Below are 41,392 nucleotides of genomic sequence, written 5' to 3'. Positions count from 1 at the left end.
AGGCCGCGTTCCACGGACTTCCGAGATGAACCAAGAAAAAGACCGCCCCGACTCCGCATGGGAGCAGGACGGCCGAATGCTCGGGAAGCCGCCTTCAGGAGGTTTTCACCCTGCGGGCGGCGTCATGCCGGCGGGTTCGGGAAAGGATCAGTATTCCTCGAACATGCGGGCGATTTCCTTCGGATCGTTCGTCTTCGTCAGAGCGAGCTGGAGAAGGAGACGGGCCTTCTGGGGATTGAGCGTGCGGCCTTCAATGAAGCCGGCCTTGTTGTACTGCTCCACGTTCGGGCAGACCACGCCGGAGCCCGTGCGCGAGGAGAGCACCACGGCGATGCCCTTCTGGACGGCTTCGGCAAGCGCGGGCTCGGTCTGGCCGTGAACGGAACCATTGCCGGAACCGGCGTGCACGATGCCCTTGGCACCCGCGGCGATGGCGGCGTCGGCAAGGACGCGGTCGTCGCTGGCGTGCGTGTAGAGGATGTCGACGCGCGGCAGCTTGTCAAGCTTCGAGACATCGAATTCGCTCTGGTGCGTGTGACGCATGGCGGGGTTGCGCAGGAAGTAGTTCTTGCCGCCGGCGATGTAGCCGAGGTAGCCCAGGTCGGGCGACTTGAATGTGGCGACGTTCGTCGTATTGGACTTCGTGACGTCGCGGCCGGATGAGATCTGGTCGTTGAGGGCCACGAGCACGCCACGGTCCTGCGCCTTCGGGTCGGCGGCGAGCTTGACGGCGTTGAGAAGGTTCATCGGACCGTCGGCCGAAATAGCCGTGGCGGGACGCATGGCGCCGATCACCACCACGGGCTTCTTGCTCTTGACCGTGAGGTTGAGAAAGAAAGCGGTCTCTTCAAGCGTGTCCGTGCCGTGCGTGATGACGATGCCGCTCACCTTCGGATCGGCGAGAAGCTCGTTGCAGCGCCTGGCCAGCGTCAGGAGGACCTGGTCGGTCAGGTTGTTGGACGAGATCTTCACGATCTGCTCGCCCGTCACCGTCGCGTAGTCCTTGATCTGCGGAACAGCGTCAATCAGCGTCTGGATGGCCAGGTCGCCCGCCTTGTAGCCCGTGGTCTGCGTGGCAGAGGCGGCGGTGCCGGCAATCGTGCCGCCCGTGGCGAGGATCGCGACCTGCGGAAGGTCGGCGGCCATGGCAAAGCCTGCGGAAAGCGTGAGCGCGGCGGCGAGAAGCGTCTTCTTGAAGTTCATGTCTGTCTGTCCTTTGGTTTGGGTCAACATCCGGACTCTGCGGTCCCGGGTCATGTCCGCGCCCTTGTCGGAGCGCGACGGACGATTCATTTTGCCAAACGAGCCCGTGCACACCCTAGAGGACAAACCCCGACGACGCCGAGGGAGAACCCGAATAGCACCCCCGCCAATCACCTGACGAACAAGGAGAAATGAGCAGGCGACGCCTTAAGGCGACAGATGAAGTCTCCTCCTGTGGCCGCAAAGCGGCTTTCACAGCCTTTCGGCTTGACAACAGAGCGTGATCACCCGCTCCGAATGCAAAAAAACGGCGCCTTCAGGGTGCGAAGGCGCCGTTTTTCAATCAAAGGACGCTGCGGATCAGGTCGCGGCGGTCCTGCGGCTGTTCCAGAAGTGAAGCAGCAGGACGGTGCCGATGAGCGCAACGACGGCGGTCGTAATCGAGAGGATCCAGTTGCCGCCCGTCAGGCCCGCGACCACGTAGCCCAGGCAGGCGGAGAACGCCACCGTGAGGCTGTAGGGCATCTGGGTCGAGACGTGCTCGATGTGGTTGCATCCCGAGCCTGCCGACGAGAGAATCGTCGTGTCCGAAATGGGCGAGCAGTGGTCGCCGAAGACGGAGCCCGCGAGCGTGGCGGAGAGCGCGACGACGGTGAGGCCCGGATCGATGGCCTCGACAACCGGCACCACGATCGGGATCAGGATGCCAAACGTGCCCCAGGCCGTGCCCGTAGAGAAGGACAGGAAGGCGGCGATCACGAAGATCACGGCCGGCAGGAAGATCGACCACTCGGCGCCGCCCGAGGTCACGATGGACTGCACGAAGAGCGGGGTCTGGAGAAGGTCGCGGCAGACGCCGGAGAGCGTCCAGGCGAGCACCAGGATGATGTTGGCCGGAAGCATGAGCTTCATGCCTTCGACGAGGCCGCTCATGAAGTCCGTGAACGGCACGAGACCGCGCGGGACGTACATCAGGAAGGCAATGCCGACGGCGCCGAAGGAGGCCCAGACGAGGGACGGCGCGGCGGAGGAGTTGCCCAGCGCGGAGGCGAAGGTGTGGTACTTCGGATCAGCGCCCCAGTAGCCGCCCGAGTACATCAGCGCGAGCACGCAGAAGACGATCAGGGAGGCGATGGGCACGAGCATGTCCCAGAGCGTGCCGTGCGGATTGGCGTTGGGCGGCTCGGCGGAGGACGTAGCGGCGGTCGACGTGAACTGTTCCCCCTTGGCGGCGCGCTCCTCGCTCTTGCGCATCGGGCCGAAGTCGAAGTCGGTCACGACGATGAAGACGATGAGCAGCAGGCAGAGCAGCGCGTAGAAGTTCCAGGGAATCGTGGCGATGAACGCGGCCATGTCGCTTTCGAAGGCCGTGGAGCCCTGCAGTGAGGAGCCGACGGCGGCGGCCCAGCTCGAAACGGGCGCGATGATGCACACCGGAGCGGCCGTCGAGTCGATGATGTAGGCGAGCTTCGCACGGGCGATGTTGTAGCGGTCGCAGATCGGACGCATCACCGTGCCCACCGTGAGGCAGTTGAAGTAGTCGTCGATGAAGATGAGCGCGCCGAGACCCGTGGTGGCTGCCAGGGCGCTCTTGCGGCCCTTGATGCGCTTGACGGCCCAGTTCCCGTAGGCTTTCGTGCCGCCCGACATGGCGACGACGTAGACGAGGGCGCCGAGAAGCGAGCAGAAGATCAGGATGTTGAAGTCGACCTTGTTGCCCATCACGGTGAACGCGCTTTCAAGCGTGCCCATCAGGACGTTGCCGTCCATGCCGATCGTATAAATGAGGGTACCCGTCAGAATGCCCAGAACGAGGGAGGAGAGAACCTCCTTCGTAATGAGCGCAAGAGCAATGGCCACGATCGGCGGGACGATCGAAAGCCATCCGGCGTTAAACGGTTCCATGAGAATCGCTGTCCTTTGGTTTTCGTGCGGCAGGACCCCCTGTCCCGGAGCCCTGCGGCCCGCATGCGCCTCTCTTTGACCGCACGCAGGCAGCTGATGCCGCTGTTTGTCATTGGGTTGTAAGTCCTTCAATCCTCTTCCCCGCAGGTGTCGGTCCCGCGAGGACGTAGTGGCGGATTTTAGGCTGATGCGAAGTGTAGCAAGGCGTAACAGACTTCAACAGGAAAAAGCGCCGCAACACCGCATTGCTCAACCTGCATTGGCGTAAGTGCCTAGATGACGACCCCAAGAGACCCGGGTTAACCCTGGCGTTTTCAGACGGCGCGGGCGTCCCTCAGCCCGAATGGAACGCGAGGCGGTGACGTCTCGCGGCGAACTGTCCGCCGGCATCCATGAGGCTGCCGATGCGTCACCTCCCGGAACCGTCACCCGTCAGAGGAACGGATGCGAAAAAAGGAGCCGAGCGCGAGCTCAACTCCCTTTTGAAGGATCGGGCAGGATCCCGGCCTCGGGCGAGGCCGGATTCAGCCATTAGGGGCGATAGGTCAGACCAGCCTTCAGGCAGGCGTCCTTCACGACGGGGTTGACATTGCCCTGGAGCTTCTCGATGCGTGCGGCGCGGGTGCACTCCCACTGCACGACAGGATGCTGCTCGTTCCAGTTCTGGGCGAGGCGGCGCTGGCGGTCGCTCATGCGGAAGACGGGTGCATAGGCGCCCTCCATGTAGAGCATGGCGCGGGCGATCTCGCCGCGGGAGCGCTCGGGCGGCTCGGCGCGGCGGCCGTCGATCTTCATCTCGCAGGTGCCGAAGGTGTTGGGCACGCCGGGCAGGAGCTCGTAGTTGTAGTTCGAGCGGATGGCGTTAACGGCACCGACGGCGGGGAACAGGTTGTACATGTCGGCCTGCATCAGGCGGTATTCGGCAGACATCTTCTCGGCGCAGCGACGGCCCTTGTAGAAGTGGCCCTTTTCATTCGTGCAGCGACCGTCCCCTTCGCGCCACTCCTTGAAGGCGCGGCCGAAGTTCTCGGCGGGCACGACGTGCTCCCACTCGACGCGGCCCGCGCGCTCCTTGTGCTGGGGCGCGACGAAGCCCGCAGGCAGACTGACGTTCTTCTGCTTGTCGAAGGCGTAGCCGCAGTAGAGCGTCACGCGATGGTCGAAGTAGACCTTGCGCTCGAGCATCTTCTTCGAGTCACGGAAGTCTTCGTTCGTGGTGTTTCCCGCAGCGAGGGCGCCGAGGGCGAACGTGGCGGCCATCAGGGCGGCCGCGGTGCGGACAAGAGTCATTTATGTCTCCTTCCCATTTCGGGTTCTCTCAATGTCCGTCCATCATACCGAGATTGTCCGCAACTCGCGCCCCCTTTTCTCCCCATCCGACCGCCTCCCGCCCTCAGAATTCCCCTCGCAAATGTTGCGGCATCTTGCCGCCCGACTTAATCCAAAACGACTGTGCTGCAGGCGTTCAGCCCGCTTTCTTAAGAAATGCCTCATCAGGGCAAACCCTTGGAAAAACTTTCTTACAATACCCGAGTCATTTACTCGGGTATTTGCCTTGCGAACGATTCTCAGGTTCGATATAGTTCATTTCAACGAAACACGGTTCCACTGCAAAACAGCGTGAGGGGTCGCGCTGAGTGGCAGGCGGATGAGCACCGCCTCGAACAAACCGAACGTTCTTTCTCCTGCGTTCGAGATCGTGTTTTGATGGGTCTGAGGACAGCCCGCCCAGCAGCGATGCTGGGCGGGCTTCTCTTTTTGCGCGGGAAGCATCCGCCCGCACCGTCCTGCGGCTCCACCCCTTCTGAAAGTTGCTAAAGTAGCCTCAGGTACCGCGCCCTGCGGTGACATTTTGGGACTCAGTCATGAAAGAGATTTTTCCCTGGATCTTCGCCGCCGCGCTGCTCCTTGCCGGCTCCGCCTTCCTCTACGCGGGCGTGAAGCTCACCTCCACCGCCTGGACGCTCAAGACGAGCGGCGAGCAGACGACCGCGACGATCGAGCGCGTCGAGGTTCGCGAGGCCCACGTCAGGAAGGACGATGCGCCTGCGATCGTGCACTACTACACCGAGGTCGTCTCGTTCACGGCCTGGGACGGCAGCAAGGTCGAGGCTCGTCTGCCCGAGAAGAACGACGACGAGGCCCGCGGCAGCCCCGGCGACCCGATCGAGATCCGCTACCGCCACGACGATCCCTCGGTGGCCGCTCCCGTCAACGGCAGTCCGCTCGGCATTCAGGGGCCGATCCTCATCATCGCGGGTCTGGCGCTTCTCGCCTTCGGCGCGCGCTGGACGATCGTGAAGCTCCTCTGACTTGCGCCGCACGAAACAAAACGGCCCCGCAGGCTTGATGTCCTGCGGGGCCATTTTGTTTTCATCGGACGCCGTCCGCGCCTCAGGCGAGGCACAGGCGGCTCAGACGGTCTCGCTTAGTCCTTGCGCTTGTTGTTGGCGAAGAAGTTGGCGGCCTGGATGTCCGTCGTGCGGATCGTGAAGACCTGGTTCGTCAGGTCGTCCGTGAGCGCCTCGGCGTCGTTCATGACCTTGAGGTTGAACTCGTTGAGGAGCTTGCTGGCGGCCTTCGGGTCCTTCTTCACGACTTCCATGTACTTCTTTTCCATGTCGGCCTGGGCCTTGGCGGTGTCGGCTTCAAACGTCTTGTAGGCAGCCTTCACGACCGGGGCGAGCTTCTGGTAGTCCGTCATGACGAGCGTCTGGAGCTTGCGGTACTTCCAGTAGATCGACTTGCTGTCGGCCTTGTCCGTGCCCATGCCGTAGTGGGCCGGGTAGGATTCGAGGCCGTGGTAGTACGGAACGTAGCAGGAGAGGTCGGCCATGCCGATGCCCACGTAGGCGACTTCGCCGATTTCCTTCGGCAGCCACGGACGGACGTGCATGACGTGGGATTCATACGTGCGGAACACGCTGATCGGACGCCACGGTTCGTTGCCGTTGAGGACGGGGCTGTACGGATCGTGGTCCGTGCCCTCGTAGTGGTTGCGAAGCATCGTCTTCATGTCGTCGACGGTGAGCTTCTTTTCGGGCTTGAGGTAGACCGGGTACGTACGGCCTTCGTCGGGCTTCTGTTCGAGGCTCGGGTTGAAGAGCTTCTGAATCTGCCAGACGCGCGGGTCGTTGTAGACGCGGTCGCGGGCGTCGTCACGGCAGTAGGCCTTCGAGAAGTTGAACTCGCCGTCCTTCTTCGGATCGTAGAAGCCGTTCTTTTCAGCCCAGCTCACGAGGGTCTTGGAGGCCATGAAGTCGGCGCTCTTGGCGTCGTACTGCTGCAGGCGGCCCTGGTTGCCGGAGGCGAAGTACGTGTCCTTCGGGGTGCGGTGAGCCATCCACTGGTGGCCCGTGCCGGTTTCGAAGTACCAGACTTCCTTCTGGTCGACGAACACCACGCCGAAGCCTTCGCCGGCGCCGATCGTCTCGACGATGGAGCCGAGGATCTCGATGCCTTCGCGGGCGGTCTTGGCACGCGGCAGGACGACGTCATGGATGTCGTCTTCGGTGATGCCGGTCTCTTCGTTGTACGGGTCAAGCTTCAGGGCGTCGTCGCGGGCGAAGATCGATTCCGTGCCGGAGATGCCGACGCCGGCTTCATTGAAGCCCACGGCGCCGTGCAGCTGGGTCTTCCAGTTGGGCACCGTCGTGTAGCGCATGCTCTCCTTGGGGAGCGGATATTCGAAGTTCGTCGCACCGTCATGGTCCTTGGTGCGGTACATGCCGGACTGGTTCTTCTTGGCCGGATGAATGACGAAGTGCTGAGCCTTGAGGGCGCTGCTGTCGGCCGCACGCGCGACGAGGAAGGAACCGTCGGCGGTGGCGCCTTCACCCACCACGACCGTGGTACAGGCGAGGGCGGAAGCGGAAAGCGCGGTCGTGACGGCGAGCATCAGGGCAAGCTTGCGAAAGAACATGGCTGGTCTCCTCATGTTTCACGTAGTCCCGCCCGAGTGGTCAAAAGGGATGGGCGGGGCTGTGGGTGAACCGTCTGCATCGGGCGCCCGCTCCTTCGTATTCAAGCCCCGTGCGACGTCCGGCGGTTCGGAATATGCATGGGGCCGCGCGCCCTGTCCTCTGACGGGGCGCGCTGCATCCGCCTCTATATATGTGGCGGCGGACGCCTGCGAAGGTGCGACGGCGACGGGACGCGGACCGTTCGTCGAACCGTCGGTCTGTCTGTCGTCTAGGCAGATCATCTTAGTTGAGTTGATCTCACGCTCGCAATCGTTCTCAGGGTAAACGGCATCCCCACCTAGCGAAAACCCGCTCCGGCTCACGCAGGATGGAAATGCATCATCGTTCCGCGCAGCCGCCGCTTCGGGAAAACCGCGCCGCAGTCGGGAACGCGACGGGCTACAATGAGGATGCCCGTTCCAGGTCCGCTCCCCCGGCGGTTGCGGAACACCCCATTCAGACCACCCAGTTTAGGAGAGCGTATGTCCAAGCACATTCGGCAGGAGGTTCGCGTCGCCATCGACGAGAACAATCCCGCCATTGTCCGCGACGAGGATCTCTGCGTTGAATGCCGCCTCTGCGCCGGCATCTGCAACGAGTATGTCGGCGTCAACAACGCCTACGATCTTGCCAAGACGGGCGGACGATCCGTCTGCATCCACTGCGGACAGTGCATTCCCGTCTGCCCGACCAACTCCCTTCAGATCAAGTCCTCCTGCGACGCCGTCAGGAAGGCCGTCGCTGATCCCGACAAGATCGTGATCTTCTCGACGAGCCCGTCGGTGCGCGTGGCGCTCGGCGACGCCTTCGGCATGGCCGACGGCGCCTTCGTCGAGGGACAGATGGTCGAGCTCCTTCGCCGCCTCGGCGGCGACTACGTCCTCGACACGAACTTCGCCGCCGACCTTACGATCTGCGAGGAGGCTGCCGAGCTCATCGAGCGCATCACCAAGGCCAAGGGTCCGCTGCCCCAGTTCACGAGCTGCTGCCCCGCCTGGGTCCGCTACTGCGAGACCTTCCATCCCGAAATGATTCCGCACATCTCCTCCGCGAAGAGCCCCATCGGCATGCAGGGTCCGACCGTCAAGACCTACTTCGCGAAGAAGATGAACCTCGACCCAAAGCGCATCGTGCACGTGGCGGTGACGCCCTGCACGGCCAAGAAGGCCGAGATCCTGCGCGAGGAGATGAACGCCGCGGGCCGCCTACTCGGCGATCCCGCCATGCGCGACACCGACTACGTCATCACGACCGTCGAGCTCGCCGACTGGGCCAAGGCCGCCCGCATCAATTTTGCCGAGCTCCCCGAGGGCGCCTTTGACCGCCTGATGGGCGAAGGCTCCGGCGCGGGCGTCATCTTCGGCAACACGGGCGGAGTCATGGAGGCTGCGCTTCGCACCGCCTACCGCCACCTGACGGGCGAGACCGCCCCCGCCGAGCTCTATCACCTGACCCCCGTCCGCGGCCTTCAGGACGTCAAGGAGGCCACCGTCACGATCGCCGGCAACGACATCAACGTCGCCGTCATCTACGGCACCGCCTCCGCAGGCGAGTTCATCCGCCGCCTCAACGCGAGCGAGACGGACAAGCCCTATCACTTCGTCGAGGTGATGTCCTGCCCCGGCGGCTGCATCTCCGGCGGCGGCCAGCCCTCCGCCTTCGGCAACAAGGCCGACGTGCTTCGCGAGGCCCGCATTGCGAGCCTCTACAAGCGCGATGAGGAGATGGACTGCCGCACGAGCGACGAAAACGAGGAAATCAAGGCCCTTTACCGTGACTTCTACGGCGAACCGCTCAGCGAGCTCGCCGAGGAATTGCTTCACACCAACTACACCGACCGCCGGTCGGATTTAGGAGAAAAGAAAATGTCTTACCGTTGCAAAGTCTGCGGCTACATCTACGAAGGCGACGAACTGCCCGCCGACTACATCTGCCCGCTCTGCCACAAGGGCGTCGAGGTCTTCGAAAAGGTTGAGGAAAAGCCCGCCGCCACCGGCGAAAAGACCCTCGCTGGCACCAAGACCGAAAAGAACCTCCAGGCCGCCTTCGCAGGCGAAAGCCAGGCCCGCAACAAGTACACGTACTTCGCCGAAGTCGCCAAGCGTGAAGGCTACGAGCAGCTCGCCGAAATCTTCCTGACGACGGCCCGCAACGAACAGGAACACGCCCGCCTGTGGTTCTCCGCCCTCGGCGGCATCCAGTCCACGGCCGCCAACCTCAAGGCCGCCGCTGAAGGCGAAAACTACGAATGGACCGACATGTACGTCCAGTTCGCCAAGGACGCCGAAGAGGAAGGCTTTCCCGAACTCGCCGCCAAGTTCCGCGCCGTCGGCGCCATCGAACGCGCCCACGAGGAACGCTACCTCAAGCTCCTCAAGAACGTTGAGATGCAGCAGGTCTTCGAAAAGGCCGGCGAATGCATGTGGGAATGCCGCATCTGCGGCCACCTCGTCGTCGGCACGAAGGCCCCTGAAGTCTGCCCCGTCTGCGGTTACAGCCAAGCCTACTTCGAAGTGCGCGCTGAAAACTACTGACAATCGTCCGTTCATCACGAACTGACCTGACTCAAGGCCCCGCGGGTACGCATCCTGCTGGGCCTTTTTTCTTCCTCCGCCGCGCGCATGCACAAGGCCGACCGGCCGGACAACGAGGGACGCGTTGTTTCCGCACCTCCAATAGAATGCCTCCTGTATGGCACCGCTTCCTGCATGTCCTGCAGGACGGCACCCACACCTCTCAACGGAAGCCAACGAACCACCAACATGAAAGCCTCGCGACTTACCACCGTACTTGAAAACCTTCTCGACCAGCCCTGGGCCGCTTTCATCTGGGGCGCCCCCGGCATCGGCAAGAGCTCGATCGTGCGCCAGATCGCCGAGCGCCGCCGCATGCCGCTCATCGACATCCGCGCCTCCCTGCTCGATCCGACCGACCTGCGCGGCATTCCGATGATCCAGGACGGCACGGCCGTCTGGTGCCCGCCGTCCTTCCTGCCGAAGAAGTCCGACAAGCCCGGCATTCTCTTCCTCGACGAGATCAACGCCGCGCCTCCTCTCGTGCAGGCCGCGCTCTATCAGCTCATTCTCGACCGCAGGGTCGGCGAATACGAACTTCCCGAAGGCTGGCGCATCATTGCGGCAGGCAATCGCCGCGAGGACAAGGCGGTGACCTTCAGGCTCTCGAGCGCGCTCGCCAACCGCTTCATCCACCTCAATCTTGAGGTCGACCCCGATGACTGGCACGCCTGGGCCACCAACCGCGGCATCATCCCCGAAGTCACCGCCTTCCTCAAGTACCGCCCGCAGCTGCTGCAGGCTGCGTCCGAGGACGAGCAGGCTTTTGCGACGCCCCGCAGCTGGGAGATGGTGAGCGACGTGGTGGCGAAGTTCGGCAGCCCTGCCAAAGCCCGCGACGTGATCCCCGGCATCGTCGGGACCGGCCCCGCCGTCGAGTTCCTGACCTTTGCAAAGAAAGCCGTGCTGCGCAAGGAAATCGACGCCATCATCGCCGACCCCGCCGGCGCGACGATCCCCACCGAGCTTGACCGCCTGTGGGTGCTCGTGTCCTTCCTCGTGGCAGGCGCCCAAAACGACGGCATCCTCAAGATCGTGCCCACGCTGCTGCCCCGCCTGCCCGTGGAGTTCAGCATCGTGCTTCTGCGCGACCTGATCCGGTGCAGGCCCCAGATCGTGCAGGAAAAGGGCGTCAGCGACTTCCTCAAGACCAACAAGGTCATGCTGTTCTAAGGAGGGCGCATGGCCATCTCGACGCAGACGCGCATCACACGCGCGCGCATTCAGCTCTGCATGCGAAAGCCCTATCTGTCGACGGCACTGATGCGCTTCCCGCTCGTTCAGGCGGACGGCATCATTGAGACCATCTGCACTGACGGCTACCACATCTTCTGGAGCGAAAGCTTCATCGACTCGCTCACCGACGCCGAACTCAGGGGCGTGCTCGCGCACGAGCTCATGCACGTCATCACGCAGAGCGCCGACCGCAGGCAGGAACGCGACAAGCACCTCTGGAACCTTGCGACCGACTACGCCATCAACCAGGTGCTCGTCAGCTGCGGCTTCAGGCTTCCCGGGGGTGCCCTCCTCTCCCCGCTCTACCGGGACTTGAGCGCAGAACGGATCTACGAGCTCCTCGAGCACAAGGGAAGCGACAATCCGCCGCCTCTGCATTCGGGCGGCTCCCAAGGCCAGAACAAGCAGCGGAAGGATTCCCGGGGCCGGAACAAGCAGCGGGAGGATTCCGATGAATGCGTTCTGAAGGACGTCGGAGAAGACGTCCTCGATCCGAACAGCCCCGAGGCAACCCGCCTGAGGACGCTCACGGGCATCGAGATGCCCGACGAGCAGGAGGTCGACGAGGCCGTCGAGGCGACCCGTCTCGAAACCCTCAAGGCGCTCAGGTCGGCGGGCATCACGGGCGGCAGCCTCGAGAGTCTTCTGCAGGGCTCCAAGATCTCCCGCATCGACTGGCGAACGCTTCTCGCGGAGTGGATGTACGACCGCATCCGCGACGACTGGAGCACGTGGCCGCCTTCGAAAAAGCACATCTGCCGCGGCCTCTACCTTCCCAACCCGGGCAGGCCCGCACCGATCAAGCTCGTGATGTTCGTCGATACCTCGGGTTCGATGTCCGACGAGAGCCTTGAGCGCATCTTCGGTGAAATCAGAACCTTCCGCGAGACCTTCCCCACGCCCTTCGTGATCATTCAGGCCGACGCCGGCATTCAGAGCGTCGACGAATACGACGCCTACGAGGACTTCAACTTCGAAAAGGTGAAGATCCATGGACGCGGCGGCACCGAATTCATCTCAGGCTACAATTGGATAGAGGAGCACTTCGACTCGGAACCCGTCGCCATCATCCACGCCACCGACGGCTGGGGCAAGTTTCCCCGGTTCTGCAGGGATCCCGTCGTCTTCCTCATTCCGAAGGAGGTGGAGGAGAGATCCGATCTCAGGCAGTTCCCCGAATGGGGCCGAAAAATCATTCTCTGACGACGCTCGACCGGTTCAGGGCCAAGCGCACGGAGCGCAGCTCTCGAGAGTGGCGCTCCATGCCCGGACGCCCCTGACCGCACCCGAGGACACGTTCCCATCAACCCAAGTCAGGTCAATACGCCATGCTGGTTCCTCCTCTATCCAACGAAAGCCGGACCCGAAACGACTCGCCCGTTCCCGAGCGGCTCTTCGAGCTTTCCAACCTTCTCAAGCGGACGCTGTCGCCCGCAGACCACGCGTTTGCGCTTCGCGCGGCGCTTGAAGCGCATGCCATGGGCGCGGACGAATCCGCCGTCGTCGCCACGGCCGCCGCCTGCGGCCTTGACCGTGCGGGCGAGGCGCTCGAACCTCTTCTCACGCTTGAGGAGCTCGCCGCCGCCTCACGCATTTCGGTGGGCCTTCTCAACGTGCGCGCCGTCGCACATTCCTCCGACGCCGTAGCCGACGGAATGCTGGCACTCGCCCGCGTCCGCATCCGCGAGCTTCTGGACGACGCACGCCTTCACAGCGGCCCCGACGACGCCGCGCTCGAAGCGCCCGACGAATACGTCGAGCCGTTCCACAACATCCTTCTGGCGACAGCCGGCCGTCCGGGCGCAGCCGCCCTGAGGGACGCCCTTCATGCCTGGGTCGGCATGCTCGGGATCGAGCCCGCGTGGATGCAGGAGGAACGCCCCGCCTACTGGGTGATCGGACTGCCGGGCGACCGCAACCTCGAGCTCTTCGCCGACGTCTTCCGCAGGCTCGGCTTCCTTTTCGGCAAGATGCCGGGCGACAAGGGCCCCGCAGGCCTCAAGCCCGTTCAGGGCCGCCACGTCCTCACGGTGAGCGCCCCGATCTCGAAGGCCGACTTCCTTCGACGCCTCATGACCAGCATCGCCGCCCGCCATCCGGCCCTCTTCGTGCGTGCCATGGACCGCACCCGCGAAGGACGAGGACTCGTCTGGGAGCGCCCGCGCGGCGACATCTGCGACAAGGGCGCCTCCTTCAGGCGCATCGAGATCTTCTCCTGCCAGGACGTCGATCCCCTGCCCGCCGTTCTCGAGGCCTTCGGACTCAACCCATAAAATTCCGAATATCGGGCGACGCAAAGCCCGCCCCAGCCTCTCTCAACAACCGCCATAGATTTTTTTATACATCCTTGCACGGTGGCGCCCAAAAGTGCGCCTCCCTCGTCACCCTCCTGCTTTTCCTCACAAGCCACTGAACATCAGGCATTTCGAAACATTTGAATTTCGTCTTACGCCCTTGGTACTAGTTCCAATGAAGTCCAAAAACACCCCCTTCGGTCAATGACAGCAAGAAAAATTCCTCATAAACTGAATTCACATCTCGGTTATTGAGAACTATTTCGTTTTAGACGTTGCCTATTGATAGAAGGCATCCGAGCAGTTCCGCCGACTCCTTGAACGAATTTGCCCATGGAGGCTCCTAAAATGCAATACATTGACGCCAAGTACGATCTGCTCATCAACGGCGAATGGGTTCCCGCCGAAGGCGGCGAAACCTTCGAGACGTTCAATCCCGCCAACGGCGAGAAGCTCGCCGACTGCGCCAACGCCTCTCCCGCCGACATCGACCGTGCCGTCGCCGCCGCCCGCGCCGCCTTCCCCGCCTGGGCCGCCAAGTCCCCGCAGGAGCGCGCCGCCCTTCTTCTGAAGGTCGCCGATCTCATCGATGAAAACGCCGCCCGTCTCGCCATGGTCGAAACGCTCGACAACGGCAAGCCGATCCGCGAAACCACGCTCGTCGACGTTCCGCTCTCCTCCGACCACTTCCGCTACTTCGCCGGTTGCCTGCGCGCCGAAGAGGGCTCTGCCGTCATGATCGACGAAAACACGATGAGCATCGTGCTGCACGAGCCCATCGGCGTCGTCGGCCAGATCATTCCGTGGAACTTCCCGCTCCTGATGGGCGCCTGGAAGATCGCGCCGGCCCTCGCCGCGGGCAACACGCTCGTGATCAAGTCCTCCTCGACGACGCCGCTTTCGCTCTTCGAGCTCGGCAAGCTCCTCAACCAGGTGCTCCCCGCCGGCGTCGTCAACATCGTCTCCGGCCGCGGCGCCCGCACGGGCCAGGCCATGCTTGACCACCCGGGCTTCGACAAGCTCGCCTTCACGGGTTCGACCGAAGTCGGCTACAGCGTCGCCGAAGCGGCCGCCAAGCGCCTGATTCCGAGCACGCTCGAGCTCGGCGGCAAGTCCGCCAACATCATCTTCGACGACGCCCAGCTCGACAAGGCGATCGAAGGCGCCCAGATCGGCATCCTCTTCAACCAGGGTCAGGTCTGCTGCGCGGGCTCCCGCATCTTCGTGCAGGAAGGCATCTACGACAAGTTCGTGGGCGAACTCGCCGAGGCCTTCAAGAAGATCAAGGTGGGCGATCCGACCGACATGTCGACCCAGATGGGCGCCCAGATCAACGAACGCCAGCTCTCCAAGATCCTCGGCTGCGTCGAGGAAGGCGTCAGCGAAGGTGCGCGCGTCCTCGTGGGCGGCGCCCGCGCCTCTGAAAAGGGTGCGTTCATGCAGCCGACGCTCCTCGTCGACGTCACCAACGACATGAAGGTCGCCCGTGAGGAGATCTTCGGCCCGGTCGCCGTCGTCATCAAGTTCAAGACCGAAGAGGAAGTCGTCCGCATGGCCAACGACAGCGACTACGGCCTCGGTGGCGCCGTCTGGACCCGCGACATCAACCGCGCCATGCGCGTCGCCCGCGACGTCCGCACGGGCCGCATGTGGATCAACACCTACAACGAGCTGCCCGCGCACACCCCGTTCGGCGGCTACAAGAAGTCCGGCATCGGCCGCGAGACCCACAAGATGATGCTCGCCCACTACAGCCAGGTGAAGAACATCTACCTCTCGCTCAACGAACAGAAGCGCGGCTTCTACTAACAGGGCGCAGGAGGTCCGGACCTCCGCTCCCAGATCCCGTCTCCGCCTGAAGGGGCCGGCGCGAAAGCGCCGGCCCCTTCTTCATGCCCGTCCTCATTCTCAGCCTCTGGCATCCACTGGGTTGATGCTCCCCTCCCAATCCCATGTCATTAGGGATTGGAAGGGGATTCTGGGGGCCGTGGCCCCCATTCTAGTCACTGTCCAATACGGACTGTGACGGGCTGCATCAAACAGCCCTTATCGGTTTCGACAAGCTTTTTGAGCCAGTCATCACCGAATTCTTTTCTGCCAATGTTCAAGCATCCGTTGACATCAGAGTTGATAACTTGACCGTTCGATCGGAAAAACAGTCCTCGCACTCGCCTGCCCGTGCTAAGAACCTGATTCGCATTCTTATCGCCGTAATTCGGCAATGGATCGAAGTCAAGCGCAGACTGACGCGAGGTGTAGCTTTCCTCACGAACAATCACCTTGATGCCGTACTCCTCCGCCTTGTAGCGAATCATATGGATCAAGCGATTGAACGGAATGCTCACAAAATTTTGATTGTTGACCTTGCCAAGGTTGACGTTCTGCTTCCACCCGTCGTTATGCCCGATGACAACGGTTCCCAAGTCATGTTGAAGGCAAAACTTCACAACGAAGCGGGAAACCTTGTGCAGGTTGTCATTGATGCGGCAAATGCGCTTCATGACCTTGGAGCGACGATGCGCTTGCTTTCCATGAGTCTGAAGACTTGCGGCGTCCTTGTTGTACTTGGCGTTGATGCTTTTCAACATGCCACCTTTGACAACCACGGGATGAATCCCGCTGATCGTCGAAGCAAGAGTGACGATATTGCGAAGCCCAACATCAACCAGGCACGCACGGCTGCCGTCGAGCAGGATGGAGGTCGAACAAGCGACCTGATAGGTCAGTTCGATGAAAAAGGCGTTCCCGTGCGGAACAATTCGCACGTCGCCAACTATCGTTTCATTTATTTTGGCGTTGAGAGGCTGATTTTCACAAGAGCGGATTGGCAACCGAGGAAAACCAATGTCGTTCTTGTCGGTGATAACAAGATTGCCATCGACAACCTTATAGCCATTACGCCCAACGACGAAAGTTCGATACTTTTTGCTGTAACCCGGCAGTCGCGGCATCGCCTGGAACTTGCTCGGATCAGACAGATAAGCTTTCTTGGCCTTATTCCATGAAACGAATTGCTCTTGGATGATCTGAGTCTGTCGTTGAGCGGATGCAGCCGAAGGCATATTTCTATACGACTCGGTGCATTCGCTCCGAACGGTTTGATCCAACTGAACTCGGTTCAACCAAGGTTCTTTGGCAAAAATTCTCTGCCGTTGGATGTAGACGGCCTGATTGCCCAACTTGCGGGCGGCAGAACACAGCCTATGGCACGCGAGGTAATGCGTATGCCCAGGCTTGACGACTATCCGTTCCACTCGTTGAGACATTTCAAAGACCGTTATTTCGAAGCCGCGCAGACAGCGTCTGCAACAGTTACATCCATTGGGATTTGGTGGTGGCGAATCATGGAAAAATGAGCACCAGAACCGTACTCAATACTATACAGCTGTAGCCGAGCTAACGCTCGGCCCGCTATACATCCCCACCCAATGCGTCGCATTGGATGGGGAATTACGCGGGTTTTGTTAATCCTCTGGTGCACTTGCCGCACGACTTCGTACACTTCCTGCAAAAGCCCGCGAAGAAGGAGCGTGCATCATGCAGGATCCGAACAAGCTGCTCGCCAAAATCGTGCGCCGCCTGCGCACCATCGGCACGGACACTCAGCTCGTCGAAGTGAAGGAGGCCGCCTGGAAGCTGCCCGAGAGCATCGGTGAGACGCTTTCGGCCTTCATGAACCACACGGGCGGCATCCTCATCCTCGGCCTCTCCGAGCGCCGCGGCTTCACACCGGTCGAGGGCTTCAACGCAAGACGCCTTCACAACGCGCTCCTTTCCGCCTGCGACACCATCACGCCTCCCTGCAGACCCGACAGCCGTTCGAGGGCGCCGAAGTCGTGGCCGCCGTCATTCCTGCGCTCGAACCCGACCTGAGGCCCGCCTACATCACGGACCGCGGCCCCGTGGCCGGAAGCTTCATCCGCACGGGCGACGGCGACAAGCGACTGACGCACTACGAGGTCGACCGCATGTGCGAAAGCCGCATGCAGCCCGTCTGGGACACCGAGCACGTCTCCGAGGCGTCCGTCACGGACCTCGACGCCGCCGTCCTCAAGACGATGGTCGAGCGCAACCGCGCCATGACGCCCTCCGTCTTCGGCGGCATGGCGGGCGAGGAGATTCTCGTCAAGACGGGCGTGCTCGCCGAGGGCGCGGGACGCCTTGTCCCGACGCTCGGCGGACTTCTCGCGGCGGGCGTCTATCCGCAGCAGTTCTTTCCAAGGCTCAACATCGTCCTCACGGTCAGAAGAACGGGTGAAACCCGTTCCATCAACGGCCCCGTGCCCTACATGGTCGAGACGGCCGTGAACCTCCTTGCAGAGCGCCTGAGGACGGCGGACGGCTTCGCATATCCGCTTCGCGCCTGCCGCGAGGCGGTCGTGAACGCGCTTCAGCACCGCGACTATTCGCCCGAAGGCCGTGGCTCGCAGGTGCGCATCGACCTCTTCGACGACAGGCTCGAGATCCTCAATCCGGGCGGTTTCTTCAGGGCGGCCGTCTACAACCGCCAGATCCACGGTCTGGCGGCGCTTCGCAACGCCAACCTCACACGCATTCTCGAGTGCACGCCCTGCCCTGATGCGGACGGAAGGCCCGGCACCGTGCTCGAGCCCGGCACTCAGGGGCTGCTTCTCATCGACGAGGCGCTTGAGGCCGCAGGCAGACCCAGAGCCGTCGTGCACGACTGGGTCTCCGCCGTTTCGTTCGTCTTCTTCCGCGAGGAGCGCATCGTGCACTGGACGGACTTCGAATACGACCTCACGACGGCGCTCTCCGAGCGTGACTCGATTGCGCTCACCGAGATCGTGCGATGTTCGGGCCTCTCGAGAAGCACCGTGCTCGCCAAGCTCCGCCGCATGATCGACGCAGGCCTCATCGAGCGTACGGAACCGCTCCACAGCCCGCGGCAGCGCTACAGGCTCTCCAGTTGAAGACGGACTGCTGAACGGCTCACAAAAAAGAGGCGGCTCCCTGCGGAGTCCGCCTCTTTTCGATGTCTCTTTCGCCGTGCGGCACTACGCCTTTTCCGAAGGCTCGCCGGCTCCGGGAAGCCCGTCGCCCTGTCCTGTCTGAGCGGGCGGGCGCTCATTGTCGCCCTCGCCGCGCGCGGCCATTTCGCGGGCGCCCCAGGCGTCGAGCCCCTCCTTGACGCTGCGCCAGAGCCCCTCGAGGCGGCCGATCCAGCCGTCGATGCGTTCTCCGGCCGCCTTGACGAAGGCCCTGAGGTCCTCGGGCGAAAGAATGAAAAGGAGCACGAGCGCCACCGCCGCCAGCACGAGGCCGTAGAGAAGGAGCGCCGTCACGGCGGCCAGGGCGGAGACGGCCAGTACCGTGACGAGCACGGCGAGGATAATCTTCAGGATCCTGGTCGGGAGGGAGTCTTTCTGCATGCGCAATCCGTGGCGGCGGTGGTGAATGCCCGTATTTTAAAGGACGCGGCGGTGCTGCTGCAGGTGCAGGGCAAGAAGCGCCATGAAGGCGACGCCCGCCCAGAGATGCAGTCCCGTCTGCCTGACGCCGAGCGCGCCGATCGAGAGCGCAAGGGCGCCGAGCATCGTGCGGTTCTGCAGGATGCGGGCGGCGCGCTTCGGATTGCGCCTCGACGTTTCGGGCATGAGCGTGCGGGCGGCCGCGCCGAAGGTGCCGACGCCTGCGGACTCGATCCTGCCGAGCACGCTCCCGACGGCTTCCGCCGCCCTTTCGACGGCACGACATGCCGTGCAGGACGTCTCCTTTTCGTCCGCGGGCGCAGCGGCCCCAGCCTCATCTTCTGCGCCTGCGGCGAAGAAGAAGGCGGCGTAGCCCTCGACCGTCTCAAGCAGCGTCTCGGCCGTCGTCTCGGCCTCATTCCAGGTGATGAGGAGCGAGCCCACGCGCGGGTTGATCGACACGCCCGTCACGCCGGGAATGGTCTCGAGCATGCCCGCGACCTCCATGCAAGACTCGGCCTCCAGGCCGTGAAGCATGGGATGGCGCAGGCGCGCGCGTCCCGGCAGCAGGCTTCTCACGCAGTCGCGAATGTCTGCCATGTCTGTCTCCTTATGCGACGCCCGTGGCTTCGAGCGCGGTCACGGCAACGCGCGGAGCGCCGGCGGCCTCCGAATCGACGCCGCGTATCACGCCGCCCAGGCGGTTGAACATGTCGGCCACGTCCTTCCGGAGTTCGTCCGCATAACGGGTCTCCCCGTCGTAGTGGCCGAGTTCGGGGCGCATGGCGTTGAGGCACACGCCGATCGTCGTGGCGTTGTGAAGCAGCGCCGAGACGGCCGGCATCAGAATGCCCGTGAGGCCGCCCGCAAGGAACGCCGAGTTGAGGCCCACGGAAATGCCGACGTTGCTGCGGATGCGCTTCATCGTGGCTTCGCCGAGGTCAAGGGCGACGAGCAGGTATTCGAGCGAAGGCGCCATGATGACGTCCGCCACCTCCTGCGCGATGTCCGTGCCGTCGCGCATCGTCACGCCGACATCGGCCGCGCTCAGCGCGGGACTGTCGTTGATGCCGTCGCCGATCATCAGGACCTTCGCGCCCGCGTCCTTGAGACGCAGGACTTCGTCGGCCTTGTCGGACGGAAGCACCTGAGCGCGCCAGGCGTCGATGCCGAGGCGTGCCGCGACGGCCGCAGCCGTGCGCTCATCGTCACCCGTGAGCATGACGACCTTCTTGCCGCGGGCGTGCAGTGCCTTGATGACGCCTTCAGCCTCATCGCGGATCGGATCCTCGATGCCGAGCACGCCGATGAGGCGGCCCGAAAGCGCGACGTAGAGAATGGTCTTGCCCTGAGAGGCCAGACGCTCGACGTGGGGGCGTGCGGCTTCGCAGCTCACGCCTTCGTCGTCCTCGATGAAGTGGCGCGAACCCAGCAGCACGGTCTCGCCGTCGACCTTCGAGCAGATGCCGTGGGCGACGACGTACTTCACCTCGGCGTCGTGCTGCTCGTCATGGTGTGCAAGCCCCTTCTCTTCGGCCGCGTCCACGATGGCGCGCGAGACGGGATGCGGGAAGTGCTCCTCAAGACAGGCGGAGAGCGTCAGCAGCTCGTCCTCGGACATGTCCTCCGTGAGGGAGACCACGTCGGAGAGGTGCGGAGTGGCGTTGGTGAGCGTGCCCGTCTTGTCGAAGACGACGGTGTCGACTTCGGCAAGCGCCTCGAGGTAGCGGCCGCCCTTGACGACGACCCCTCGGGCCGTGCCTTCCTTCATGGAGGAGAGGATGGCAAGCGGCGTCGCCAGGCGCAGCGCGCAGCTGTAGTCGACGAGCAGCACGGAGGCCGTGCGGGTCAGATCGCGCGTGACGAGCCAGACGATGGCCGCGAGCGCGAAGTTGAAGGGCACGATCGCATCGGCGAACTTGAGCGCCTTGCTCTCGATGCCCGCCTTCACCTTCTCGCTTTCCTCGACGAAGCTGATGATCTGCGAGAGGCGCGTGCCGTCGCCGATGCCCGTCGGACGAATGCCGATCTCGCCGCTCTCGACGACGGTGCCGGCAAAGACGGCGCCGCCCGTGGTGCGGTGAACTGCGAGCGGCTCGCCCGTCATCGCGGTCTGGTTCACGGCGGCCTCGCCGTCAAGCACCACGCCGTCGACGGGAATGACGCTGCCCGAGCGCACGACGATCACGTCCTCGGGCGTCACGTCGGCGAGGGGCTTCTGGCGCAGTTCTTCGTCCTCGCGGATCCAGACGACGTCGCACTTCACCGAGAGCTGCTCGGCAAGCGAGGCCATCGACTTCCTGCGCGCGTAGTTCTCGAGCATCTCGCCCATGCCGAGCAGCAGAACGAGCAGGCCGGCGGTCTTGAAGTCGCGGCGCAGGAGCGAGACGATGAGCGCGGAGGCGTCGAGTACGGCGACATTGAGACGCCCCTTGAAAAGCTCGGAGATGCCCTCGCGGATGATCGGCACGGCGCCGAGGAAGGCGTTGGCCGCATTGGCAACGACGGGCAGGAAAGGGCGAAGGAAGACGAAGCGCGCAAGCGGACCGAAGTCGAGCTCGGCGTCGTCCGCCCTGTAGTTGTTGGCGGCAAGGGCGCCCTCGCCGCCCGCAGCCTTCGGCGAGGCAAGCGCGGGCGCGACGCGGGAGACGATTCCGCCCATGCCCTGCCCCGCCAGTCCGAGGAAGCGCAGGATCGGGCGCACCACGAACGAGAGGACGGGCATGTTGGAAGCGCCCGAGCGCACCGCCTTCGAGACGTGTCTCACGAGACGGTTTTCGCTCAGCACCTCAATCGCCTCGGCGGCGCGGGTGGGCACCACGCGGCGCACGACCTCAGCGGGCTCGAGCACGACGGGGCCGCGGGGCGCGGAAACGAACGCCGCGCGCTCGGCGCGGCGGATCGGCGGATTGACGGCAAGGCCGGCGAGATATTCGGCCAGCGCTGCACGGGCCTCGCCCGTGTCGTAGGTCACGATCACGGAGCCCGTGCGCGGATTGGCCGACACGCCGGTGACGCCGGCAATGCCTGAGATCTGATCGGCAATCAGCGCCGCGGAGGCGTGCGAAAGAGTCTCCTTCGTACGCCAGCGCTGGCGGTTGCCGACCTCATGTACAAGATGGAAAAGCATGTGCGCATGCCTATAGAGTCGGGCCGGCGGGGCCGGCGATCAGGCGGCTTCAGCCGTCTTGTCCTCGACCTTGGCGGCTTCGGCCTCTTCGGCGCGGGCCTTCTTCTCCTGAGACTTGACCTTGGCTTCGGCGACGGCGTCGGCGATGTCCTCCTTCGCGCTTTCAACTGCGGACAGGGCCTTTTCCTTGAGGTCGATGCCGGCGGAGAGGAGGTCCGTGGCCAGCGGCTTGACGTCGAGCTTGCCGCGGGTCACCGCCACTGCACCAAGAGCACCGAGGACAACGCCGCCGAGGAAAAAGAGGCCGTACTTCGTCGTTTCATTCATTTTTCGTTCTCCGCACGCCTTCGTGGGAAAAAGGAGCGGCCGCCGGCGTGCTGGTCCAGCCGTCCTGAAAATGTGCGCGGGAATGCGTCTCCTGAAGCCGCCCCGCCGACTGCATTCTATACGCGAACAATTCTCATTGTCACGCCAAAAATCGGGCGGCACGCCCGACCTGTCGCGCAAAGACAACGAAAACGCCTGAAATGCAATCGTTTCTGCGAAATTCCATTATCGCCGTCTTTGGTGCGTCCTGCTCAAGCGAATGCAAAAAAGCACGAAACCCGTCGAAAAAGGGCTCCGTGCTCAGGATGGCTGTTGTTTTCGCACCAATTTTTATCAGGGTTTATCCCTACCCTCGGCTGTGTGTGCGCTCGTGTGGTGGCGCGGTGCGAGTCTTTCGGCGAGCGTGTCGCCGTCCTCGGTCTCCCAGGCGGCGGCTCCCGCCGAGGTGCGCATTACGATCGAGGCGGCCTGCACGGGCGAGGCGAGGCTCACGTCTCGCACGAAGGTCCAGACGCCGTCGCGCTTTTCAAGATCGCCCGCGTCGACGAGGCGCTTGATGGCGTCGCGGATCGGGGCGATGAGGGACGGCGTTGCGTCGGAGGGCGAGCAGCGGCTCCCTGCAAGGATGAGGATGCCGCCGCGCACAAGCCGTGCGCGGGCCTGTGCGCCGCGCCCCGTGCAGGAGAGCGGCAGACCGGGGAACGCGCGGGCGCAGTCTCCGTCACGGACGTCGTGACGTTCGGCAAGCCATGCGGGCGCTCCGCCCGCCACGGCCGCAAGCGAGGTCCAGGCGGCGGGCAGCGGCCCCGCCTCTTCCTGCGCCTCGACGCCGTCAAGGAAGGTCACGCCGCCCGAGGACGCCACCGCCGCGCGGACCGCATACTCAAGGTGCGCCGACCCCGGAGCGCCGAGCACGACGACCGACGTGAAGGGCGTCCTGCCGTTTTCAGGCAGGCACCCCGCCGCAGCCTCGCGAACGTCTCCCGAGACGACGGCCGCCACCAGGCGTCCCGGCATCGCATCGGGCCCCGCGAACACCGTCACGGCCTCACGCCCGCCAAGAAGCGCAAGTGCCTCCCGAGCGGCGTCATCCGCTCCGAGGATCGAGACGAAGGCGTCCCCCTCGAAGACGGTCCTCGCGCCCGCGGGCGTGCCGTCGTGAAGCCAGAGTCTGATGTCGCGCAGTGCCATGGAGGCGCCTCCCTTGTGCCGTGTCCTGAAAATCTCCTGCCTCATTCTAGTGCCTCTGCAGACGCCTCCGCGAGTTCCGCCTCAAGGCGCCCCGAACAGGACTCCAAGTCCTCTCCTATGGCTTTCGCTCTCGCAATAGGGAATGAGATTGCTTCTCATTTGACTTACGTCAAGAAAGATACATACTGCATAAGGAGAACGATTCTCACTCCATTCAATGTTTTCCCCACTGCCGCAACGCTCCCGAAGCCGTCGGCGCCCGTCTTGACAAAAGTTGTAATGCGAATGGTTCTCAGTTATATTCCGATCACCATTCCGTCCACAAGGCGGAATCGTCCTTACTCACACTCGGACAAGCCGCAAATGATGAACAACACTCCCGCAAAAACGCTCCGCCGTCTCACGGATCTTGAGACCGGCTCCTGCGCCTCGGTCGCCCGCATCAAGCTCGATGCCGCCGAAGAGGCGCGTCTGTCCGAGCTCGGTCTTCGCCCCGGCGCCGAAATCCGCCGTCTTCATGGTGAAGCCGGCCAGAGCATTCTCATTGGCGTCGGCGACGGCCGCATCGGCGTCAACTTCGACACGGCCAAGCGCATCTACGTCTTCTAATCAGAAAAAGGATCCACTCTCATGCTTCTCAAGGAACTCTCTCCCGGCGCCCGCGGCAGGATCGTCGCCCTCAGAAAGGAACAGCCCGAATACCGCCGTCGTCTCCTGATGCTCGGCGCCACGCCCGGCGCCGAATTCGAAGTGGTCCGCATCGCACCTCTGGGCGATCCGGTTGAAATCCGCGTTCGCGGCAGCATGATCAGCGTGCGCCGCGACGAAGCCGCCATCATGGAAGTCTCCGTGGACTGATTCACGCCGACCGCATTCACTTTCCAACCATTCAAGCGAACATCATGACGAAAAAAGCCATCTGCGTTGTCGGCAATCCGAACTGCGGCAAGACGACGCTCTTCAATGCGCTCACGGGCGCCAAGCAGGACGTGGGCAACTGGCCCGGCGTGACCGTCGAGAAGAAGACGGGCTCCTACGCCTGGCGCGGCGAGGAAGTCGAGATCACCGACCTTCCCGGCATCTACTCCATCACGCCGTCCTCCGCAGCGGGCGAGGATGAGCGCGTCGCTCGCGACTACATCCTCACGGGCGAGACGGAATGCGTCGTCAACATCATCGACGCCTCCAACCTCGAGCGCAACCTCTACCTCACCGCACAGCTCATCGAGATGCGCGTGCCGATGCTCGTCGTCGTCAACATGCTCGACGTCGCGAAGCAGCACAAGATCGAAATCCGCCTCAACGAGCTTGAGAAGGCCCTCGGCTGCCCCGTCGTGGGCATCGTCGCCTCCCGCTCCTCGGGCATCAGCGAGCTCAAGGACCGCATCAGCGAGTTCCTCGCCAACCCCGTCGTCCCGCCGATGAAGATCCGCTTCGACGAGCGCATCACCACCTGCATCGACAAGCTCGAGGCCGAGCTCAAGGCGGGCGGCGTCGCCCGTCCGCGCTGGTTCGCCCTCCAGGTGATGGAATCCGCTCCCGGCATCGAGGAAAAGCTCCCCGACGGCATGTTCGAGCGCGCCAAGTCGATCATGGAGCCCGTCTCCGCCGACTTCGACGGCGACCTTGACATCGCCATCGCGGGCGCCCGCTACGAATTCGTCGGCGCGATCGCCGCCGATGCCGTCGTCCGCAAGGGCAAGCCCGGCGAGACGCTCACGGACAGGATCGACCGCATCGTGCTCAACCGCTGGCTCGGCCTGCCGATCTTCCTCTTCGTGATGTACCTGATGTTCCTCTTCACGCAGAATCTCGGGGCGGCCTTCATCGACTTCTTCGACATTCTCGTGGGCGGCGTCCTCGTCGACGGCTTCGGCGCCCTGCTCGAAACCCTCGGCGCGCCCGACTGGCTGCGCGTCATGCTCGCCAACGGCATCGGCGGCGGCATCCAGACGGTCGCAACCTTCATCCCGGTCGTCTTCTTCCTCTTCTTCTTCCTCGCCATTCTCGAGGACTCCGGCTACATGGCCCGCGCCGCGTTCGTCATGGACCGCCTGATGCGCGCCCTCGGCCTGCCGGGCAAGGCCTTCGTGCCGCTGCTCGTCGGCTTCGGCTGCAACGTGCCCGCCATCATGGCCACCCGCACGATGGACCGCGCCTCCGACCGCATCATCACGATCATGATGGCTCCGTTCATGAGCTGCGGCGCCCGTCTCCCGGTCTACGTGCTCTTCGCCACGGCGTTCTTCCCGACCAACGGCCAGAACCTCGTCTTCGCCCTCTACCTCATCGGCATCCTCGCCGCCGTCGTCACGGGCCTCCTGCTCAAGCGCATCGCCCTTCCGGGCGCCGCCTCGGCCTTCGTGATGGAGATCCCGCCGTACCACATCCCGACCGTCAAGGGCGTGATGCTGCGCACCTGGGACCGCCTCAAGGGCTTCGTGCTGCGCGCCGGCCGCGTCATCGTCGTGATCGTCGCCTGTCTCTCCATCCTCAACTCGATGGGCACCGACGGCACCTGGGGCCATGAGGACACGAACGAGTCCGTCCTCTCCGAAATCGGCCGCACGATCGTTCCGGTCCTCGAGCCCATGGGCGTCTCCGAAGAGAACTGGCCCGCCGCCGTCGGCATCTTCACGGGCGTCCTCGCCAAGGAAGCCGTGGTCGGCACGATGAACTCGCTCTACGACAGCATGGCCCGCGCAAAGAACGCCGAGAACGGCGTTGCCGAGGAAGCCTCTGAAGACGAAGCCGGCTGGTCCTTCGGCGCCACGCTCGTCGAGGCCCTCGAAAGCGTCAGGACGAACCTCGCCGATCTCGGCGGCGCTCTCCTCGACCCGGCTGGCATCCACGTCGACGACCTCTCCGACACGGCCGCTGCCGCCGAAGAACAGGAAGTCGCCGTCGACACGATCGACATGATGCAGCAGCTCTTCGGAGGCGGCTTCGCAGCCTTCTGCTACCTGCTCATGGTCCTGCTCTACATGCCCTGCGGCGCCGCCGTCGCGACCGTCTGGCGCGAAGCGGGCACGGCATGGACGCTCTTCCTGTGCGGCTGGACAACGGCGCTCGGCTACACCTCCGCCACGATCGTCTACCGCCTCGGCACCTTCGCCGAAAACCCGACGTACTCGATCGTCGCCATCGCCCTCTCCGTCGCCATCCTGGCAGGCATGCTCCTCTGGATGCGCACCTTCGCGAAGAAGAACGGCGGCAAGGGCCGCAAGGTGATCCCGATCTACGCCACGCGATGATCAGTGCCGCCGTCAGGCTCCGCCCTGACGGCAGCACGGCTCCCCAGGCCTTCCCGAAGGGGCCGGCGGTCGCACGACCGCCGGCCCCTTTCCCCTGCATCCCGCCTTCCTCCCTCGCACGTCACGAAGTCGTCACAAAAGTCGCCTTCAGATGACGTTTCCATTGGTTTGCAAGTGTTTGTTAGATCGCCGCACGCGACGGCCGGGTTCCTGTACCATTCAAGTCGCTGAGATGAACGCGGTTCTTCCGACCGAAGGACGCGAAAGTCGAAAGCCGCTGTTGGGAGTCCATTCGAAGCGCCTCAAGGATCTTCGAGCTCGAGACAAGGCGGCCGGAGGCAGGAAATGCCTAAGTTCATCACGGCAGTCGGGAAGCGTCCTTCCGGGACGGGCCCCGAACGCGTCAGGCGGCAAGCGGATTCGTGAAGACGAGCCGCATGCACGCGGAATGCGGACGACGGATGCAACAAAATGCAACGTCGACTTGCAAATCCGTGGAAACCCTGATATAGTTAACTCTGTTGTGGTTGATGTGGTTCCTTGCGTATCAGACCGGAACTTCGAAATCACGGGTCGCTGTTGGGAGTCCATTTGGGCAGCAGGTGTTGCAAGCTGCCGCAAGCCTGGATCAAGAAGCCGACGGTTTGAGACCACTCACCACAAGGCGCGGGACATGTTGAAGAACGTGTCCCTTTTTTATTGCACGCTGACTGAAGGCCGATTCCGACTCGCGGACCGGCCTTTTTTGTTTTGCGCCCCTGCTTTTCTCATCAAGCCTCTCTCCGGGCCTTCTTCCCCCCGGCTTCAAGCCCCTCTTGGTCCGCGCGCCTTCGGCGCTAGAATGTCCCTACGCAATACTGCTTAGAACGACGCCGTCCGGTTCTCCCTTTCCGGCCGGCCTTCAACTGTTTGGAGAGACTTTCATGCAATTCGTCGACTTCGCCCCGGTCAAGCTTGTTTTCGGTCCCGGCAGGCTCGAGGCCCTTCGCACCGAGCCCCTGCCCGGCACCAGGGCCCTGCTTCTCACCTCGAACGGCCGCTCGATGGAGCGCATCGGCGCGCTCGCGCGCGTCACCGCCATACTCGAGGAACGTGGCGTTGCCGTGGTTCACATGGGCGTCGTCGAGCCCAACCCGACGGTCTCGACCGTCATGAAGGTGGCGGCCCGCATGAAGGACGAGAGATGCGACTTCCTCGTCGCGCTGGGCGGCGGCTCCGTCATGGACTGCGCGAAGATCTCGGGCCTCATGGCGACGAATCCCGGCGAGCTCTGGGACTACGTCCAGGGCGGTACCGGCGGACGCAGGGCCTTCGAGCATGATCCGCTTCCGCTCGTCGCGATCACGACGACCGCGGGCACCGGCAGCGAAGTCGACGCCGGCGGCGTCATCACCAATCCCGAAACGAGGGAGAAAGTCGGCATCGGGCACCCGGGCTGCTTCCCGAAGCTCGCTATCGTCGACCCCGAACTCATGGTCTCCGTTCCGCCCGCCCTCACCGCCTACCAGGGCTTCGACGCGCTCTTCCACGCTGTCGAAGGCTACGTGGGCAAGCGTCCGAACTTCATGAGCGACATGTATGCGCTTGAGGCCGTCCGCCATCTCGCCGCGTGGCTTCCCAAGGCCGTCGCTGACGGCACCGACATCAAGGCCCGCGAACACGTCGCCTTCGCCAACACCATGGCGGGCTTCGTCATGACGACTACGCGCCTCACGAGCCACCATGCGATGGAGCACGCGCTCTCGGCCTTCCATCCCGAACTCCCGCACGGCGCAGGCCTCATCATGCTCTCGATGGCCTACTTCGGCCACATGGTCGCCGTGGGCGCACAGTCCGAACGCTTCGTCGCGCTCGCCAGGGCCATGGGCGTCGAGGACGCCGTGCAGCCCTCCGACTTCCTGAGCGCGCTCTCGCGTCTCATCCACGACTGCGGCATGCAGGACCTGAAGATGAGCGACTGGGGCATCACGTGCGAGGAGCTGCCCGCCATGACCGAAGTCTGCCGCTCTGCAGGCGCCCACGCCTTCGAGCAGGACGCGAACTACTTCACCTTCGAAGACACGCTCGCCGTGTACGAAGCCGCCTTCCGCTAAGAAAAGGGCCTCATGTCGAGTCTCTTCGCGCTCTTTCTCGTCACGAGCCTCGCGAACATCCTGACGCCGGGGCTCGGCGTCGTGATGATCATCACGCTCGCCGCCGAGTACGGGTGGCGCCGGACCATGTCGGGCGCCCTCGGCACGGCGCTCGGCATCGCGTTCCTCTTCATCGCGGGCATGTCCGGCGTGGGTGTCATCGTCGCCTCGAGTCCCATGCTCTTCGCGGCGATCAAGCTCCTCGGCGCCTGCTTCCTCATCAGACTGTCGGTCAAGACCTGGCGGAAGGTCCCTCCGAAGATCGTGATCGACGCGCCGGGCGTGCAGGTGCCCGACAACGCCGGCGAGGGGCTCTTTTCGAAGTGCTTCATCCTCGCCGTCACGAATCCGCAGCCGATGATCTTCTGTGTCTCGCTCATGCCGCAGTTCATCGACCCGGAGATCGCCTACGTCCCGCAGGTAGCCTTCATGATCGCGGTCTACGCGCTGATGGTCTTCGTCTGCATGATTTTTTACGCGCTCATCGCCGACCGCATGCGCGTCTTCCTCGCAAGGGGCAGCGGCCCGAAGCTCATGAACAAGGCGAGCGCCGTGATCTTCATGCTGCTCGCCTGCTGGGTGCTCTGGAACACGGCGCAGCCTTTCCTCTGAGACACCCACAAAGAGGTGTTCCCAAAGGCGCCCGCCTTTGGCACAATGCTCACTTGAATGTCCAGCCCGGCGCATTCCGCGTCCGGGCCGCTCCAATTTGAAGATACGCACACCTCATCATGCTTGAAGGCATCGTCCTCGGCCTCTTCGCCGCCGCCATCCTCTCCTGCGCACTCACGGGCCATACGGTCATCTGGGCACTCATCGCAGGCTTCTTCCTCTTCTCGGGCTACGGGCTCTTCCGCGGACACGGCCTCAAGGCGCTCGGCGCCATGGCCTCGAAGGGCGTGCGCACCATCATGGGCATCGTGATCGTCATGGCGCTCATCGGCATGCTCACGGGCTCGTGGAGGGCTTCGGGCACGATCGCCCGTCTCGTCACGGATGCGGCGGGCTTCATCACGCCCGAATGGGGACTTCTTGCGGCCTTCCTTCTCAACGGTCTTCTCTCCACGCTGACGGGCACGGCCTTCGGCACGGTCGCGACGATGGGCGTCATCACCGCCACGATGCTCGACGCCATGGGCGTGAGCCCGCTCCTTTCGGGCGGCGCCATTCTCGCGGGCGTCTTCATGGGCGACAGGTGCTCCCCCGTCTCGACGAGCGCCGCGCTCGTCGCCGTCGTCACGAAGACGAACCTCTACACCAACCTGAAGCTGATGGTGAAGACGAGCGTCGTGCCGCTTCTGGCCGCAGGCGCCGTCTATGCGGCCATCGGCCTTCTCAATCCCGGCAGGGATGCCGGCATCGACGTCACGGGCATCTTCCGCAGCGCCTTCTCGCTCCACTGGACGACCTATCTGCCCGCCGTCGTACTCCTCGCACTCATCTTCCTGAAGTTCTCGATCCGCCTGACCATGGTGGCCAGCACGCTCGCTGCGGTCCTGCTGTGCGCGTTCGTCCAGGACATGCCCTGGCGCACGATCGGCGAGACGCTCGTGCTGGGCTTTGCGCCCGAGGACCCGGGGGTGGCGAAGATGCTCGCGGGCGGCGGCCTCGTCTCGATGCTCCCCGTCTGCGCGATCATCCTGATCTCCTCGACCTATTCGGGCCTGCTCGAGGGCACGGGCCTCATCGCCCGTCTCAAGGGACTGCTGCCCGGCGTCGCGCGCCGCCTAACGCCCTTTGGCGCCGTCCTGACGACGGCCGTCGTCACCTGCGGCATCGCCTGCAACCAGGCCCTGCCCGTGATGCTCACGAACCAGCTCTGCGACGAGGTCCGCCCCGACCGCCAGAAGATGGCGATCGACCTTGAGAACACCGTCATCGTGATCGCGCCGCTCATCCCGTGGTCGATCGCGGGCGCCGTGCCCATCGCCTCGGTCGGCGCACCCGCGGCCTGCGTGCTCGCGGCGTTCTACCTCTGGTTCCTGCCGCTCTGGCAGTGGATCCTCGCATTCGTCGAGCGTGCGCGGCAGACTCGCGGAGCCTGATCCAGACGACCTCTGACGCCGCCGGACTTAAAAAAGCAAAAAAAAATGGAGCACGTTTCAGCGCTAAGAAACGTGCTCCAAATCGTACTACATGTCTGTACGTTGTCTGACTGGTCTACATGCGGCCCAAACGCACAGTAGTAGGACCGCCCCTCAGTCGACCAAGTATAGCTCCATTGGCGGAAGCGGTGTCCGCTGAAACCGTCTCGACACCCCTTCGACATACTCCAGACATAACCCCGTCAACGCACCGCGGACCGCGAGGTTTCGCGCGTTTTCGGGTAGCATGGTGGAGCAGAGTTAGACATCTGCTAGACGCGCCCTAGCCATTTTCGCGACGGACGAAATTGGGGCAAAATTGGGGCAAAGTTTGGAGCCAGTCATGCAAGTAACCGCAAGAAACATATCGAGCCTCCCACCGGGGACTCATAGAGCAGAACGTTGTCTGTACCTCCGAAAGCGGGACGGCCACGCGCCAACTTGGATTTTTCGCTACACGATCTCCGGCAAACAGAAAGACGTTGTGATCGGGACATCTGACGCAGTGTCAATTGCTCAGGCGAAGGAGACTGCGGTGCGCTTTCGCACAATGATCGCCGACGGGGTCGATCCGCTCGCCGCCAAGCAGGAAAGGCGCGAGAAGATGAGAAACGCAGGGGCGAACGTGGATCACCCATTCACCTTCGCCGACCTAGTGGCCGAGGCTCTTCCCGTTATCATTCGAAGCAAAGCTTGGAGAAATCAGAAGCACGCGGCGCAGTGGAAATCGACTCTCGAGCAGTACGCAATGCCTTCTCTAGGCTCGTTGTTTGTCGATGACGTGACGCGCGACGACATCTTGTCGGTGCTCGAGCCGATATGGAAGACGAAGCCGGAGACCGCGAGCAGATTGCGAGGCAGGCTCGAAGCCGTTTTCGCATACGCCATCGCCATCGGAAAGCGCGCCGGAGGCAACCCGGCGACGTGGCGCGGGAACCTCGAAATGTTCCTGCCGCCGATTACTAAGATGAAAAAGGAAAAGCACCACGACGCCTTAACGCTGGATCAGGCGCGCCTTCTGTTCGACGGTTGGCGTCCGCCCACGTCGATAACTGCTTGCGCGATTCTCTTCGGAGCATTGACAGCATCCCGCGTCGGTGAGTTCGTTCCCGCAAAGTGGGATGAGATCGACCTGCGACGAAAAGTATGGCTCTGCCCCCCAGAGCGGCGCAAGGACGGAAAGAGCTACCCGCACCGCGTCCCACTGTGCAGGCAGCTCGTCGCTATGCTGAAGATGCTCCCGCGCAATTCACCATACGTATTTGCCGGACACGGCGGGTCTCACATCTCGAAAGAGACGCCACGCGTAGTGATTCAGAAGAAGATCGGACATGGCACAATGCACGGCTTCCGATCTACATTCCGCGATTGGTGCGCAGAAAACGGGAAGGATCCGATCGTCGCCGAAAAAAGTCTGATGCACGCAACTGGTAATGCCGTTGTCCAGGCGTACCAACGATCAGACCTGCTCGATGCTCGCATAGAGCTCATGCAAGAGTGGGCGGACGCTGTTTACCCGCTAGACAGCATCGAAAAAGAAAGCTGACATAAAAGGGTAATCGGATTTAATGGTTGATATGCCGTGGTGAGAATTATTTTTCACAACGGGCGGAATGGTTGACACGTGGCCACTTTTGGTGCATACTTTCCTCACCACATGAAAAAGATGTGGTCGGGATTGGCGTCCTGAATCTTAGGCGGTCAGCCGCCACTAGTTGTGTAGCGGCTTTTTTTGTTGGCTGATCGTAGGAGGTCGTAAAACGCGACCCCCTGAAAAAGGGAGTACCAAATCAGTACCCCCTTTGCAAGACTCCTTACGGGAAGGCTTGCAGGCTCCTTCGGGAGGCCGTTTCCTAAGAGCGGTACGCCAACCTGCAACGCCTGCCCACCCGATTGGCGTCGGGTTGCAGGGTTCTACATTGAATCTTAGGAGTCTGAAATGACAGCACCAGCGATTTTCTCGTTCGAGAATATTCAAGTCCGCACACTCGGTACGTCCGAATTTCCCCTTTTCGTTGCCAACGACATTGCAAAAGCGCTCGGTTATCAAAACCTTGTTCGCACTGTCAATGACCGAGTCGACCCAGAAGACCTCTTCAAGTCCGAAATCGAAACGAACGGTGGCCGTCAGTTGGTCAACTGCGTCAACGAGTCTGGCCTCTACGCTCTGATCTTCGGCTCCAAGCTCGAATCTGCCAAGCGCTTCAAGCGTTGGGTTACGTCCGAAGTTCTTCCCGCCATCCGCAAGAACGGCCATTATGAAGTGTCCACGGCATCGAACACGCTTTCCAGTGAAGAGCAATACGAGATTCGCAAGGCTGTGAAATCCCGCGCAAAGAATAGCTCGATTCACTACCAAACGATCTACAACGCCCTGTACGACTACTTCAAGATCGCAAGCTACAAAGACTTGACCAAGGGGCAACTTCAGGTTGCACTCACGTTCATTCACACGTGCGAGCTCAAACCACAGTTGACCCAGCCAGAGATCCCTGAAGGTGCTTTGGTTCTAGAGGGGTTCGAGGCAGAGCGTATCGCCCATTTCGTGTATTACTGGCGCTACTTGTTTAGGCCTGACCTTGAGTTAATCCTGCGTCTTCTGCAAACAGTGAACTCGCCTAAAGCGGCACAGTTCTACGAAGCGGTGACAGAGCTTCACCTACCCTTGTTAGAGATGACGTTGGAGAAGCATGGCTACTCCATCAAGGAGATGAGTTGCTATAAGCACCTTGTGACCCAGCGAAACTAAAGTGAACCAACCATGACCGAAAATCCTTTCCAGTTACCCGGATATCAGGTGATCGGCATGCAGGATACGGGGGTGGCATTCGATGTCCACCTCCAACCACCTTCTCCTGTTGCCTGTTCCTCCTGTGGCACCATCGGAGACTTCGTTAAAAACGGGACACGTGACATAAGAGTCATGGATTTACCCGTGCACGGGAAGCCCGTGACGTTGTGGATTGCACGACAGCGCTTCCAATGTAAGTCTTGTGGCTCGACATTCAGACCAGAGCTACCTGGGATTCATCCCGATGCCAAGATGACAGAACGACTTCATCAGTACATTGAGCGAGAAGCCTTTAATGGCACCCATAAGGCTCTAGCAGAACGCGTAGGAGTTGACGAAAAGACAGTCCGCACTATCTTCTCTCAACGGCTCGTGGCACTCAATCAAGACTACAAACCGGAGATGCCAACCATCATCGGTGTTGACGAATTGTTCCTGAATCGGAAGTACAGAGGGATCATCACAAACATCGGACAACAAACCATTGTCGATGTTTTGGAAAACCGAAACAAACCAACGATTGAAAAGTTCTTAAAGGATCACGACACTAAGAACATTGAGATCGCAAGCATGGATATGTGGGGACCCTATCGACAAGCGTTCCATGAAGTCCTTCCAGATGTCTTGATTGTCGTTGACAAATTTCACGTTACACGTATGGCAAACGATGCCCTTGAGAAGCTCCGTAAAGGGCTCCACAAGAGCCTCACATCCACGGAAAGGCGACAACTCAAAGGAGATCGAAAGATCTTGCTTAAACGCGAAAACACGCTCTCTGACACGGAAATATTGACCTCGACTGGTTGGCTCAATAACTTTCCTCAGCTACTCGATGCATACAAAACAAAGGAGCGCTTTTTTGATATATGGGATCTTGCAAACGATCCATATGAAGCTACGCAAATGCTGGAAGCGTGGCGAAGTTCCATACCAGAGAAACAATTGGATATTTGGGCAGACTTGGTAAAAGCAAGCCGGAACTGGGAAGATGAAATCCTGAATTATTTTGCTACAGGGAAAGAAGTCACTAACGCTTTGACCGAGTCTCTGAATCGCAAAATACGCGATAAGAACCGCGATGGCCGGGGTTATTCGTTTGACGTGCTTAGAGGGAAAATCCTGTTTTCCACCCCTCACAAAACCAGGCGAGTCACTAACCGAAGTTCGCCGTTCAAATCCAACACAACAAAGTTCATGAAGAACTTCTCCTTCTCTGATTTGCTTCAACGCACAGAGCTTGAAGAGGACATCATCATTGACTATGGCGTTGATCTATCAACCATCTAAGCGAATATTTTGTGGTTGGTTTGAACCTCTCAAATCAACCACTTATTCCGAATACCCTCTTTTTCATCATGAGCCCTCCTCTCATTAAGCGAGGTCGCCGTAGTAGACCATTTCCGGACGGACGAATTCAACGCCGCCAAGAGCACCGTAGTACGGCACGGACTGCATGAAGTCACGGAACTGCGGAGCCATGGACTGGAGCTGAACGAGCGGGAAGCGAACAACGTCGCGAGCCTTCGTGTAGGCAACCAGACGACCATTGCCGCTGTTGATCGAGCTGTCATTCAGCCACTTAACCGGACGGATCGTGAGCTTGCCGCCGTTGGAGACGGCAATGTTGTTCTGGAGGACATATTCCAGAACGTTCTTGTCAACGTTCGGGAGCTGCTTGGAGGCGAGAGCCGCAAAGAGAGCCGGCGGGATCAGGATCGTATCGGGGATACGAATGTACTGAGTAGCCTTCCAAGAGGATTCGAGAACCGTGTTGAAGAGGTTGACGGCGTCTTCAGCACTCATCGTCTTAACGTTAACGGAACCAAGGTTGGACTTGGCAACGACGGCATCGTTGTTGAGAAGGCCCTTGACGCCAATGCCTTCGTCGCCCATGTAGACCTGCTGATCAATGTCGAGCTGGTGCTTGAACTTCATGGCGTCATACTTCTGAACGTCGATCGGGCGACCGACCTGCATGGCCTTCTGAAGTTCAAAGATGGAGTAGGACACTTCCATGCCCCACGGGGTAAGCGGCGTCGTGACCTTCGACGTTTCGACGGAGACGCGGGCCGGGGTGGTGTCCATGCCCTTGATCCAAGACTTACCGGAGCCGCCGATCGAGCCAAAGCCGCCCGCGTAATTGGCGAGCATGAAGGACGTAACCTCGTCAGCAATGGTCACGTCTTCACGAAGGTCAATGTCACGAGACCACGTGAAATCAGCGAGCGGAGCGTACAGCTCCTGATCGAGGCGTTCGAGTTCGCCGACGAGAAAAGCGCCGGTCGAAGAGATTTCTGCATCAGTGAAGCGCATGTTTCACTCCTTAAATGTTGAAAGCGATTTCGACAAGGCCGGAGGCGTCAGCAGCGCCCATGAAGGTGCAACCCGGAATAGCCGTGTTGGTGCCCTTGTCAGCCGTGATCGTGCCGTCGGTCTTGAGGTAGACGGTGCCGCCGAGAGCGGGCGTACCGCCGGCCGTCTTGACGACCATGTAGCCGCGACGGAGAACCGTCAGAATGTCGGCCTTCTGGACGCCTGCTGCATCCACCTGACCGTATTCGCGGACGGCAAAGCCGTAGACCGCATCCGTGTTGGCCGTCGTAGCGGCAACGGTCTGGCCGTCGAGCTTGACGGGAACGCCGAAAGCCGTGACCGTACCGTTGTTCTTGTGGACTTCGGTCGTGAAGTCAAAGAAGCCGCGAGTGATTTCACCTGCGAAGCCGCGCGGCATCGAGGTACCGATGAACTGAGACATTACTTGCCCTCCCAGAAGGTTTTGTACTTGGTAGTGAGTTCGGAATTGGACGGACGAGCGGGCGTTTGCTGACCGCCGTCACCAAAGCCGCGAGCTGTCGGGTTATTCTTGGAACGAGCCAGAAGAACAGCCGCCTTGAAGGCCACATCGAGAGCCTGACCGTCAAGCGTGGCGGAGTCGCCAAACGTCTTATTGCCTGAAAGCTTCAGGGCATTGCGCTTGATGCGACCGACCAGACCGCGAGTGAACTTGCCGCCTTCGCCATCACCCTGCGGCTTCGCGATACCCGGTGCGAGTTCGTCAGCGTCAGCCATCACCTGCTCGACTTCTTCGTCAGCGACGATTTCAGCGTCAGGATCGGCTTCGCCGCCTTCATTGCCTTCCGCGCCCTCTTGGGGTTCGGGAGGCTCTTCGTCAGCGGTCGGCTTTTCCATCGCAGTGACCTTTTCGGTCAAGGCCGCCACGGACTTCTCGATCGCGTCAAGGCGTTCCTCAGCGGTCGGAGCCGGAGCAGGTTCGCCCTGACCGTCATCTCCTACAGGATTCGCCTCGACCGAATCGAGGCATTCGTTAAAACCCTCTTCGTCGCCATCTTTGAAAAAGCGACGCAGAGCGTTCTTCCAGGACTTTGGTTTCATAAAACCATCTCCTATTTTGCAAATCTCGCCACAGCGAGCTTTTTCTACCAAGGCGAGGTGGTTGCCCACGATGCCCTCCTGATGCCCCCGACCATTGCCGTCATCGATGGACTTGGCGTCATAGCCGCAGCTCACCTCCGTCAGCAGGCCTTCCTCGACAAGCCGAATGCCTTCGGCGTCTTGGAGGAACAAGTCGGCGAGAAGAAGGGAGCTTTGATCCCCCTCTCCTCGCCTGACGTTCTGTACATGTCCGATGCTGATCTTTCTCCAGTTGTCTGGATCAGCAAACTGACCGTGCCCGATGACGACCGGCTTGCCCTCAAAGCTCGCCATCGTCTCGGGCTTGAATAGTTCCGCCTCAGAACGGCTCATAACTACCTTTCCGCCCTTGCCTGCAATACCAGTCTCAAGCGGCGTGTAGTCGAACTCGCCGACACGACTGATCGGCACGTCCTTGCACAGCAAAAAGCCCTCAGGCGTTTTCTCTCGCCGAGGGCTTAACTGTTCGACGGTGTAGAACTCAGCACCATCTTTGAATCTCATTTTTCATACCCCGTTTTGGAGAACAGTGGTTCGGGAAAACACCTGCAATTCCATACGCACCCTGGATGACTTCTAACAGGCGTTCCGCCTTTTCCGACCTCGCAGATCGGCGGCGAGTCCCACCGTTGAACCGTCCCATCAAGGCGAGCGTGCATGTCTCGCACAGCTCCGTCTCCTACCGTTCGCCAGATGTAACCGGTTGACCCAACAGCCTTTGCTCGAGCTTGCGTGAAGTTGGATCGTGCTCGAGCCGTCTCCGTTCGTGCGATGCAAATGGCACGGGCCTCCGTGCTTGCACCCAGTTCGTTCTTGATGCGAGCCGCGATTTCAGGGAAACGCTGCCCGTTTTCCAAACCGGACCTGACCCACTCATGAACCTTCATGGCGGCCTCATGCGGGATTGTCTTGATCAGATCAACCTGCTCTGCCTGCATGCGCTGGTACTCGTTTGCGATGGCAGGAGAACGAAGGCGCTTGCGTGTCGCCCTCGTGATTCCCTCGCCAACTCGTAGCCAAGTGTCGTAGTCAGCCTGATCGGCTCGCTTGAGCATGACGCTTGCGATGTCCAGTGCATAGGCATTCAGCGAGTCCTCATACGAGAAGAGCCGCCTTTGAATCTGGGAGACCGCAACGAAAAGATCGGTCTCTTCTTCGAACTCACGAGCGATCAGGTCAACCTGCTTCGCGATTTGCAAGAGGCGCTTTCGGTACCAGCGGTTTAGGTTCGCCGTTTTCGTCGGCTCCCGAAACGCCGTTTTCGATTTGACCTTCATTCAGTCCTCCAAAAGTCGGCGGCATCAAACCGTTGTCCGCCTCTTCCGCCTCATCAATGTCCTCATCGGTAATTGACGAGAAGAGTCCGATCACATCGGAAAGCTTGCGAAGCTCCTTCATGGCAACAGACGGAGTGATAGCGTCCGCCTGAAGGGCTTGAATGATCGCCCCGGCCATGCCCGTAGCGGCCTGCGCCTTCTGCTCGTTCGTCATCTGCCAAAGAGACTTGAACTCAAAGCTGAAGTCGTCACCCGGCGGCGTCCCCATCTCGCTCTCGTACATGACATTGAGCAAGCGTTTCATGCCCGGACGCAGATCGCTGTCCTGATCATGCTTGACGTTGTCGTAGTACGTGCGCAGATCGCTTTCACCAGTGGAGTTGAAACCCGTAGGAGATTGACCGAAGAGGCGCACAAGAGGTACGCCGATTGCACCAGAGATCTGCTGACCAATCTGGAGCATGACTTCAGGGATGCCCGTAAACGTGTACTGCATCGTTTGGAAGTCGTCGGACGAATCGCCGATGGTCATGCCCTCGATGCCCTGGAACATGCGGATGTAGTCCATCTGTTTCAGGAAGCCCTTGGCGGCAAGATCGTTCGTGAGGATGTCCCTCAAGCCTTCAACCTTGTAGTAGCGCAGATACGCCTTCGACAAGAGCTGTGCTGCGCCTTCCGTTGCCAGATCGAACATGGAGATTCGATCAAAGACGGTCTCGAGAATGGAAGCACCCCAGCCGCCGTAAGCGCGTCGCAGGTTGTAGGGCAGGCGTCGACCTTCAAAGCGGATCACACGCGAGTAGTGAACGCGTTGAGACGGGATCGAGATTTCGCTAGACCCCGCGATGATCGTGTAGTACTCAGGCTTTCCGAAGTCCGCACCGAGCGTTTGAACGGTGCTGCCAAGCGTCGGATCAATCTGCCATCGATCAAGGACACACAAGCCCTTAAAGGAGCCTTGGCGAATCTTGCCGAGAGGCGTGCTCATGTCGTCGCCGTCAATGAGCATGACTGCGATAGAACCGCCATAGAGGCGAGACCACTTGATCGCGTCGCATAGAGAGTTCCAAACGCCAAGATCGTCCATCTGGGTATTGATCTTGTCGACCACAGACGGATCGCTTGCCTTGATATCCACGCCTTCACGCGTCATGTCTTCGGCGATGATGTCAACAGCCAGACCGCAGATCCACGATCCTTGATAAGCCCACTCGAGCTGATTGCGCTCTAGTGACTTGAACTCAGGGACGTATCGCGTCTTCTGAAATGTGTTCGGCGTGTTCTGCCCGACGCGCAGAAGCGCATTGCTCACGCCGTCGGTGAAACGCTGTGAACGCCTTCCGACTCTTTTGTTGTTTCGCATGATGCTCCTCATTGCGCAAGGCGAGCCCACTTGGACAAGCCCGGCTTGGTGATGTAGCCATCGAGGCTATAGCGAAGACCGTCGATGGCGTGATTGTTCTTGTCAACAATGGCCTTAAGGACCTCTCCAGTCGTCTTGTCGACCTTGTAGCTGTAAAGCCTGAATTCGTCCGCAGTGTGCTTGCATCGCGGATGAACGATGATTTTCTCGAAGCTTTTCAGGTAGGCCACGCCGTCCTCAATGCTTCCCTGCCACTTACTGGCGGCACTGATGCGGAAAGGCGGGTTTGCACGATTCGCAAGGTAGCTGATGGTCTCTGGTCGAGCCGCATCAGCGTGGATCGGCCAGTTGTCGACCTCAGGCACAGTTCGATAGAACGCGGGCAACTCGTCAATCTCAATGCCGACCGCATACGCCTCATAGTCGATGTAGAGCTTTCTGTCGTACATGAAGCACCGGATGAGCGTGTTCGGGTCTCTGGCAAAACCAAAGTCGGCACCGAAGAACAGGCGGTCTGCCTTCTTCCACAGATCGTCAGGAAAGCTCTCTACGCTGTAGCGTCCCTTGAACACTTGAGCGTCGGAGACGGTGCGCGGGAAGCCCTCCCAGATGTGAAGGTACTTCTCGTAGTCAACCGCCTTGTCATGCTCCATCTCAGCACGTAGCTCAGGCGGGAAGTGCGGATTCTCATCAAAGTTGATCTTGCGAACGTAGGCTTCTGGAGGCGGGTTCTCAATGAATCGCTTCGTCGTTGGATCGTCTGCGTTCAGAGGGTTGAACGTTACCCAGATCTCCGACCCCGGCTTGCGAATGGTCGGAATCAGAACCTCCCATGAGGATTCAGAGACGGTCTGCGCTTCCTCGACCCAGACCAGATCGATGCCTTCGGTTGACTTCACAGACTGCTCGTTTCTGAGCAAGCCCTTGAAGATGAATCGCGAGCCGGTCAGCTTGTGGCGAATCTCAGACTCCAAAAAGGAAAAGCGCCCCGATATTCCGAGACGCTCTGCCGTGTCCCTCAGGATCTGATAGGACGAGTCTTTGATGGAGTTCTGAATCTCGCGGCAGCACAGGACTCTGATGTTTGCCATGTCGCACATCACAATCAGAGCCTGTGCCACCGCCCACGACTTACCCGAGCCGCGCCCGCCATAGAAGACCTTGTATCTATGTGGCCTCCAGATCTCACGGAAAGGATCAGTCATCCTTCTGAGCCTCCAGCATCTTGGCGTAGACCTCTGCCATTCCCTTAGCGTCGTCAGTCGCATCAACCTTCACGGTCTTGCGATTGCCGTAGCGCGAATCATCACGCCAAGCTGCCTGTCGGGCCTTCTCCTGCATCAGCACCTTGTAGGCCTCGACCGCCCCCTTCGGGAAGTCCTCGCCGTTCATGAGACGCGTCTGCAACTGGTCGTTGAGTTCGTCTTGGAGCTCGAGGAGGTCATCGTTAAACTTTTCTGCGCTCTCCTCCCTCGCGCGCGCGGACTGGGTAAGAAAGTCGGGATGATCATCCTTCCACTTCCTCAGCGTGAGCGTAGTGGGCATCCCAGGCATCTTGCAAATCGTGCGCTCGGACTTGCCTTCTCGGATCAAGCCACAGATCTTTTGAGCCAGCTCTTCCGTGTACTTACTTGGGCGACCCATCCTCGGAGCGCTAGAGCTTTTCTTTTTTTCAGTCATAGCACAGTCTCACTAATGGAAACCCTGATCAAATATCGAAACGCAAGGCGTTATCCTTGAATTTCCTTCAGGAGCAAGTCATGGGATTTTTTTCAGCCTTAGGAATAGTTAGAAAATAATCTATACAAC

At 61.3% G+C, this 41,392-nt stretch carries 34 protein-coding genes; 17 read left to right on the top strand and 17 right to left on the bottom strand.

What is annotated here, in order from left to right:
• Window positions 1-147: 147 nt before the first annotated feature.
• The 3 genes from HMPREF3036_RS06345 to HMPREF3036_RS06335 all read right to left on the bottom strand — a co-directional run bounded on the left by HMPREF3036_RS06345 (window position 148) and on the right by HMPREF3036_RS06335 (window position 4,398).
• Entirely contained in the window at window positions 148-1,203 is a 1,056-nt protein-coding gene (locus HMPREF3036_RS06345) for a type II asparaginase (RefSeq protein WP_062332627.1), read from the bottom strand.
• 360 nt (window positions 1,204-1,563) lie between these two features.
• Entirely contained in the window at window positions 1,564-3,108 is a 1,545-nt protein-coding gene (locus HMPREF3036_RS06340; RefSeq protein WP_005436337.1) for a Na+/H+ antiporter NhaC family protein, read from the bottom strand.
• A gap of 531 nt (window positions 3,109-3,639) precedes the next feature.
• Entirely contained in the window at window positions 3,640-4,398 is a 759-nt protein-coding gene (locus HMPREF3036_RS06335) for an endonuclease (protein WP_005436339.1), read from the bottom strand.
• A 575-nt stretch (window positions 4,399-4,973) separates the two neighbouring features.
• On the opposite strand from HMPREF3036_RS06335, the gene HMPREF3036_RS06330 reads away from it, so the two are divergent.
• Window positions 4,974-5,420, top strand: a complete 447-nt coding sequence (locus tag HMPREF3036_RS06330) for a DUF3592 domain-containing protein (RefSeq protein ID WP_005436341.1) — start codon at window positions 4,974-4,976, stop codon at window positions 5,418-5,420.
• A 116-nt stretch (window positions 5,421-5,536) separates the two neighbouring features.
• Here HMPREF3036_RS06330 and HMPREF3036_RS06325 read toward each other — a convergent pair whose 3' ends face one another.
• Window positions 5,537-7,030 (bottom strand): C69 family dipeptidase, encoded by a 1,494-nt coding sequence (locus tag HMPREF3036_RS06325; protein ID WP_062332624.1) that lies wholly within the window; start codon window positions 7,028-7,030, stop codon window positions 5,537-5,539.
• A gap of 522 nt (window positions 7,031-7,552) precedes the next feature.
• Between HMPREF3036_RS06325 and rbr the strand changes: the two genes are divergently transcribed.
• The 5 genes from rbr (at window position 7,553) to HMPREF3036_RS06300 (ending at window position 14,982) form a co-directional block, all read left to right on the top strand.
• On the top strand, window positions 7,553-9,604 hold the full coding sequence (rbr, locus tag HMPREF3036_RS06320; RefSeq protein ID WP_062332621.1) for a rubrerythrin: 2,052 nt from the start codon (window positions 7,553-7,555) through the stop codon (window positions 9,602-9,604).
• Between the two features lie 228 nt (window positions 9,605-9,832).
• The gene (locus tag HMPREF3036_RS06315; protein WP_038006532.1) at window positions 9,833-10,816 is read left to right on the top strand and encodes an AAA family ATPase; all 984 of its coding nucleotides are present in this window, start codon (window positions 9,833-9,835) and stop codon (window positions 10,814-10,816) included.
• A 9-nt stretch (window positions 10,817-10,825) separates the two neighbouring features.
• Entirely contained in the window at window positions 10,826-12,082 is a 1,257-nt protein-coding gene (locus HMPREF3036_RS06310) for a vWA domain-containing protein (RefSeq protein ID WP_062332620.1), read from the top strand.
• Window positions 12,083-12,207: 125 nt separating this feature from the next.
• Entirely contained in the window at window positions 12,208-13,152 is a 945-nt protein-coding gene (locus HMPREF3036_RS06305) for a hypothetical protein (protein WP_062332617.1), read from the top strand.
• A 369-nt stretch (window positions 13,153-13,521) separates the two neighbouring features.
• Window positions 13,522-14,982, top strand: a complete 1,461-nt coding sequence (locus HMPREF3036_RS06300) for an aldehyde dehydrogenase family protein (RefSeq protein WP_156469760.1) — start codon at window positions 13,522-13,524, stop codon at window positions 14,980-14,982.
• A 194-nt stretch (window positions 14,983-15,176) separates the two neighbouring features.
• On the opposite strand, the gene HMPREF3036_RS06295 is transcribed toward HMPREF3036_RS06300, so the two are convergent.
• Window positions 15,177-16,439: an RNA-guided endonuclease InsQ/TnpB family protein gene (locus tag HMPREF3036_RS06295; protein WP_082897380.1), complete on the bottom strand. Its 1,263-nt coding sequence runs from the start codon at window positions 16,437-16,439 to the stop codon at window positions 15,177-15,179.
• 271 nt (window positions 16,440-16,710) lie between these two features.
• On the opposite strand from HMPREF3036_RS06295, the gene HMPREF3036_RS11520 reads away from it, so the two are divergent.
• The gene (locus HMPREF3036_RS11520; protein WP_005434656.1) at window positions 16,711-17,046 is read left to right on the top strand and encodes an AlbA family DNA-binding domain-containing protein; all 336 of its coding nucleotides are present in this window, start codon (window positions 16,711-16,713) and stop codon (window positions 17,044-17,046) included.
• On the top strand, window positions 17,010-18,104 hold the full coding sequence (locus tag HMPREF3036_RS06290) for an ATP-binding protein (RefSeq protein ID WP_082897379.1): 1,095 nt from the start codon (window positions 17,010-17,012) through the stop codon (window positions 18,102-18,104). Before HMPREF3036_RS11520 ends, HMPREF3036_RS06290 begins: the two co-directional genes overlap by 37 nt.
• An 84-nt stretch (window positions 18,105-18,188) precedes the next feature.
• Here HMPREF3036_RS06290 and HMPREF3036_RS06285 read toward each other — a convergent pair whose 3' ends face one another.
• The 5 genes from HMPREF3036_RS06285 to HMPREF3036_RS06265 all read right to left on the bottom strand — a co-directional run bounded on the left by HMPREF3036_RS06285 (window position 18,189) and on the right by HMPREF3036_RS06265 (window position 23,250).
• Entirely contained in the window at window positions 18,189-18,563 is a 375-nt protein-coding gene (locus tag HMPREF3036_RS06285; RefSeq protein WP_062332606.1) for a hypothetical protein, read from the bottom strand.
• Between the two features lie 36 nt (window positions 18,564-18,599).
• Window positions 18,600-19,202, bottom strand: a complete 603-nt coding sequence (locus HMPREF3036_RS06280; protein ID WP_062332603.1) for an HMA2 domain-containing protein — start codon at window positions 19,200-19,202, stop codon at window positions 18,600-18,602.
• Window positions 19,203-19,212: 10 nt separating this feature from the next.
• Window positions 19,213-21,732 (bottom strand): heavy metal translocating P-type ATPase, encoded by a 2,520-nt coding sequence (locus tag HMPREF3036_RS06275; protein WP_062332601.1) that lies wholly within the window; start codon window positions 21,730-21,732, stop codon window positions 19,213-19,215.
• 39 nt (window positions 21,733-21,771) lie between these two features.
• A complete protein-coding gene (locus HMPREF3036_RS06270) occupies window positions 21,772-22,059 on the bottom strand; it encodes a hypothetical protein (RefSeq protein WP_062332598.1) in 288 nt (95 codons plus the stop codon).
• A gap of 333 nt (window positions 22,060-22,392) precedes the next feature.
• Window positions 22,393-23,250, bottom strand: coding sequence for a DUF4357 domain-containing protein (locus tag HMPREF3036_RS06265; protein WP_062332595.1), 858 nt, complete (start codon window positions 23,248-23,250; stop codon window positions 22,393-22,395).
• A 363-nt stretch (window positions 23,251-23,613) separates the two neighbouring features.
• Between HMPREF3036_RS06265 and HMPREF3036_RS11860 the strand changes: the two genes are divergently transcribed.
• From HMPREF3036_RS11860 to HMPREF3036_RS06220, 9 genes are all read left to right on the top strand, one after another.
• On the top strand, window positions 23,614-23,859 hold the full coding sequence (locus HMPREF3036_RS11860; RefSeq protein ID WP_005434666.1) for a FeoA family protein: 246 nt from the start codon (window positions 23,614-23,616) through the stop codon (window positions 23,857-23,859).
• A 21-nt stretch (window positions 23,860-23,880) separates the two neighbouring features.
• Window positions 23,881-24,108, top strand: coding sequence for a FeoA family protein (locus HMPREF3036_RS06255; RefSeq protein WP_005434667.1), 228 nt, complete (start codon window positions 23,881-23,883; stop codon window positions 24,106-24,108).
• Between the two features lie 44 nt (window positions 24,109-24,152).
• The gene (feoB, locus tag HMPREF3036_RS06250) at window positions 24,153-26,504 is read left to right on the top strand and encodes a Fe(2+) transporter permease subunit FeoB (RefSeq protein WP_062332592.1); all 2,352 of its coding nucleotides are present in this window, start codon (window positions 24,153-24,155) and stop codon (window positions 26,502-26,504) included.
• Window positions 26,505-27,427: 923 nt separating this feature from the next.
• Entirely contained in the window at window positions 27,428-28,597 is a 1,170-nt protein-coding gene (locus HMPREF3036_RS06245) for an iron-containing alcohol dehydrogenase (protein WP_062332589.1), read from the top strand.
• A 12-nt stretch (window positions 28,598-28,609) separates the two neighbouring features.
• On the top strand, window positions 28,610-29,248 hold the full coding sequence (locus HMPREF3036_RS06240; protein WP_062332586.1) for a LysE family translocator: 639 nt from the start codon (window positions 28,610-28,612) through the stop codon (window positions 29,246-29,248).
• Window positions 29,249-29,367: 119 nt separating this feature from the next.
• On the top strand, window positions 29,368-30,681 hold the full coding sequence (locus tag HMPREF3036_RS06235) for a Na+/H+ antiporter NhaC family protein (protein WP_082897377.1): 1,314 nt from the start codon (window positions 29,368-29,370) through the stop codon (window positions 30,679-30,681).
• Window positions 30,682-31,063: 382 nt separating this feature from the next.
• Window positions 31,064-32,266, top strand: coding sequence for a tyrosine-type recombinase/integrase (locus HMPREF3036_RS06230; protein WP_082897376.1), 1,203 nt, complete (start codon window positions 31,064-31,066; stop codon window positions 32,264-32,266).
• Window positions 32,267-32,659: 393 nt separating this feature from the next.
• A complete protein-coding gene (locus tag HMPREF3036_RS06225) occupies window positions 32,660-33,469 on the top strand; it encodes a BRO family protein (protein ID WP_062332575.1) in 810 nt (269 codons plus the stop codon).
• Window positions 33,470-33,481: 12 nt separating this feature from the next.
• Window positions 33,482-34,798, top strand: coding sequence for an ISL3 family transposase (locus HMPREF3036_RS06220; RefSeq protein WP_082897375.1), 1,317 nt, complete (start codon window positions 33,482-33,484; stop codon window positions 34,796-34,798).
• 84 nt (window positions 34,799-34,882) lie between these two features.
• Here the strand turns inward: HMPREF3036_RS06220 and HMPREF3036_RS06215 are convergent, their stop codons facing one another.
• The 7 genes from HMPREF3036_RS06215 to HMPREF3036_RS06185 are packed head-to-tail and all read right to left on the bottom strand — an operon-like array spanning window position 34,883 to window position 41,227.
• Window positions 34,883-35,824, bottom strand: coding sequence for a major capsid family protein (locus HMPREF3036_RS06215; protein ID WP_062332568.1), 942 nt, complete (start codon window positions 35,822-35,824; stop codon window positions 34,883-34,885).
• A gap of 10 nt (window positions 35,825-35,834) precedes the next feature.
• Window positions 35,835-36,266, bottom strand: a complete 432-nt coding sequence (locus HMPREF3036_RS06210; protein WP_062332567.1) for a structural cement protein Gp24 — start codon at window positions 36,264-36,266, stop codon at window positions 35,835-35,837.
• Entirely contained in the window at window positions 36,266-37,447 is a 1,182-nt protein-coding gene (locus HMPREF3036_RS06205; protein WP_062332565.1) for a DUF2213 domain-containing protein, read from the bottom strand. The genes HMPREF3036_RS06210 and HMPREF3036_RS06205 overlap by 1 nt, the downstream gene beginning before the upstream one ends.
• Complete coding sequence (locus tag HMPREF3036_RS06200) at window positions 37,444-38,142, bottom strand: phage head morphogenesis protein (protein ID WP_062332563.1); 699 nt, start codon at window positions 38,140-38,142, stop codon at window positions 37,444-37,446. The genes HMPREF3036_RS06205 and HMPREF3036_RS06200 overlap by 4 nt, the downstream gene beginning before the upstream one ends.
• The gene (locus HMPREF3036_RS06195; protein ID WP_062332561.1) at window positions 38,120-39,583 is read right to left on the bottom strand and encodes a DUF1073 domain-containing protein; all 1,464 of its coding nucleotides are present in this window, start codon (window positions 39,581-39,583) and stop codon (window positions 38,120-38,122) included. The genes HMPREF3036_RS06200 and HMPREF3036_RS06195 overlap by 23 nt, the downstream gene beginning before the upstream one ends.
• 8 nt (window positions 39,584-39,591) lie before the next feature.
• Window positions 39,592-40,788, bottom strand: a complete 1,197-nt coding sequence (locus HMPREF3036_RS06190) for a PBSX family phage terminase large subunit (protein WP_062332559.1) — start codon at window positions 40,786-40,788, stop codon at window positions 39,592-39,594.
• Complete coding sequence (locus HMPREF3036_RS06185) at window positions 40,781-41,227, bottom strand: terminase small subunit-like protein (protein ID WP_062332557.1); 447 nt, start codon at window positions 41,225-41,227, stop codon at window positions 40,781-40,783. The genes HMPREF3036_RS06190 and HMPREF3036_RS06185 overlap by 8 nt, the downstream gene beginning before the upstream one ends.
• Window positions 41,228-41,392 lie beyond the last annotated feature (165 nt).

The organism is Sutterella sp. KLE1602 (assembly GCF_001578585.1).
GTDB classification, from domain to species: domain Bacteria; phylum Pseudomonadota; class Gammaproteobacteria; order Burkholderiales; family Burkholderiaceae_F; genus Sutterella; species Sutterella wadsworthensis_A.
The sequence above is the reverse complement of the archived record's forward strand: the minus strand, read 5'-3'. Positions and strand labels throughout refer to the sequence as shown.

Excerpts from the sequence above, each read along its gene's own strand:
- HMPREF3036_RS06345 (WP_062332627.1), bottom strand. The coding sequence starts at position 1,203 with ATGAACTTCAAGAAGACGCTTCTCGCCGCCGCGCTCACGCTTTCCGCA.
- HMPREF3036_RS06340 (WP_005436337.1), bottom strand. The coding sequence starts at position 3,108 with ATGGAACCGTTTAACGCCGGATGGCTTTCGATCGTCCCGCCGATCGTG.
- HMPREF3036_RS06335 (WP_005436339.1), bottom strand. The coding sequence starts at position 4,398 with ATGACTCTTGTCCGCACCGCGGCCGCCCTGATGGCCGCCACGTTCGCC.
- HMPREF3036_RS06330 (WP_005436341.1), top strand. The coding sequence starts at position 4,974 with ATGAAAGAGATTTTTCCCTGGATCTTCGCCGCCGCGCTGCTCCTTGCC.
- HMPREF3036_RS06325 (WP_062332624.1), bottom strand. The coding sequence starts at position 7,030 with ATGTTCTTTCGCAAGCTTGCCCTGATGCTCGCCGTCACGACCGCGCTT.
- rbr (WP_062332621.1), top strand. The coding sequence starts at position 7,553 with ATGTCCAAGCACATTCGGCAGGAGGTTCGCGTCGCCATCGACGAGAAC.
- HMPREF3036_RS06315 (WP_038006532.1), top strand. The coding sequence starts at position 9,833 with ATGAAAGCCTCGCGACTTACCACCGTACTTGAAAACCTTCTCGACCAG.
- HMPREF3036_RS06310 (WP_062332620.1), top strand. The coding sequence starts at position 10,826 with ATGGCCATCTCGACGCAGACGCGCATCACACGCGCGCGCATTCAGCTC.
- HMPREF3036_RS06305 (WP_062332617.1), top strand. The coding sequence starts at position 12,208 with ATGCTGGTTCCTCCTCTATCCAACGAAAGCCGGACCCGAAACGACTCG.
- HMPREF3036_RS06300 (WP_156469760.1), top strand. The coding sequence starts at position 13,522 with ATGCAATACATTGACGCCAAGTACGATCTGCTCATCAACGGCGAATGG.
- HMPREF3036_RS06295 (WP_082897380.1), bottom strand. The coding sequence starts at position 16,439 with ATGTCTCAACGAGTGGAACGGATAGTCGTCAAGCCTGGGCATACGCAT.
- HMPREF3036_RS11520 (WP_005434656.1), top strand. The coding sequence starts at position 16,711 with ATGCAGGATCCGAACAAGCTGCTCGCCAAAATCGTGCGCCGCCTGCGC.
- HMPREF3036_RS06285 (WP_062332606.1), bottom strand. The coding sequence starts at position 18,563 with ATGCAGAAAGACTCCCTCCCGACCAGGATCCTGAAGATTATCCTCGCC.
- HMPREF3036_RS06280 (WP_062332603.1), bottom strand. The coding sequence starts at position 19,202 with ATGGCAGACATTCGCGACTGCGTGAGAAGCCTGCTGCCGGGACGCGCG.
- HMPREF3036_RS06275 (WP_062332601.1), bottom strand. The coding sequence starts at position 21,732 with ATGCTTTTCCATCTTGTACATGAGGTCGGCAACCGCCAGCGCTGGCGT.
- HMPREF3036_RS06270 (WP_062332598.1), bottom strand. The coding sequence starts at position 22,059 with ATGAATGAAACGACGAAGTACGGCCTCTTTTTCCTCGGCGGCGTTGTC.
- HMPREF3036_RS06265 (WP_062332595.1), bottom strand. The coding sequence starts at position 23,250 with ATGGCACTGCGCGACATCAGACTCTGGCTTCACGACGGCACGCCCGCG.
- HMPREF3036_RS11860 (WP_005434666.1), top strand. The coding sequence starts at position 23,614 with ATGATGAACAACACTCCCGCAAAAACGCTCCGCCGTCTCACGGATCTT.
- HMPREF3036_RS06255 (WP_005434667.1), top strand. The coding sequence starts at position 23,881 with ATGCTTCTCAAGGAACTCTCTCCCGGCGCCCGCGGCAGGATCGTCGCC.
- feoB (WP_062332592.1), top strand. The coding sequence starts at position 24,153 with ATGACGAAAAAAGCCATCTGCGTTGTCGGCAATCCGAACTGCGGCAAG.
- HMPREF3036_RS06245 (WP_062332589.1), top strand. The coding sequence starts at position 27,428 with ATGCAATTCGTCGACTTCGCCCCGGTCAAGCTTGTTTTCGGTCCCGGC.
- HMPREF3036_RS06240 (WP_062332586.1), top strand. The coding sequence starts at position 28,610 with ATGTCGAGTCTCTTCGCGCTCTTTCTCGTCACGAGCCTCGCGAACATC.
- HMPREF3036_RS06235 (WP_082897377.1), top strand. The coding sequence starts at position 29,368 with ATGCTTGAAGGCATCGTCCTCGGCCTCTTCGCCGCCGCCATCCTCTCC.
- HMPREF3036_RS06230 (WP_082897376.1), top strand. The coding sequence starts at position 31,064 with ATGCAAGTAACCGCAAGAAACATATCGAGCCTCCCACCGGGGACTCAT.
- HMPREF3036_RS06225 (WP_062332575.1), top strand. The coding sequence starts at position 32,660 with ATGACAGCACCAGCGATTTTCTCGTTCGAGAATATTCAAGTCCGCACA.
- HMPREF3036_RS06220 (WP_082897375.1), top strand. The coding sequence starts at position 33,482 with ATGACCGAAAATCCTTTCCAGTTACCCGGATATCAGGTGATCGGCATG.
- HMPREF3036_RS06215 (WP_062332568.1), bottom strand. The coding sequence starts at position 35,824 with ATGCGCTTCACTGATGCAGAAATCTCTTCGACCGGCGCTTTTCTCGTC.
- HMPREF3036_RS06210 (WP_062332567.1), bottom strand. The coding sequence starts at position 36,266 with ATGTCTCAGTTCATCGGTACCTCGATGCCGCGCGGCTTCGCAGGTGAA.
- HMPREF3036_RS06205 (WP_062332565.1), bottom strand. The coding sequence starts at position 37,447 with ATGAGATTCAAAGATGGTGCTGAGTTCTACACCGTCGAACAGTTAAGC.
- HMPREF3036_RS06195 (WP_062332561.1), bottom strand. The coding sequence starts at position 39,583 with ATGCGAAACAACAAAAGAGTCGGAAGGCGTTCACAGCGTTTCACCGAC.
- HMPREF3036_RS06190 (WP_062332559.1), bottom strand. The coding sequence starts at position 40,788 with ATGACTGATCCTTTCCGTGAGATCTGGAGGCCACATAGATACAAGGTC.
- HMPREF3036_RS06185 (WP_062332557.1), bottom strand. The coding sequence starts at position 41,227 with ATGGGTCGCCCAAGTAAGTACACGGAAGAGCTGGCTCAAAAGATCTGT.